The sequence below is a fragment of the Chelatococcus sp. YT9 genome, assembly GCF_018398315.1.
Classification (GTDB): domain Bacteria; phylum Pseudomonadota; class Alphaproteobacteria; order Rhizobiales; family Beijerinckiaceae; genus Chelatococcus.
Genome location: NZ_JAHBRW010000001.1, coordinates 1,169,950 through 1,227,620 on the forward strand (window position 1 = coordinate 1,169,950; position 57,671 = coordinate 1,227,620).

At 62.5% G+C, this 57,671-nt stretch carries 48 protein-coding genes and 1 tRNA gene (2 of these 49 only partly in view); 25 read left to right on the forward strand and 24 right to left on the reverse strand.

Going from position 1 to position 57,671, the window contains the following annotated elements; all coding sequences use genetic code 11:
- From KIO76_RS05325 to KIO76_RS05335, 3 genes are all read left to right on the forward strand, one after another.
- Positions 1–218 carry the final stretch of a DMT family transporter gene (locus tag KIO76_RS05325; protein ID WP_249729498.1) on the forward strand. Its footprint begins 658 nt before the window's first position, so only the last 218 of its 876 coding nucleotides appear in the window; the start codon falls outside the window, past its left edge; the stop codon is at positions 216–218.
- Between the two features lie 333 nt (positions 219–551).
- Entirely contained in the window at positions 552–980 is a 429-nt protein-coding gene (locus KIO76_RS05330) for a BRO-N domain-containing protein (protein WP_213321808.1), read from the forward strand.
- A 305-nt stretch (positions 981–1,285) separates the two neighbouring features.
- On the forward strand, positions 1,286–1,786 hold the full coding sequence (locus KIO76_RS05335; protein ID WP_213321809.1) for a TspO/MBR family protein: 501 nt from the start codon (positions 1,286–1,288) through the stop codon (positions 1,784–1,786).
- A gap of 7 nt (positions 1,787–1,793) precedes the next feature.
- Here KIO76_RS05335 and KIO76_RS05340 read toward each other — a convergent pair whose 3' ends face one another.
- Entirely contained in the window at positions 1,794–2,162 is a 369-nt protein-coding gene (locus KIO76_RS05340) for a response regulator (RefSeq protein ID WP_213321810.1), read from the reverse strand.
- A gap of 2 nt (positions 2,163–2,164) precedes the next feature.
- Entirely contained in the window at positions 2,165–2,782 is a 618-nt protein-coding gene (gene hpt, locus KIO76_RS05345) for a hypoxanthine phosphoribosyltransferase (protein WP_213321811.1), read from the reverse strand.
- Between the two features lie 400 nt (positions 2,783–3,182).
- Here hpt and ftsE point away from each other — a divergent pair, with 400 nt between their 5' ends.
- The 4 genes from ftsE to KIO76_RS05365 all read left to right on the forward strand — a co-directional run bounded on the left by ftsE (position 3,183) and on the right by KIO76_RS05365 (position 6,575).
- Positions 3,183–3,842, forward strand: a complete 660-nt coding sequence (ftsE, locus tag KIO76_RS05350) for a cell division ATP-binding protein FtsE (RefSeq protein ID WP_213321812.1) — start codon at positions 3,183–3,185, stop codon at positions 3,840–3,842.
- 6 nt (positions 3,843–3,848) lie between these two features.
- Positions 3,849–4,838 (forward strand): cell division protein FtsX, encoded by a 990-nt coding sequence (locus tag KIO76_RS05355; RefSeq protein WP_213321813.1) that lies wholly within the window; start codon positions 3,849–3,851, stop codon positions 4,836–4,838.
- A 139-nt stretch (positions 4,839–4,977) separates the two neighbouring features.
- Positions 4,978–5,691 (forward strand): YdcF family protein, encoded by a 714-nt coding sequence (locus KIO76_RS05360; RefSeq protein ID WP_213321814.1) that lies wholly within the window; start codon positions 4,978–4,980, stop codon positions 5,689–5,691.
- A gap of 86 nt (positions 5,692–5,777) precedes the next feature.
- Positions 5,778–6,575, forward strand: coding sequence for a lysophospholipid acyltransferase family protein (locus KIO76_RS05365; protein ID WP_249729499.1), 798 nt, complete (start codon positions 5,778–5,780; stop codon positions 6,573–6,575).
- Positions 6,576–6,587: 12 nt separating this feature from the next.
- Here the strand turns inward: KIO76_RS05365 and KIO76_RS05370 are convergent, their stop codons facing one another.
- Positions 6,588–7,172 carry a gamma-glutamylcyclotransferase gene (locus KIO76_RS05370; RefSeq protein WP_213321815.1) on the reverse strand — a complete coding sequence of 195 codons (585 nt, stop codon included), beginning with the start codon at positions 7,170–7,172 and terminating at the stop codon, positions 6,588–6,590.
- Positions 7,173–7,410: 238 nt separating this feature from the next.
- On the opposite strand from KIO76_RS05370, the gene KIO76_RS05375 reads away from it, so the two are divergent.
- A complete protein-coding gene (locus KIO76_RS05375) occupies positions 7,411–8,511 on the forward strand; it encodes a DUF2125 domain-containing protein (protein ID WP_213321816.1) in 1,101 nt (366 codons plus the stop codon).
- Here KIO76_RS05375 and KIO76_RS05380 read toward each other — a convergent pair.
- Complete coding sequence (locus KIO76_RS05380) at positions 8,505–9,746, reverse strand: MFS transporter (protein WP_213321817.1); 1,242 nt, start codon at positions 9,744–9,746, stop codon at positions 8,505–8,507. The genes KIO76_RS05375 and KIO76_RS05380 overlap by 7 nt on opposite strands.
- A 118-nt stretch (positions 9,747–9,864) precedes the next feature.
- Complete coding sequence (locus KIO76_RS05385; protein WP_213321818.1) at positions 9,865–11,691, reverse strand: glucan ABC transporter ATP-binding protein/ permease; 1,827 nt, start codon at positions 11,689–11,691, stop codon at positions 9,865–9,867.
- Positions 11,692–11,888: 197 nt separating this feature from the next.
- On the opposite strand from KIO76_RS05385, the gene KIO76_RS05390 reads away from it, so the two are divergent.
- The 3 genes from KIO76_RS05390 to KIO76_RS05400 all read left to right on the forward strand — a co-directional run bounded on the left by KIO76_RS05390 (position 11,889) and on the right by KIO76_RS05400 (position 15,765).
- Positions 11,889–14,291, forward strand: coding sequence for a DUF3772 domain-containing protein (locus tag KIO76_RS05390; RefSeq protein WP_213321819.1), 2,403 nt, complete (start codon positions 11,889–11,891; stop codon positions 14,289–14,291).
- 42 nt (positions 14,292–14,333) lie between these two features.
- The gene (locus tag KIO76_RS05395; RefSeq protein WP_213321820.1) at positions 14,334–14,843 is read left to right on the forward strand and encodes a CAP domain-containing protein; all 510 of its coding nucleotides are present in this window, start codon (positions 14,334–14,336) and stop codon (positions 14,841–14,843) included.
- A 343-nt stretch (positions 14,844–15,186) separates the two neighbouring features.
- On the forward strand, positions 15,187–15,765 hold the full coding sequence (locus tag KIO76_RS05400) for an HPF/RaiA family ribosome-associated protein (RefSeq protein ID WP_213321821.1): 579 nt from the start codon (positions 15,187–15,189) through the stop codon (positions 15,763–15,765).
- Between the two features lie 140 nt (positions 15,766–15,905).
- On the opposite strand, the gene KIO76_RS05405 is transcribed toward KIO76_RS05400, so the two are convergent.
- Complete coding sequence (locus KIO76_RS05405; RefSeq protein ID WP_213321822.1) at positions 15,906–16,961, reverse strand: MBL fold metallo-hydrolase; 1,056 nt, start codon at positions 16,959–16,961, stop codon at positions 15,906–15,908.
- Positions 16,962–17,253: 292 nt separating this feature from the next.
- Positions 17,254–17,733 (reverse strand): VOC family protein, encoded by a 480-nt coding sequence (locus KIO76_RS05410; RefSeq protein WP_213321823.1) that lies wholly within the window; start codon positions 17,731–17,733, stop codon positions 17,254–17,256.
- A gap of 806 nt (positions 17,734–18,539) precedes the next feature.
- Here KIO76_RS05410 and KIO76_RS05415 point away from each other — a divergent pair.
- From KIO76_RS05415 to metC, 9 genes are all read left to right on the forward strand, one after another.
- Positions 18,540–21,206 carry a hypothetical protein gene (locus KIO76_RS05415; protein ID WP_213321824.1) on the forward strand — a complete coding sequence of 889 codons (2,667 nt, stop codon included), beginning with the start codon at positions 18,540–18,542 and terminating at the stop codon, positions 21,204–21,206.
- A gap of 57 nt (positions 21,207–21,263) precedes the next feature.
- The gene (locus tag KIO76_RS05420) at positions 21,264–22,340 is read left to right on the forward strand and encodes an extracellular solute-binding protein (protein WP_213321825.1); all 1,077 of its coding nucleotides are present in this window, start codon (positions 21,264–21,266) and stop codon (positions 22,338–22,340) included.
- Between the two features lie 57 nt (positions 22,341–22,397).
- Positions 22,398–23,204: an ABC transporter permease gene (locus tag KIO76_RS05425; protein WP_213321826.1), complete on the forward strand. Its 807-nt coding sequence runs from the start codon at positions 22,398–22,400 to the stop codon at positions 23,202–23,204.
- A 65-nt stretch (positions 23,205–23,269) separates the two neighbouring features.
- Positions 23,270–24,076, forward strand: coding sequence for an ABC transporter permease (locus KIO76_RS05430; RefSeq protein WP_213321827.1), 807 nt, complete (start codon positions 23,270–23,272; stop codon positions 24,074–24,076).
- 1 nt (position 24,077) lies between these two features.
- Positions 24,078–25,160 carry an ABC transporter ATP-binding protein gene (locus KIO76_RS05435; protein ID WP_213321828.1) on the forward strand — a complete coding sequence of 361 codons (1,083 nt, stop codon included), beginning with the start codon at positions 24,078–24,080 and terminating at the stop codon, positions 25,158–25,160.
- 61 nt (positions 25,161–25,221) lie between these two features.
- Positions 25,222–27,327, forward strand: coding sequence for a hydantoinase/oxoprolinase family protein (locus KIO76_RS05440; RefSeq protein ID WP_213321829.1), 2,106 nt, complete (start codon positions 25,222–25,224; stop codon positions 27,325–27,327).
- A 7-nt stretch (positions 27,328–27,334) separates the two neighbouring features.
- Entirely contained in the window at positions 27,335–29,074 is a 1,740-nt protein-coding gene (locus tag KIO76_RS05445; protein ID WP_213321830.1) for a hydantoinase B/oxoprolinase family protein, read from the forward strand.
- Between the two features lie 38 nt (positions 29,075–29,112).
- On the forward strand, positions 29,113–30,021 hold the full coding sequence (locus KIO76_RS05450) for a sulfurtransferase (RefSeq protein WP_213321831.1): 909 nt from the start codon (positions 29,113–29,115) through the stop codon (positions 30,019–30,021).
- Entirely contained in the window at positions 30,018–31,190 is a 1,173-nt protein-coding gene (gene metC / locus KIO76_RS05455; protein WP_213321832.1) for a cystathionine beta-lyase, read from the forward strand. Before KIO76_RS05450 ends, metC begins: the two co-directional genes overlap by 4 nt.
- A 151-nt stretch (positions 31,191–31,341) precedes the next feature.
- Here metC and KIO76_RS05460 read toward each other — a convergent pair whose 3' ends face one another.
- From KIO76_RS05460 to KIO76_RS05470, 3 genes are all read right to left on the reverse strand, one after another.
- On the reverse strand, positions 31,342–32,331 hold the full coding sequence (locus tag KIO76_RS05460; RefSeq protein WP_213321833.1) for a LacI family DNA-binding transcriptional regulator: 990 nt from the start codon (positions 32,329–32,331) through the stop codon (positions 31,342–31,344).
- A gap of 316 nt (positions 32,332–32,647) precedes the next feature.
- On the reverse strand, positions 32,648–34,144 hold the full coding sequence (locus KIO76_RS05465; protein ID WP_213321834.1) for a helicase HerA domain-containing protein: 1,497 nt from the start codon (positions 34,142–34,144) through the stop codon (positions 32,648–32,650).
- A 329-nt stretch (positions 34,145–34,473) separates the two neighbouring features.
- Positions 34,474–34,550: transfer RNA gene (locus KIO76_RS05470), tRNA-Arg, on the reverse strand.
- 175 nt (positions 34,551–34,725) lie between these two features.
- On the opposite strand from KIO76_RS05470, the gene KIO76_RS05475 reads away from it, so the two are divergent.
- The gene (locus tag KIO76_RS05475) at positions 34,726–35,664 is read left to right on the forward strand and encodes a hypothetical protein (RefSeq protein WP_213321835.1); all 939 of its coding nucleotides are present in this window, start codon (positions 34,726–34,728) and stop codon (positions 35,662–35,664) included.
- A gap of 11 nt (positions 35,665–35,675) precedes the next feature.
- The gene (locus KIO76_RS05480; RefSeq protein ID WP_291975731.1) at positions 35,676–37,175 is read left to right on the forward strand and encodes a M48 family metalloprotease; all 1,500 of its coding nucleotides are present in this window, start codon (positions 35,676–35,678) and stop codon (positions 37,173–37,175) included.
- Here the strand turns inward: KIO76_RS05480 and KIO76_RS05485 are convergent.
- The 10 genes from KIO76_RS05485 to KIO76_RS05530 all read right to left on the reverse strand — a co-directional run bounded on the left by KIO76_RS05485 (position 37,154) and on the right by KIO76_RS05530 (position 45,746).
- On the reverse strand, positions 37,154–37,870 hold the full coding sequence (locus tag KIO76_RS05485) for a DUF2161 domain-containing phosphodiesterase (protein ID WP_213321836.1): 717 nt from the start codon (positions 37,868–37,870) through the stop codon (positions 37,154–37,156). The genes KIO76_RS05480 and KIO76_RS05485 overlap by 22 nt on opposite strands.
- An 8-nt stretch (positions 37,871–37,878) precedes the next feature.
- On the reverse strand, positions 37,879–38,601 hold the full coding sequence (locus KIO76_RS05490; RefSeq protein ID WP_213321837.1) for a spermidine synthase: 723 nt from the start codon (positions 38,599–38,601) through the stop codon (positions 37,879–37,881).
- 56 nt (positions 38,602–38,657) lie between these two features.
- On the reverse strand, positions 38,658–39,290 hold the full coding sequence (locus KIO76_RS05495; protein ID WP_213321838.1) for a MarC family protein: 633 nt from the start codon (positions 39,288–39,290) through the stop codon (positions 38,658–38,660).
- A 112-nt stretch (positions 39,291–39,402) separates the two neighbouring features.
- A complete protein-coding gene (locus KIO76_RS05500; RefSeq protein ID WP_213321839.1) occupies positions 39,403–40,020 on the reverse strand; it encodes a flavin reductase family protein in 618 nt (205 codons plus the stop codon).
- A 22-nt stretch (positions 40,021–40,042) separates the two neighbouring features.
- The gene (gene ptsN, locus KIO76_RS05505) at positions 40,043–40,507 is read right to left on the reverse strand and encodes a PTS IIA-like nitrogen regulatory protein PtsN (RefSeq protein ID WP_213325043.1); all 465 of its coding nucleotides are present in this window, start codon (positions 40,505–40,507) and stop codon (positions 40,043–40,045) included.
- Between the two features lie 420 nt (positions 40,508–40,927).
- Positions 40,928–42,478: an RNA polymerase factor sigma-54 gene (rpoN, locus tag KIO76_RS05510; protein ID WP_213321840.1), complete on the reverse strand. Its 1,551-nt coding sequence runs from the start codon at positions 42,476–42,478 to the stop codon at positions 40,928–40,930.
- Between the two features lie 328 nt (positions 42,479–42,806).
- Positions 42,807–43,634: an LPS export ABC transporter ATP-binding protein gene (gene lptB / locus KIO76_RS05515; protein WP_502761836.1), complete on the reverse strand. Its 828-nt coding sequence runs from the start codon at positions 43,632–43,634 to the stop codon at positions 42,807–42,809.
- 38 nt (positions 43,635–43,672) lie between these two features.
- The gene (locus KIO76_RS05520) at positions 43,673–44,317 is read right to left on the reverse strand and encodes an LptA/OstA family protein (protein ID WP_213321842.1); all 645 of its coding nucleotides are present in this window, start codon (positions 44,315–44,317) and stop codon (positions 43,673–43,675) included.
- 10 nt (positions 44,318–44,327) lie between these two features.
- On the reverse strand, positions 44,328–45,029 hold the full coding sequence (gene lptC, locus KIO76_RS05525) for an LPS export ABC transporter periplasmic protein LptC (RefSeq protein WP_213321843.1): 702 nt from the start codon (positions 45,027–45,029) through the stop codon (positions 44,328–44,330).
- Between the two features lie 102 nt (positions 45,030–45,131).
- On the reverse strand, positions 45,132–45,746 hold the full coding sequence (locus tag KIO76_RS05530) for a ribonuclease D (protein ID WP_213321844.1): 615 nt from the start codon (positions 45,744–45,746) through the stop codon (positions 45,132–45,134).
- Between the two features lie 306 nt (positions 45,747–46,052).
- Here KIO76_RS05530 and purU point away from each other — a divergent pair, with 306 nt between their 5' ends.
- Positions 46,053–46,916 carry a formyltetrahydrofolate deformylase gene (gene purU / locus KIO76_RS05535; protein ID WP_213321845.1) on the forward strand — a complete coding sequence of 288 codons (864 nt, stop codon included), beginning with the start codon at positions 46,053–46,055 and terminating at the stop codon, positions 46,914–46,916.
- 142 nt (positions 46,917–47,058) lie between these two features.
- On the forward strand, positions 47,059–48,264 hold the full coding sequence (locus KIO76_RS05540) for a lytic murein transglycosylase (RefSeq protein ID WP_249729500.1): 1,206 nt from the start codon (positions 47,059–47,061) through the stop codon (positions 48,262–48,264).
- Positions 48,265–48,302: 38 nt separating this feature from the next.
- Here the strand turns inward: KIO76_RS05540 and mscL are convergent, their stop codons facing one another.
- On the reverse strand, positions 48,303–48,725 hold the full coding sequence (gene mscL / locus KIO76_RS05545; RefSeq protein ID WP_213325046.1) for a large conductance mechanosensitive channel protein MscL: 423 nt from the start codon (positions 48,723–48,725) through the stop codon (positions 48,303–48,305).
- 497 nt (positions 48,726–49,222) lie between these two features.
- On the opposite strand from mscL, the gene KIO76_RS05550 reads away from it, so the two are divergent.
- Positions 49,223–52,804 (forward strand): PAS domain-containing hybrid sensor histidine kinase/response regulator, encoded by a 3,582-nt coding sequence (locus tag KIO76_RS05550; RefSeq protein ID WP_213321846.1) that lies wholly within the window; start codon positions 49,223–49,225, stop codon positions 52,802–52,804.
- A 246-nt stretch (positions 52,805–53,050) separates the two neighbouring features.
- Here the strand turns inward: KIO76_RS05550 and KIO76_RS05555 are convergent, their stop codons facing one another.
- The 3 genes from KIO76_RS05555 to KIO76_RS05565 form a co-directional block, all read right to left on the reverse strand.
- Complete coding sequence (locus KIO76_RS05555) at positions 53,051–55,255, reverse strand: 3-hydroxyacyl-CoA dehydrogenase NAD-binding domain-containing protein (RefSeq protein ID WP_213321847.1); 2,205 nt, start codon at positions 55,253–55,255, stop codon at positions 53,051–53,053.
- 27 nt (positions 55,256–55,282) lie between these two features.
- The gene (locus KIO76_RS05560) at positions 55,283–56,491 is read right to left on the reverse strand and encodes an acetyl-CoA C-acetyltransferase (protein WP_213321848.1); all 1,209 of its coding nucleotides are present in this window, start codon (positions 56,489–56,491) and stop codon (positions 55,283–55,285) included.
- A 66-nt stretch (positions 56,492–56,557) separates the two neighbouring features.
- Positions 56,558–57,671, reverse strand: the 3' portion of a protein-coding gene (locus KIO76_RS05565; protein WP_213325047.1) for an acyl-CoA dehydrogenase C-terminal domain-containing protein. 695 nt of this gene lie beyond the right edge of the window; only the last 1,114 of its 1,809 coding nucleotides appear in the window; its start codon lies beyond the right edge, outside the window — the gene reads right to left on this strand; the stop codon is at positions 56,558–56,560.

A 57,671-nucleotide genomic window follows, 5' to 3' on the forward strand; every position in this document is an offset into this window, starting at 1 on the left:
TGCTCTGGGCCGTGCTCGGCCTCTCCGTCGGGGCCATCCTCATCCTGCTTGCCATGATACGGCGCGGAGCCGTCGCGCAGGTCGCGTCGCTGTTTTACCTTGTGCCGCCCGTCGCGGCGCTCATGGCCTTCGTCCTGTTCGACGAGACGATGACACCCCTGCAAATCATGGGCACGACCATCGCTATCGGAGGTGTTGCCATCGCGAGCCGCGCATGAAAGAAGGGCAGATTCTAATGATCGTTATCGCTACCCCCGAGGTGCTTCTTCACGCCTTTCAAAAAGTCAGCTCTATCCAGCATGAAGAACTGTACGGACCCCATCAGAAATTCAGTATAAAATGCTTGAAAAATTGAGTATGGGCGGACGATCTGCACAAAGCCTCGACAACCCGAAGTTATCCTCCGGCAAAAACTTTCACCATGAGACGAGAATATTGACAATCGCTACTTACGTTGCGCACCAAACTTGGTGGCGTGCGCGCCGCGCCACGCCGTCGTGCGGAGCGTCCTCTAGCGTCGCCCTACACGCAAATTCGAGCGGAGGCTAACAATGGACAGCTTTGCCGAGGCTGTTATCCACCGAGTCCCCTGGCCGGAAAGCAACCGGGAGATCCGGATCGTACGCCATCAGGGCGAACCATGGTTCGTGGCCGCCGACATCTGCCGCGCACTAGACTTGTTCGTCAATCGCCGGGGAGAACTCAATGTGACGTTGGCATTGGCGGCGGTGAAGGCCGAGGATAAGCATCTTGCCAGGTTGGAGACCAGTCCAAATACATTCAGGCCTTACACCCGCTATATGCTGATTTCGCCGCGGGGATTTACGCAGTTGCTGACGACCTCGCCGGCCCTCGCGACCGAATCTGTGCCGGCAGCCTTTCAGGCTATGATCGAGGCGGCCTTCCGCGTGATGGAAGATGTCGTGGGAAAAACCGCGCCCCAGGCCGACGCCGGCTCTCCGCATCGCGCGGCGAGTTGACAGCTGACCGCGCCTCTTGGAGGCGCGGGGCCAAATGGAGAAACCGCCCGCTACAGATCGGCTGCAGCGCTGGAAATTGGCTGCGCCGCCGGCTCCGAGTGATGGAGCGTCGCATCACCCCGTCTTTCGCCATATCTGCATTCGTCTCGCCGCGATTGGAGACCGCCAGAGGCACCTCGTCCTGCAGCCGGCTATCGGGAACCTTTGACCTCGCCGCCGGATTGATGGCCAGATAGCCGTCTTGATGGGTGATGAGGCGGCATCGTGGTCATAGCCGTTCGGTGCTCTTGCGAGACAATTTTTCCATGACGACAATCGCTCAACCGGGCTTCAGCCGATCGCTGTGGCTTGCGCTTGCAGCAATTCTGCCCGTCGCCGCCGCCTCGCTCGCGGGGCAATACGCCACCTTCCCTAACCTGGCTCCCTGGTACGCGGGTCTCACAAAACCGCCGTTCAATCCGCCCAACAGCGTATTTGGGCCGGTGTGGACGGTGCTCTATATTCTTATGGCGTTTGCGGCATGGCGCGTCCTGAGACTGCCGTCCTCCATCCGACACCGGCGCGCCGCGCTCATGCTGTTTTATCTACAGCTCGTGTTGAACGCGCTTTGGTCGTTTGCCTTCTTCGGCGCAAACAGCCCACTTCTCGGCCTGGTGGTCATCATACCGCTGCTGGCGATGATCATCGTCACCATCGCGGCCTTCTACAGGCTGGATGCCACCGCCGCCTGGTGTCTCGTGCCCTACGCCGCGTGGGTCGCTTTTGCCACGCTCCTCAACGCCAGCATCTGGTGGTTGAACGGCTGACACCGTCTCACGCCGTCGCCAACACCCGCCTGACAGCGGCCCGGAAATCGCCGAGCGAGAAGGGCTTGATCAACAGATCCGCGACGGTTTCGTCGAGCCCCTTGATGCGCTCCTGTTCCTCGGTGAAGCCGGTCATCAGCATGATCGTCAGGGTCGGGTAGTCTTCCTTCGCGGCCACGGCGAGTTCGATCCCGTCCATCAAAGGCATCCTGATATCGCTCACCAGCAGGGTGAAATCGCCCCCTGCCGCTTGCAGCCGCTCCAAGCCGTCCAGGCCATCCTCGCCGGTCTCGACAGTGTGGCCGTCCAGCTCCAATCCGCGTTTCAGAAGTCCGCGAACGCCTGCTTCGTCATCGACGAGAAGTATGCGCGCCATGGTCAATCAACCTCGGTGTCAGCCGCTTCGACGATACCGACAAAAGGCAACTCGCGATAAAAATGAGCCGCATCCATCCCATAGCCAACCACAAAGGCGTCAGGGCACGCGAAGCCCACGAAATCAGCTTCGATGTGGACAGCGCGCTTGTGCGGCTTCTCCAGGAGAACAGCGCACATGACCCGGCGCGCGCCCCGCGCCGCCATGAGATCCTTGGCAAAGGCAAGCGTCCTGCCCGACTCGAGGATATCGTCGACGAGGAGCACGTCGCGATTGCGGACGTCGCTATCCACATCTTTCAGGATGTCCACCTGCCCGGATGAAACGGTGGCCTTCCGGTAGCTCGACAGATGCACGAACTCGACTTGGGGCGCGAGGCCGACCCGGTGCAGACAGCGGATGAGGTCCGCCGCAAACATGAAGCTGCCCTTCAGGATGGCGACGACGAGAAGATCGCGCGGCTCGGATGCGGCGATCGCCGCCGCGATTTCCTGGTTGCGATGCGCGATTTCCTCAGCCTCATAGAGCACGCGCACTGGCCGCGTCGGCGTATCACTCTGACCGGCGGCGGGCCCCCGATCCGTGCCGTTCCCGTCCGCACCTAAGCCTTTGTTAACCATGACCCTCTTTCTCGGATAGGATCACTGCCCGTCGTGATGACAGCGACCATATGGTGCGCCAGCATAGTCGCCGGCACACACATGTGATAGCCGCCAGCCCGATTTTCGGATTAAAGGCGCCGATGACATGGTGCAAGAGATCCTCTTGCAAGAGATCCTCGCGCAAGAGATCCCCGGACGGGGATCCCTCGTGCAGGCGATCGTGGCTCGGCCGGTCCTGGAAAGCGCAGGTTGAAAGTGAGACTTTCGGCCGCGCAGCTCAGCCGGGCCCGCATCCGTAGGTCGAACCTATATATGGAAACATCGCTTGCATCGGCGTGGAAGCACGGCAGCATGGCGAATCAGGGCTGCTGCCCGCGGTGGCCGCCTAAACGAGTGGTTTTGGAGGAGAGGATGAAGAGTGGTCCGCTTTGACAACGTCGGACTGCGCTATGGCATGGGTCCCGAAGTCCTGAAGGATCTTACCTTCACGGTCGCCCCGCGATCCTTCCAGTTCCTGACGGGACCCTCGGGTGCCGGCAAGACGACCTTGCTGCGCCTCATCCTCTTGTCGCTCAAGCCGACGCGAGGCCTTATCAGCATCTTCGGGACGGATGTCTCGCAGATCGCGGGTGAGGCCCTGACCGCAGCACGTCGGCGAATGGGTGTGGTCTTTCAGGATTTCCGCCTGCTCGATCACCTCACAACTTACGAGAACGTCGCCTTGCCACTGAGGGTGCAAGGCAAGGAAGAGGCGAGCTACCGCGCCGAGGTGGTGGAGCTTCTGCGCTGGGTTGGGCTGGGTGAGCGCATGCATGTGCTGCCGCCCGTGCTTTCCGGCGGAGAGAAGCAGCGCGCGGCGATCGCGCGCGCGCTCATCGTGCGGCCCGAACTCCTGCTCGCCGATGAGCCGACTGGCAACGTCGACCCTAATCTTGGCCGCCGCTTGCTGCGCCTTTTCATTGAATTGAACCGCCTTGGCACTTCGGTCATCATCGCCACGCACGACTTCGGCCTCATGGACCAGGTCGATGCGCGCCGCCTGGTGCTCGCCGAAGGCCGGCTCCACATTTACGACTGAGGATCGATGACCTTCTTTGCCGAAAGCGGCCAAGCGGACGATACGCCTCACCCCGCGGGATCAGCGGAATCCGAGCTTGGTCCGCTCCCGGAAGCGTTGAAACGCAATCAGTCGCTCGTTCCCAGTGATTCCTCCGCCGGCCGCGCCCTGGTTACGGTCATCGCCATTCTCACCTTCCTCGCGGCGTTGGCCGCAGGGGCCGCGCAACTCGTCGCGAGCGCCTCATCGGAATGGAACGCCTCGATCGCGCGTGAGGCAACCATTCAGGTTCGTCCGAATCCGCAGCGCGACATCGAGGCGGACGTGGCGGCAGCGGCTGACATCGCGCGAGCGGATGTCGCGATCGACAGCGTCCTGGTTTATTCGCGCGCGGAAGCGGAACGGCTCCTGTCGCCATGGCTCGGTACTACGCTGGATTTCGTTGAGTTGCCGATTCCCCGGCTGATCGTTCTCACCGTGAAGCCAGGGATCCAGCCGGACTTCGCGACGCTGCGCAGCAAGCTCACTGCTGCGGTGCCCGGAACGACCATAGACGATCATCGCGCCTGGATAGCGAGGCTTTCGGCCATGGCCGGCACCGTGGTCTTCGGCGCCCTGGCGATCGTCGGCCTTGTATTGGTCGCTGCCGCGCTTGCCATCGCATCCGCCACACGCGGCGCGGTTGCGAGCAATCGCGAGATCCTCGAGGTGCTGCATTTCGTCGGCGCGGATGACCAGTTCATCGCGCGCGAGTACCAGCGGCGCTTCCTCGGCCTTGGCCTCAAGGGCGGTCTCATCGGCGGTGGTGCCGCCTTGCTGTGCCTCATCGTCGGCGGCGTGATGGCGCGGTACTGGCGGGCGAGCCCGGGAGGTGACCAGTTGGAGGCGCTGTTCGGTCTGTTCGATATCGGCATCTGGGGCTACGCGTCGGTCGCGGCGATAGCCGTGATCATCGCCTTGGTGACGGCAGCCGTCTCGCGCACGACGGTTCGGCGGCATCTCAGCGGCTTGCAGTGAGCAAGGCCATGCCCCAAAATGCCAAATCGAAGGCCTATGCAGGCTGCCCCCTCATTGCCTCATTCGCCGTTATCCTTAAAAAAGCGGGATTCGCGCGCGGAGCTACGGTCTCTTCTGAATGCGCGTGGGATGAGTGTATATGACGGACGGTTTGGCGATCACGAACAAGAGGCAGCCGTTCAAAATCGGACGGTGGCTGAAGCTGGTCGGGATCTGTGCCGTGGTTCTTGCGCTGGTGCTTCTGGTCGGCGGCTTCTTCATGTTCGTGCGCCAGCTCGACGGCTATCGCACCAGCAACGATGCGACGGCCGATGGCATCGTGGTGCTCACGGGAGGCTCGCAGCGGATTGCGGAGGCGACGGACCTGCTGTCGCGAGGCCGCGCCAAGCGCATGCTGATCACCGGCGTCAATCTCAAGACCACCCGCGAGCAGATTGTCGCGGTCAATAGCGAGCTTGCTCATTTGGTGGATTGCTGCGTCGATCTCGACTACCGCGCCCGGAATACGATCGGCAACGCCATCGGCGCGCGGCGGTGGGCGCAGGAGAACAATTTTGGCTCCGTCATCGTCGTCACGTCGAACTATCACATGCCACGCAGTCTGGTCGAACTCGGCAATGCGCTGCCCGGCGTAAAGCTCATGCCCTACCCGGTAGTGGCAGAGAATTCCCAGACCGAGCGCTGGTGGAGCGATGCGGCGACGACCCGGCTGCTCGTCATGGAATATGTCAAGTTCCTCGCCGCATCCGTGCGGACTCTCGTCGAGGGCGACCCGGAGCATTCGCGCATGGCGGTGCTCGTCGGCGGCCGCGAGCCCGCAATCAGCGGACCGCTCATGACCAAGCACGACTGACGTCCGGCGCGGCCAGTTGGTTCCGGCATCTGGCGGCAAGCCTCCGACCGCTATATGAGAGGGCGACCCTTGCTTCGCCCGGCCTGATGATGACTGCCGGTGCCGCGGACTGCTATCAGGCCTGTCTCATGCTCGTGCTACGCTCGCTGCTGTTCAACATCGCGTTCTACGCCAATATGATTGCACGCCTCGTGCTGTATCTGCCGCTGCTGGTGCTACCGCGTGCGTGGCTGATGGCAGCCGTGCGCAACTGGGCTCACTCCTCCCTGTGGCTGCTGCGCGTCATCGCCGGCACGAAAGCCGAGTTCCGCGGCGTCGAGCGAATTCCCGTGGGGGGATGCATCATCGCGTCGAAGCACCAGTCGCTGTGGGAGACCTTCGCGCTGCTCACCATCATCAAGGATCCGGTCTTCGTGCTCAAGCGCGAGCTGACCTGGCTGCCGTTCTTCGGCTGGTACGCGATGAAGGCGCAGATGATCCCGGTCGATCGCGGCAAAGGAGCAGCGGCACTGGCCGCCATGGCGCAACGCGTCGGCGAGGAGCTCGCCAAAGGACGCCAGATCGTGATTTTTCCCGAGGGGACGCGGCGCCCCCCCGGAGCGCCACCGGCTTATAAATATGGCCTCGTGCACCTCTACAACACACTTGAGGTGCCCTGCTTGCCGATCGCGTTGAACTCCGGGCTTTACTGGCCACGCCGGCAGTTCATCAAGCGTCCTGGCACCATCATCGTCGAGTGCCTGCCTCCGATCCCGCCCGGGTTGTCGCGCCTCACCTTCCGCGACCAGGTTGCGGCGGAGATCGAGGAAGCCTCGAGCCGCCTGATCAAGGAGGCGCAGCATGCCGATGGAACGCCCGTGCCAGCAGCGGCCGGAGCCGCCTGACGGGGAGATCCCTCAGGCCGGAGCGTCGAGCCCGGCGACAAGACGGGTTAGTACGGGGTCGTGCACCCCGAGCTCGAGGAGATGGGCCTGCGTATTGCGCACATAGTCCGGATTCGCGCCCGACTGGCCGACCCCTTGCCGAACAAGCCGCAGCACCTCGCCTTCATCCAGCCGCCCCGCATATTGCTCATGCTTACGGTCCGCGACATAGACGAGTGAGCGCACGACCTCCCCTGCTCCCAATACGGTCTGCACATAGCGCTCGACGTAAACCGAGGTCGCCTGCTCACGCTCACGCAGATAGGAGATGGTGGCAGCGGCATGCGCCTCAGCGACCCGAAAGGCAATGCCGAGACATGAGCCGCCCCGGTCGAGCCCCAGCACAAGGCCGGGCTGCACGGCCGTGCCCCGGTGGACGTGGGAATAGATGCAGAGCGACCTATGGAAGCCACGGATCACGGCTTTACGCCGCTCGACGAAAGGGAAGCCAGGGCGCCACATCAGTGAACCATAGCCGAACACCCAAAGATCGCCGGACGTATTACCCGCCGCGTCGGATACGACGCCGGGGAGCGCAGGGATGGTCACCTCATCCATGTTCCAGGTCTTTCATAGGGTTCCATGTCGTTCAAAGATGTCTTCCACCGCCTCATGTCTTCCACAATGCGTGAGCTGTCCCGAGTACCGCCACATCGCACCGCCGTCCGGCCGCCGCCGCCCGGAAGGCGCATTGGAACGGGCAGGCCAGTGATGTAACACAGTGCCGCCCGAATGAATGATGATAAGAATTGTCGACGCTTCGGGAAGTGTCACCGAACAGGAGATCAGGCCAGCAATGTCCGCAAATACGTCCGGGACCATCAAACGAAGGAGCCGCATCGGACTCTATTTGCCGGTCGTGCTCCTCTTCGCGATCGCGGCCGGCTGGTCGGTGTTCTGGTTCATCGCACGCAATACCGTCAACACGGCTGTCAACACCTGGCTGACCCGCGAGGCCGCCGAAGGCCGCGAGTGGAGTTGCCCGGATCGCGCCATAGGGGGCTTTCCGTTCCGCTTCGAGCTGACGTGCAACAATCTCTCGTTCTCCGGCAGGACGCCGGAAGGACCAGTCACCGGGTCCCTGCCGCGCCTCGCCGCCGTTGCACAGATTTATAAGCCGCAGCACGTGATCTTTGAAGCGGTGGGACCGCTGAAGGTCGCCAAGGCAGACGGCACGGTGGACCTCACCTTCAACTGGAAACTGCTCGACGCCAGCGTCATCGTCGCCGGTCGCACCATCGATCGCGTTTCCGTTGTCGTCGATGAGCCTACGCTCGCGGTCGCGGGATCAGCTGTGATGCCCCTCAATCTGACGGCGAACACATTCGAGTCTCACCTGCGGCGAGACCCGGCGCGGCCGCCGGAAGAGAACACCTATGATTTCACGCTCGCTTTCGACGGAGCCGTGCTTCCCCCGTTGGACGCGCTTCTTGCGACGCAGACGCCGGTCAAACTCGCGCTCGATGCGAAGGTGACCCACGCGCGCCCCTTCACCGCGCAAAGCCGCGCCGAGGAGTTCGAGGCGTGGCGGCAGGCGGGCGGCCGGGTGCAAATTCTAGGTCTGTCCATGGACAAGGGCCAACAGCGGCTCGAGGCACGTGGCGAACTCGGCCTCGACGAAGCTCATCGCCCCGCGGGAACCATCGATGCCTCGGTCGCGGGTCTCGAACAGGTGCTTGCCCGTTTCGGCATCGGCGGCCAGGGCAGCAATCTCGGCGCACTGATCGCGGGTGGACTCGCGCGTCTCGGTGCCCGCCAGGCCCAGCAATCACAACCCCAGGGCGACGGCACCGCGAAGCCGGCGAACGGCTTGACGCCGCTGCCCACAGTGACGATTGCCAACGGACGCGTCGCCGTGGGGCCTTTTGCTTTCGCGACAGTCCAGCCGCTCTACTGATCCTTCACAACCGGGGCCTTCCTGCGCGTGTTGGGCAGGAAGGCAGCCAGGATGCCGAGAAGCGGCAGGAAGGAGCAGAGATTGAAGACGAAGCGGATGCTGGTGTGGTCCGCCAGCTGCCCCAGCACCGCCGCGCCGAGACCGCCCATGCCGAAGGCAAAGCCGAAGAACAGACCCGAGATCGTGCCCACCTTGCCCGGCATCAGCTCCTGCGCATAGACGAGGATGCTCGAAAAGGCTGATGCCAGGATGATACCGATGGCCACGCTCGACACCACCGTCCAGAACAGATTGACGTGAGGCAGGATGAGGGTGAACGGCAAGACCCCGAGAATCGAAAACCAGATCACATACTTGCGGCCGAAGCGGTCGCCCATCGGGCCGCCGACGAAGGTGCCCAGCGCCACCGCGCCAAGAAAAACGAAGAGATAAAGCTGCGCATCGCGCACGGACACGCCGAACTTCTCGATGATGAAGAACGTGTAGTAGCTCCCCATCGCCGCCATGTAGAAATACTTCGAGAAGATCAGCACGATGAGGATACCGATGGCGCGCGCCACCGTCCCGCGGCTGAAAATGGCCTCCACGCCGGCAGCCAGTGACACTGCGGCTGTCTTGGGGCGCCGCCCTTCATTGCGGTACCAGAAGCCCACGCGCGTGAGCACGATGATGCCTGTGAGCGCTATCAGCGAAAACCAGGCGAGGCTAGGCTGCCCGTAGGGGAGGACGATGAAGGCGGCGAGCAGCGGCCCGAGTGACGAGCCGACATTGCCGCCAACCTGGAAGAAGGACTGCGCGAAGCCGTGCCGGCCCCCTGAGGCCATGCGGGCCACGCGCGACGATTCCGGATGGAAGATCGCTGAGCCGGTCCCGATGAGCGACACCGCGAGCACGATCATTCCGAAGCTGTTTGCCAGCGAGAGGAGCACCACGCCGCTCAGCGTCACGCTCATGCCAACCGCGAGGGAAAACGGCTGTGGGTGCCTGTCCGTGTAAAGCCCGACAGCGGGCTGCAGAAGCGAAGCGGTGAGATTGAAAGCGAGCGTGATAAGGCCGATCTGCCCGAAATCAAGATGAAACCCGTCCTTGAGAACGGGATAGATCGCGGGAACGAGCGACTGAATCGTGTCGTTCAGCAGATGGGACAGGCTGATGGCTGAGAGGATGCCGATGACGGCCCCTCCGCGCTTCACGCCTGCCACGGAATTCTGACTATTCTCGGCTTCGACAGCCATGATCGAGCACCCATTTCTGAACGCCCTTCATAGCGATGGTCACTGGTGCAACCAACTACCCGGAGCGCATGGCTGATGAGCACAGCGTGGGGAGCAGATGACGTCCTACGCCAGCGCTTCAGGTCTCGGCAAGCCCCGCACCATCGGGCAGGGCGACGGAGCGGCGCGCCCGCGCGGATGCCGCTTCCTCATCCGGCGCCGCGAGAAACTGCGCGCGAGCCAGCCCTGCGAAAACGCCTCCCTTCGCGACGAGCTCGTCGAAAGACCCTCCCTCGACGATGCGGCCGGCGTCGAGCACGAAGATGCGATCGGCATTGCGAACAGTTGCCAATCGATGGGCTATGACAAATGTGGTCCGCCCGCGCATCACCTCATCCAGGGCCGCTTGAAGCTTGCCCTCAGTCGTCGCGTCCAGGGCGCTGGTCGCCTCGTCGAGAATAAGGATCGGCGGGTTCTTCAAGAGCGCACGGGCGATTGAGAGGCGCTGGCGCTCGCCGCCGGAGAGGGTGCGGCCGCGCTCGCCGACAAGCGTGTAGATGCCCTCCGGCTGCCGGGCGATAAAATCCGTCGCCTGGGCACGCTCTAGCGCCACGCGCAGTTCCTCGTCGGTTGCACTCGGCTTGCCGACCCTGAGGTTATCCGCGATGGAGCGCGCGAACAGCATCGGCTCTTGAAACACGACGCCAATATTCCGCCGCAGCGATAGCAGCGTGAAATCACGGATATCGGTGCCGTCGATCAGGATGCGTCCGGACTGCGGGTCGAAAGCGCGATGGAGGAGCCCGAGCGTCGTCGATTTGCCGGATCCCGTGGAGCCAACAAGTGCAATCGTCTCGCCGGGCTTGACCTCGAAGGAGACATCCGCAAGGGCCGCGCGCTTGCCGTCATAGGAGAAGGAGACATTATCGAAGACGACATTCCCCGTGAGCACACCTGCATCCCGGGCCGTCGGACGGTCCGCCACCGTCGCGACCGTATCGGCGATCGAGAAGAACTCGCTGATCTTCGGCGCCTGCAGGAACAGGAAGTTGATATAGGAGACGATCTGCTCCAGTCGGCCGATCAACATCGTGGCCAGGCTCATGAAGGCGACGACCTCGCCGAGTGTGGCCAGCCCGTTGAGATTCAGCCACGTCCCCGTCAGGAAGATGGACAGGACCGTCAGCGTCGCGGAGGCCCGGGAGGCGACCGTCGCCAGCGCCCACCAGGACAGCACGGGCGTCTGCGCCGCAAGAAGCGCATCGATGGTCGCGCGCAGAGCGCGCGCCTCGGCCTCGACACGCGTGAAACTCTGGATGACGGGCACATTGCCAAGCGCATCAGACGCATGTTCCGCCAGCGCCGAATGGTGACGCTCCACGGAACCCTGGAGGGTTTCCGTGCGCCGCAGCACGAAAGTCGTGACGACCGCGAAAAAAACGACAAGCACCACAAGCAACACGCCAAGGCGCCAGTTCAGCACCATGGAGATTGGCAGGAGCGCGACGAGCACCACGAAGCCAGAGCATTGCTCGCGAAAAAACGAGAGCCAGACGGCCGCCATGCCATTGGCGCCCTCCAGCATCACCTTCAGCATCCGGCCGGAATGGGTTGCTCCGTGAAACGCCAGCGGCAACGTCAAGGCATGTTCGAAGAACTGCGCCATCACGGCCAGGCGCCGCCTGTGTGACAGACGATCCGCATGCAATGCAACGAAGACACCGGCACCTATGGTAAAAAGGCCGAAGCCAACCCAGGCGGCGGTATAGCGGCCAAGCTGGCCCATGTCCGGTGCCTGGCCGCTGCCCTGGGCATGCGACAGTAGGTCGATGATGCGCCCGAACAGCAAAGGCTCTGCGAACTGGGCGAGAGCAAGGGCCACATTGGCCACGATCAGCAAACCGCCGAGCCTTGCCTCGCCACCTAGCGCAGACAGGACACGCATATAAAGACGGACAAGATTCATCGGAACCGAACTGCCGGCGAGCGTTTCTGACAAAGTCAGTCACAACGCACGGCGCGCTACTGTCAAGCTGAGACAGAGAGTATGGCGAAGGGATCACGACGGAAATGACCCCAAAGAGGCCTTGCCTTCGTCATTTAGCGCAGGCAACCCTGAAATCACTCACGATAGATCCTGATGATCCGCGGAGTCGTTCACGCATGCGCCTGTCTTTCTTCGTCCGTTCAGCTCCGCGCCTGATCGCCACTGCCCTTTTATGCGTCCTGCTGGCAGGCCTTGGCGGCCTTTCGATGAATGGCCCGGCGCTGGCGCAGACACAGGCGCCGTCTGCGGGACCGTCGGGAGCGCAGGCCGAAGGAGCCCAGTCCCGCCTCGACCAGGCCAAGCTTCAGCTCGACCAGATCGAGGCAACCCTGTCCCGGCAGGATCTCTCGGACGACACCTTGACGAGCCTGCGCGATTCCCTCGAGCCGATATCGGCCGCGATCAGTACGGTGCAGGCGGAGCTGCGTCCGCGGGTAGATGCGCTGAAAGCTCGCCTTGCGCAGCTTGGCCCGCCTCCCGAGGCGGCGGCAGGTGCAACGGCGCCCCCGGTGGATGAGAACCGCGACGAGCGCGAGGCGCAGAAAGCCGCCCTCGCCCGTGCGGAAGGCCTTGTCGCTGCAGCGAACGCCCTGCAGGTCCAGGCCACACAATTGCGAACCAATATCACGGATGCACGCCGCACGCTGCTCAGCGGTCGCATCCTGGCGAAAACGCCGGGCATCCTCAGCCCGGCACTGTGGACCGATGCGATCACCGCCATGCCCTATGACATGCGTGCACTGCATATGCTGGCGCGCGACTGGGCGAGCATTTTCGCTGACCGCATGCGCGACGGTCGTATCGCGGCCCTTATCCTGCCTCTCCTGGTGGGCATCGGCATGTTCGTCCTGCGACAATGGCTCATTCCACATCTCACACGTCGTGACCCCGACGCGGTCGATGTCTCCCAGCGCAAGCGTGTCCTGGTCGCGATCGGCATCGCTCTCGGCCGCACTCTCACGGTCGCGATCACTCTTGCCCTTATGTATGTGGCCATGGACAGCATCGGCCTCCTGCCGGGGCGGATCAAGGAGCTGGCGCAGGCCATTTTCCTGGCACTCTCCCTAGTGGTCTGCGCCCGAGCCCTCGCCGATGCCTGTTTCGCGCCTAATCTTCCTTCCTGGCGCCTGTTCGGTATGCAGGAGACGACCGCGCGCCACCTCCTGACCTTCGTCTCCACGATAGCCGGGCTGATGTTCGCCGAGCGCGTCGTCGAGGCATTGCTTGTTGCCACGAGCGCCAGCCTGCCGAGCACGATTGTCGCCAAATGCCTCTATCTCGTCGCGGTCGTTCTCGTCACGCTGACGGCACTGCACAGTCTCCGCAGCCCGGATGAGGATGAAGAATGCGCCCTCGGGCCCTATGTCACCCCCAATCGCTCCGCGGGCATTTTCAAGATCGTGGGCTGGACCGCCACTGCCGTCGTCACCGTCGCCATCATTCTCGGCTACGTTGCCCTCGCGGGCTTCATCGTTGGGCAGCTCATGTGGGCGGCCCTGGTCGCGGCCGTTATCTATCTCGCGATGCAACTCGTTGCCGTCACGGTCGGCGCAATCCCGCGCGACAAGCGCATGGCGTCTGCAATTCACGCCAATATCGGGCTGAGCTACCGCTCGTTGGAGCAATTCAGTGTATTGGCGGGCGGGCTCATCAACGTCACGCTGATCCTGCTCGGCCTCCTGCTGGTGCTCGCCCCGTTCGGCGTCGAATCCAACGATATCATTCCAGCCGCACGCCAAGCGCTCGTCGGCTTCACGATCGGCGAGGTCACCATATCGCTTTCGGCGATCATGATCGCCGTGCTGACCTTCATCCTGATCCTCGCCGCCATACGTGTCGTGCAGAGCTGGCTGTCCGGCACCTTTCTGCCCACGACCGAACTCGAGTCCGGCATTCGCAATTCGATCACGACGGCGGTCGGTTATCTCGGCTTCTTCATCGCCGCGATGGTTGCCTTGTCGCAGCTCGGCCTCAGCCTCGCGAACGTTGCCATCGTCGCCGGTGCGCTCAGCGTCGGTATCGGTCTTGGCCTCCAGTCCATCGTCAACAACTTCGTCTCCGGCCTCATCCTTCTGTGGGAGCGCAGCATACGCGTCGGTGATTGGGTTGTGGTTGGCGCCGACCAAGGGCACGTCCGGCGCATCAGCGTACGCGCGACCGAAATCGAGACCTTCGACAGGGCGGCCGTCATCGTGCCCAACTCCAACCTCGTCTCGGGCGTCGTGAAGAATTGGGTCCACAACGGTCGCTCGGGCCGATTCACCATCAAAGTCGGAGTGAGCTACACCGCAGACGCCGACGAAATCCGCGATCTGCTCCTGTCGCTGGCGGCTGGTCATGCCGAGGTGCTGCGCGATCCACCGCCCCGGGTCTTCCTCACCGATTTTGGGGAGAAGGCCGTCAACTTCGATCTGCACGCCTTCGTCGCCGATGTAGGGACCAGCGGACGCATCAAAAGTGAGATCAGCTTCAAGATCCTGCACGAATTAAAAGCGCGGGATGCGCTGCCTCCGCGCTGATTTGCAAGAGTGCTTTAACGAATGGCGCCGAGGGTGGTCCGTATGATCCGATCTGCCCTTCCCGCCTCCGTCGCAGTCTGCGCCCTCGCCTTCCTCGCTGCCTGCAGCTCGGATGCGCCACGGCCTTCAGCGCCATCCCAGCCGGTGTTCTACCGATCACTGGCCTCATCCTCCGCCAGCGTGGATCCGGCCACGGCTGCCGAAATGATCTCGGCTTACCGCGCCAACAAAGGCCTGCCACCACTGACCGTTGATCCCGAGCTCATCGCGGGAGCCCAGGCGGCTGCGAATGCCATGGCACGCGCGGATCGGCCAGCATCCGGAGAAGCCCTCAGCAAACAGCTGGCGACCAGGGGTCTGACGTCGCCGGGTGTCAACTTGTCCGCGGGCTATCACACCCTCGCGGAAGCTTTCTCCGGGTGGCGTGATTCTCCCGCCCACAACCGCGTCATGCTGTTGCCACGCGCGACGCGCCTCGGCATCGCGACCGCCTATGCGCCCGGCTCCAAATACAAGGTGTATTGGGCGCTGATTGTCGCGGGACCGCGCTGATCGTCGCGAGCGCCGCGCCGAAAAATTCCGGCGGGATGGCGTCGCCGCAACGCCGGATTCTACAAGGCTCGGCCGTTCCCAGAGGCGGCCGGACAAAAGATGCTGACGTTTTTTTTGGGTTTGACTGCCCATCGGGCTCATTGCGAACGACGTATCAAGGCCTAAATGAATGAATGAGGGGGGAATGAACGAGGATAATGTGAACCCTGCCCGTTGCTGAAGCCTTCCTACAGACCTACGGGAATACGCCCCGGCGCTACGCTGGGCGCGAGGCGTTTCAGCCCTTGACGTACGGGCCGGTTGTGCAAGCTTTGATGCGTAGACAGAACAGGGGATGCAGACCATGCAAACACCGCTGCAGATCACTTTCAAGGATACCGAGACCTCGGAGTCACTCGATCGGTTCATCCGCGAACGCGTTGATCGTCTGGAGCGTTTCCACCCCCATATCGTAGCTTGTCGCGTCGTGATCGAGGTGCCCCATCGTGGATCCGGCAGCGGCAAGACTCCTCTGGCCATCAATCTCGAAGTCGATGTTCCCGGCCGCACGCTGGTTGCCAAGCGCAGCGATGAAATGAAAGAGATGAAGGAGGATCGCACCGCGATCGTGACGCGTGCTTTCGATGCCATCCGCCGGCAACTCGAGGAGGATGCGCAGGTTCGTCGCAAGCACGTCAAAGCCCACGACAGCGGTGCGGAAACCGGAAAGATCGCCCGTCTCTTCCCAGATCGCGATTACGGCTTTGTCGAGGTGGTCGGCAGCCCGCAACTCTATTTCACACGCAACGCTGTGACATCAGGCGCTTTCGAGGATCTCGAAGTCGGCATGATGGTCCATATCACGCGCGCGACCGGCGAGGGCCCCATGGGCCCGCAGGCCAGCAGCGTACGCCGCTTCGCCGGCGAGACAGCGCCGGCCTGATCATCTCGCATGACGGATAGTTGCATCACGAAGTGGCGCCCGGAGTGGCGCCACTTTCACGTCCGGAGGATTGTCCGGAGAAGGGACGCCGCAACTGGCAGCTGGGGTGGCCCCTCCCTCTGCAATATCCATCCGCCGCACTAGCGGGCGCGCCGGACGAACTTTTCACTGTCCGTTTCAACGATACGTGCCAAATCACCGCGATGGACCATATAGTTCACATGGGCATGGGCCTCGCTGAACGCGAAGCTCCATTGGTGCGGGTCCAGCGGTCGCGGAAACATCACCGGAACGATCTCCGCCACGGAGCGCGCTTCCGAGGCACAAGCTGCGGCAATCATCTCACAACGCGCGGCATGATGGTGCGCGATTTGACGGCAGCGTGTCTGCAGGCCAAAGAAAGGCAGCTCATGGCCGGGCAGTACCAAGGCTTCCGGGTGCACCAGTTCCGTGAGTTCAGTCAGCGAGCGCAGATAAAGGCCTAGTGGATCGCCCTCTGGATCGACTGCCGATACGCTGACATTTGGTGTGATGCGCGCGATCACCTGGTCCGCGGCCAGCAGGATACGCTCGGCCCTGCAATAAAGCATCAGTTGCTCGGGTGCATGACCATTGCCACCGATCACATCGAACTCCCGCTCGCCAATCCGCAGCCGATCGCCCGCAACAGAGCGCCGGAACGTGAGCGGCAGTCTCTCGACCATGCCGAGATAAGCATGGCCTTGGGTCACCACCAGGGCGACCGTGTCGGGATCCATCCCGTGGCGCAGGTAGAAATCCCTGTAGAATTCCGCATCGAGCGAGCTGGGATCGAGCACAATGTTACGCGACATCAGATAGGTCGTCTCGCTACACAGAAGTGGGATCTGAAAGCGTTCGACCAGCCAGCCGGCGAGCCCGATATGATCGGGATGGAAATGGGTGACGAAGAGGCGCGTGAGCTTTTGACCCGCCAACGGGCCTGCCATGAGGGCCTCCCACGCTGCACGCGAGATCGCGTCCCCAATCCCGGCGTCGATGACAGCCCAGCCCTCACCATCCGCAATCAGGTAGATATTGACGTGATTCAGACGGAAAGGCAGCGGCAAGCGTACCCATAGGATACCCGGAGCGACTTCAACGACCTCGCCGGGCGCGGGTGGCTTCGCGACGGGAACGCTTAGTCCTTCATAGTTCGCCGGATGGGTCAAGGTCATTACTCAATCGATAAAACACGCCATGTCCGGTCGTGATACTCCTTTGCTATCAAATGCCGCAACACCCGCCCCGAAAAAGTGTCGTCGGGCCGCAGGGGGGTGGTCATGGATCCCACGGATCGTGAACAGAACCCGGGCCGGTCCAGCCGGCTGGTCTCAGCCGCGCAGAACCGCACGCCCATCCGTGCGGACGCACCCTCCCAAATGACAGCTTATGGTGGGAAATCAGCAGCTCAGTGCGGGAGGCGACCGCATCCACAATCCTCATCCCGCTCGACCCGATCGCACAAGATCAGCCGCGCCGTGCCGCCTCGATCTTGGCGACATCAATTTTAGTCATTTCCATCATGGCTTCAAAGGCGCGTTTCGCTTCACCGCCGCCAGCCGCCAGCGCTTCGGTCAATACGCGCGGCGTGATCTGCCAGGATATCCCCCATTTGTCCTTGCACCATCCGCACGCGCTTTCCTGACCACCATTGGCGACAATGGCATTCCAATAGCGGTCCGTCTCTTCCTGGTCATCAGTGGCGATCTGGAACGAGAAGGCTTCGTTATGCTTGAACGCCGGGCCGCCATTCAGACCGAGGCAGGGAATACCTGCGACCACGAAGTCGACCGTCAGCACGTCCCCTGCCTTGCCTGAGGGAAAGTCACTGGGGGCGCGGTGAACAGCACCGACCGAGCTATCCGGGAAAGTCTCCGCGTAGAAGCGAGCCGCGGCCTCGGCATCCTTGTCGTACCACAAACAGATCGTGTTCTTGGCAACCGCCATAGCCTGTCCTTTCGCAGCTCAGACTCGTTCCAGCCAATTTCCGGTGCTCGCGCAAAGTCTTCGCGCCAATCCATGGGGCTGGCGACCAATGATAATGAACGCGCGGAGAAAGCCAAGCATATGTGGGTCGCACCCAACATCGGGCAACATCACGTCCCACCTTGGGCCGACTGCCTTTCTCCGAGCTTATCTCTGCACAGTCGTGCAACACGCAACGATATTGATCGTCGTGCCCAAGGTCGGCTTGGCGCCTCCATGCCCGTACAGCCCGCCATGATCGATCTATTTAGACAGATATCTCGGGCTACGTTCGTCGTCATACCCTTGGACATAAACTGACGAGGCAGTGCTAATTTGCACGGCAAGTACGTTGAACATCCTCTTTAATACTTAGGCGTCGCGGGTCGGGGTTGCAGCGATATTGGTTGCGGGAAGATCAGGAATTGGCATGCGCACCTTGAAGCCTGCGCATGGAAGAGGGGGAGCGGCAACCCGGAGCTCTGCAGCCGATCCCAGTGCCCAAAACTCCGGCGGCAGAAAAAAGTTGCGATGAAATCGTTATCATGCATACTCCACCTAACTAGAAGGGGAGCATCGGGTATGTTGGCTTGCGGCTTCGGGGGCAAGAAATTGCCGGACGATGCGTCACTCGTGCGAACGCATTGGCATTGCGATCGAAAGCACGATCGAATGGCTGCGACGCCCGGCCTGCTTCCAAAAACTCAACATCGTCCGGGCAACATGTCTTGGACATTATTATTCCTGAGCCTATCGCTGTGCACCGGTAGTATTCGGGCGACCGTAGCATGAAACATCCCGAGAGCCTGCAAGACCGCCAAGTCGAACGGCACGACTCTGCTATGAACATCGACTGGACGCAGCCGCGCCCCGCGGCTCTGGTCATGCGACCTGAGCGGCTGGCTGCGACCCTGCCGAACGCCCTTAGCTTCGCCCGGACGCTCTTCGACCGCTTTTATGAGGATAGCTGGGCGCTGACGCGGGTGCGCATTGATCTCGACCGCGAGGGACGCGGCGAGGTTCTTTATCGGCTTGCCAGCGACAGGCACGTGCTGCACTTCCTCATCCTGTCGGATGCATTCTCGACTGATCAGAAAGCTGACCGCAGCTACAACATGAACTGGGATGCGACCGCAGCCCTCTGTGAGGGCGAGTGGTCGGCGGAGCGCGAGGAATTTCTGCGTCGGGAGATTCCCAAGCAGCGTTTCGGGCGTCTTGATCATCAGACGCTGGCCTACACGCGCGGCAACCGCAGCGGCCGTCTGTTCGACTATGTCGTCGATTGCCTCGCCGAAGGCCGGCAGCCTGACGGCGCGATGCTCGCGCCGGTCGGTTATATTTTCCGGACCACCGGATTTACCGCCAATGGTTTCATTGGCATGCGTTCCTACCTTGGCCTCGAGAATGGCCATATTCTGGGCCGTCCGTACCATGCCCAGATGTGTAGCGCTTTTCTGCTCCGGGAATATGTCGCCGATCTCGTCGATGCCATGGCAGCCGCCCGCAACCCGGGGGCTGCGCGCCTCTCAGCTCCCCTTCGGCGCTATCTCGGAATCGGCAATTCCGCGGGTCTCGGCCTGACGCCGTTCATCTGCAACCACCCGCATATGGTGCACCGCTGGACCTTGTCGAAAGAACAAGCCCTGGCAGACGTCCGCAGGCAAACCGTGGGGCACGACGACGCGGCGGTTCAGACGTTCCGCCGCCTTCTCGCGAAGGCCAAGCGCTACTTCACCGAGGACCCTCGCGACGGCAACGAGATCTTCCTCAGCTACGCCCATATCGCGCAGGAACTGGGACGCGCCATCGTATGGAGCGAGACGACACTCCTGCCACTCCTTGATGGCGGGCCGCGTCGGATCTGGCTGGACATGGCAGATTGGGCCGAACATTCGCTGCATCCCGAAGCGATTGAGGTCCTGAACACCATACTCCTGGAACTTTACCCAGAGCTCACCCGCCAATACTCACACAATGTCACCGTCGACGAGACACTCGACATTGACGCGACAATGACGTTGGGTGACCTGAAACGCCTCATCGCTGAGCACTATGACTGGGCGGAGGCTTGTTTCCACGATCTGCCACAGGCCGCCGATAACTTTTGGTACATGTCGACCGAGGCCCCGTACGAGCCGCGCAGGGGCAAGCGCGGGGTCCTGCCTGCCTATGAATTTGAAACGCATATGGATGCGCCGCTGCGCTTCAGGCAGCTGCAGTTGGAACTCGCCCAGCACGGCGGCGACATTCCTCTCGCTGCCTTCCTGATCGAGCAGCCACGCTTTCGAAACGTTACGGCACGGCTTTGTTCGCTGCGCAATTCCTGCTATGCGCAACTGCGCGAGAACACCTTGGCGCGGGGCCACACGACCTTTGGGTCGACGCGGTTCATGCTCTCCCACTACGGGATGGACAAACTCGACGCCCAGAAGCCCCGCTCCGTGAAGGGCGTGCTCCTGCAGGGCGCGCCGATCGCCGACGACCTCCCTCAACGGGGACGGGGCGACTGGCCCTTCGCCGTGGTTCCACAAGCCGATCTCAATCCAGCGACCGTCTCTCCCTATCGCGAAGAGCGGCAATTGGGCGCCAAGGAGCTCACCAAGCTCGCCGTTTGGCGGGAAAGCGATTTTGGCGAGAAAGTCATCGCCGCGCCTGTCGAACTACTGCGTTGGGGACAGCGCGCGCTACAGGTCAAGGGTTACGATCTGGGATCAGCGCTCCTGGGAAGTCACCTGATGCATCTGCGGGAGCTGCTGGCCGGCGATGGGCTGTCGCTCATGCTATCGCAATGCGAGATCTCCAATATTCAGGAGCGTCGCCTACACGTGACCGAGCGGGGGGGCCTTTACGCGATCCGAAGTGAGGGGGCTTCCGCCTTCACGGCGGCTCCCGCCCTTCTTGACCTTGCCTGCTACTCCGCGGCGCGCAATACGCAGGGCTTCGGCGCCTCCCTCGCTGTGGGCTTGATGGCATTACCGCTCCTTGAAACCCTGCCTGTCGCCGCCGCGAGACGCGGCTTCGATTGCATCGTCCTCTGGCGCGACGCGCTGATAGCCGGCGACGCGGACGTACCCTGGCGCATCTCGATGGGTTGCCAGGAAGCGCAGGGACATCGGCTGCGCAGCGGCGACCGCCGGGGGCGCTCCGACTTGGACAGCGTTCTGGAAGCTCTGCACGACAACGATCTGCGTAAAGCAATCGCCAGCCTCGCCGCAGACTTCGCCAAAACGAAGGCAAGCCTTTGCTGCGTCGTGTGCTTCAATTCCAGCAGAGTAGAGGCCGACATGGACCCGCTGATCGATCGCCTAGACCATGATCTCTTCACCGAGACGGTGATCGCGGACAAATATCGCCATGGCGTCATCGTCGACTTCAAGCAGCTCGAGGCCGTAAAGGCGCTCGCCTTCGAAACCCTGTTACCGGCCGCGCTGGAAGCGCCGGTGGCGACGGAATGACAGTTCACCGGACTGATCTGCGGTAGGGACGATCAAGAAAAACATAGGGGATCTGGAATGAAGATGTACAAAAAGCCCATGTCGGACACGAGTTTGAGCCGCCGTTCCTTGCTGCGGACCGCAGGAGCGGTATCCACCACGCTCGCTCTTCCTGCAATCATTGGTCGCGCCTTGGCGGCTGAACCGCTCTATATCAATACCTGGGGCGGGAAATGGGAAGAAAGCGCTCAAAAATATTGGTTCAAACCCTTTACCGCAAAAACCGGAATCGAAGTGCGCACGATTTCCCCGGTGTCCTTCGCGAAGCTTGCTGCGCAGACGAAGACTGGCACATACGACTTCGACATTACCACCGTCAGTGGAAGCCAGGTCGTGCAGGCTGCCGAAGCCAAGCTGCTCGAGCCCCTCAACAAGTCCATCATTGACAGCAGCAGTCTTCCCGAGGGAAGCGTTTATTTCGACGCAATTGCCAGCCACTGCTACTCGACCAATATTGCGTTCAACACAAAATACTTCGAACCAGGACGCCTGCAATCTTGGCAGGATGTCTGGAACCTGGAGAAAAATCCCGGGCCTCGCTCACTGACGCGCTCGGCGACCGATTTCGTGCCGATCGGCCTCATGGGAGACGGCGTTGCCCATGACAAGCTCTATCCGCCGGATGTCGACCGCCTGTTTCGTTCGCTCGACAAGATCAAGCGCGCTATCCCGGTTTGGTGGAGTCAGAGCCCCCAGTCACGCCAGCTTCTTGTCGACGGTGAGGTCCATGCCACCTCGATGTGGCATTCGGTGGCTACACTCGCGAAAGCGGACGGCGCCCCGATCGACTTCACGTGGAATGACGGCAAGATCAATCGTGTTTACTGGGTAATCTCGAAAGGCACGCCCCGTGCCAACGCCGCCTGGGAGTTCATCAAGTTCGCCATCGCACCGGAAAATCTCGGTCCCTTCGGCGCCGCTCAATCACTTGGGCCGCTTTACCCGAAGGCGCTGGAATATATCCCCGAACAAGTCGCCCGTCAGCTGCCGACCTATCCCGACAATTACAAGGTGGCTGTTGAAGAGGACGCGGCGGCGATTGGTCCCATGCTGACCGATATCACCAAGCGCTTCAACATGTGGGTCGCAAGCTGACCAATCGCATCGTGGAGAGGCGCGGGCGCTTCTCCACTCCATGTACAGAGGCGAACAGTGAACACGCGAAACACCGCGCGCGGTCCGCGAATACTCGCTCTTATGGCAGCGGTCGTCGGTTTCTACATCGTCGCGCCGCTACTCTTGATCGTCCCGATGTCGTTCAACACGTCGACGTCGATCGAGTTCCCACCGAAGGGCTTCTGGACCGGGTACTATACGAAGTTCTTCGAGAACGAGAGCTGGCTCCAGGCGATCTTCAACAGTACCGTCATCGCGCTGGCCGTCGCCATTCTGACCATGATCCTGGTCATCCCGGCGACATTCGCGATGGTGCGCCACCAGTTCGTGGGCAAAGGCATCATCCGTCTGGTGCTGCTGTCTCCCTTCATCGTGCCCAGTATCGTGATGGCGTTGGGCTACTACGTGTACTACGGGTTCATCGGCCTCAACCACACCTTTACTGGCGTGATATTGGCGCATACGGCGGGCGCGATCCCGATATGCTTCCTGATCGTCAGCGCGGTCGTGAAGGGCCTGGATCGTAACCTGGAGCGTGCTGCCGTCAGTATGGGCGCATCGTCACTCCAGACATTCTTTCTGATCACACTGCCCCTGCTTCGCACGGGGTTCTTCTCGGCAGCGCTGTTCTCGTTCATTCACTCCTTCGACGAGGCGGTCATCGCCCTTTTTGTATCCGGGCGGACGGTAGTCACCCTGCCTCGCAAGATGTTTGACAGCATGAGCAACGAAGCCGATCCGGTGATCGCGGTCGTGTCGACCCTTCTGATGATGGCGGTGTTGATCGGCTGGCTCATCGCCACTCTCCTCCAGAAGTTTCGGGCGGGTCTGGAAACATCATGACGATAGCTGCCACCGATAGAGCCCCGGCATTCGTCCAACGCCAGCCGAGGCGAAGCAGTTCGCGCGTGGCCTGGCTTCTCCTCGCTCCCGTCATCATCTTCATCTGCATCGCCTTCTTCATACCGCTGTCCTATATGCTCTGGCTGAGCATTTCGGACCCGACACTGTCTTTCGCCAACTATGCCTCCATCTTGAAGACACCGTTCTACAGCGCGGTCATGTGGCGGACATTCCTGATCGCGGTGATCGTCGCATTCTGTTGCCTCATCCTCGCCTATCCGGTGGCTCTCTACGCAGCCAAGAGCAAGAATTTGCTCAGCAAGGCCATTCTTGTAGGCGCCGCCCTGTCCTTCTGGATCAGCTTCATCGTTCGCACCTACGCGTGGATGGTCATCCTCGGCAACAACGGACCGGTCATCGCTTTGTTCAAGTTCTTCGGCGTGGTGCCTACGCCGAAGATTCTGTTCACAAGCACGGCGACAGTGATTGGCATGGTGCATATCATGATGCCCTACATGATCCTGTCACTCTATTCTGTCGTAAGCCGGATCGAACCCAATCTGGAGCGAGCCGCGATCAGCCTCGGCGCATCGAATTGGCGCGCCTTCCTCCATGTCTATTTCCCTCTTTCACTCCCCGGTGTGGTGAATGGGTGCCTCCTGACCTTCATCTTCTGTATCGGCTTCTACGTAACGCCCGCACTGCTCGGCGGGCCGCAAGATCAGATGATCGGCAGTATCATCGCTATGCAGATCAACGATCTGCTCGAATGGGGAATGGCTTCGGCGCTCGCGGTCATGCTCCTTGCCGTAACCTTCATCACGCTGTTCATCTATGACCGTTTCGTCGGTCTCGACAGATTATGGGGCTGACATGACTGCCACCTATCTGGAGCTCAAGGCCCTCCGGAAATCCTACGACGGCACGACAAACGCGGTTTCGGCCGTTTCCTTGACCGTCGCCAAGGGCGAGTTTGTGTCCTTCCTCGGGCCAAGCGGCTCGGGCAAGACGACGACGTTGATGCTGATTGCCGGTTTCGAACAGGCCGACAGCGGCGAGATCAATCTCGAGGGCAGATCACTCGGTTCGCTCCCGGCTTCAAAGCGCAATATCGGCATCGTCTTCCAGAACTATGCGCTGTTTCCACACATGACGATCCGCAAGAATGCAGAGTTCTCCCTGCGCATGCGAGGTGTGCCGCGCGCGGCGCGCGAGGCCCGTGCCCAGGCAGCGCTCGACCGGGTCGGGCTCGGACATCTCGCCCATCGCCGCCCGCGCGAATTGTCGGGAGGCCAGCAGCAACGAGCAGCGCTCGCCCGCGCGCTGATCTTCGAGCCGGATATACTGCTGCTGGACGAACCGCTCGGCGCGTTAGACAAGAATCTGCGCGAGCGAATGCAGATCGAGATCAAGAGTATTCAGAAGGAACTCGGGATCACCACCATCTACGTGACGCATGATCAATCCGAGGCAATGACCCTTTCCGATCGCATCGTCGTGTTCAGCCATGGGGTGATCGAGCAATGCGCGCCACCGCTGGAGGTCTACGGCCGTCCCGCATCGCGCTTCGTGGCGGAATTCGTCGGCGACTGCAACTTCATCGGCTGCGTCGTGTCCGATCCGACGACGGGTGTCATCGACATTCCCGCAATGGGACGCTGCCAGCTCACAGGGCTTGCGGCCCGCCGTCTCGCGCACTGCCCAGCCGGGGCAAAAATTGAGCTCGCCCTGCGTCCGGAGATGATTGCCTTGGCTTCACCCGAAAAGGCCGGGGGATTGACTGCCCCCATGACCGTCGAGGGCGTTGTGAACTATGGCAACAGTGTTGTCTTGTTCGGCCAAATGGCAGGAACCCCTCTGAGCGTGCGGCTGTCAAACAAGATCGGCGCACGGGTAGTCGTGGGTGACACATTATCACTCGCCATCGATCCTGAAGATTTCTGGCCGCTGACATGAGCGGCACGGCGCCGGCTGGCCGCGACAGGCGGACGGCAAGCGAAAGGGACAACTAGACCCCATGAGCACATTGACTTTAGATGGCGGCGCGACCGCCGTTGTCTCGGTGGACGTAGGCGGCACGTTCACGGACATTGTTGTCGAGACCGCGCAAGGCCGCACCACCGGCAAGGTCCTCACGGATATCGCAGCGCCCGAACGTGGCGTCCTGCTCGGCGTCGAGGAGACGCTGGCGCAGGCAGGCGTGAAGCCCCATGAGCTGGCGTTGTTTCTCCATGGGACAACCCTCGCGACCAACGCTCTGATCGAGCGCAAGGGCGCCGTCACGGCCCTGCTGACGACGGACGGTTTTCGCGACAGCATCGAGATCGGCTACGAGGATCGGTTCTCTCAATACGACCTGTTCATCGAGAAGGCGCCACCTCTCGTGCCGCGCGCCTTGCGGTTTACGGTGTCTGAGCGGATTCTGGCCGGCGGCGCGATCGACACGCCGCTCGATGAAGACGCCGTGCTGGCCACTGCTGAAATCCTCAAGCGGCGCGGCGTCGAGAGCATCGCGATCGGCTTCCTGCACAGCTACGCCAACCCGAGCCACGAACGCCGGGCCCGCCAGCTCCTGTTGTCTCGTCTTCCCGAGCTCGCAGTCACGCTGTCATCGGAAGTGTGCCCGGAAATACGAGAATATGAGCGCTTCACGACAGCGACGGCGAATGCCTATGTTCAGCCGCTCATGCGCACCTACCTGATGGGCCTTCAAGAACAGATCGCCGAGCGCGGGTTCAATTGCCCGATCCTGCTGATGACCTCCGGCGGCGGATTGACGACCATCGCGTCGGCCTGCGCTCATCCGATCAGGCTGGTCGAATCCGGCCCGGCGGGAGGAGCGATCCTGGCTGCAGGCGTTGCAGAGGACATGGAACTGAGTGATATCCTGTCTTTCGACATGGGAGGCACGACGGCCAAGATCTGCCTGATAGACCAAGGCGTCCCCCAGGTTTCGCGCCGTTTCGAAGTCGACCGGCGCTATCACTACATGAAAGGCAGCGGGCTCCCGCTGCGCATTCCCGTGATCGATATGGTGGAAATCGGCGCCGGCGGGGGCTCGATCGCGGCGGTCGATGATCTGAACCGATTATCGGTCGGGCCGGAGAGCGCAGGGTCCACGCCAGGGCCGGTGTGTTATGGCAGGGGCGGCAGCGCCCCGACGGTCACCGATGCCAATCTGATCCTCGGGAAAATTGATCCGCGCGGCTTCGCAGGCGGTCGGATGAAGCTCGACAGGGATGCCGCTTCCCATGTCATGGCGGACAAGGTCGGCGCCCCTCTTTCGCTCGATGCGCACCACGCGAGTCACGGGATTGGCGAAATCGTCGAAGAGAACATGGCCAATGCGGCGCGCCGACATGCCGTTGAAAGCGGCGCACAGTTGGAGCATCGCAGTCTGATCGCCTTCGGAGGAAGCGCGCCGCTTCATGCTGCGCGCCTGGCGGAAAAGCTGGGCATCGCGGAGGTCATCATCCCTGTTCACGCGGGCGTGGGCTCGGCGATTGGCTTCCTGCGCGCGCCGATCGGCTTCGAAGTCGTGCGTAGCCATGTCGGGCGCCTTTCACAGAGCGATCCGGCGGCTCTTGAAGCCATGCTCGCTGAAATGTCCGAGGAAGCGCGAAAAGTGGTGGTCATGGGCGCCCCGGGAGCCGAGACGGCCGAGACGGCGATAGCTCATATGCGCTATGCTGGCCAGGGGCATGAGATCGATGTGGTCCTGCCCGATCGGCCTTTGACTGCAGCCTCGCTCTTGGAGCTGCGCGAGGGATTCGAGGAACGCTATCGCGGCCTTTTCGGCCATGTCATCCCGGACCACGACATCGAGTTCGTCGATTTCGCCGTTCGAGTCCAGGCCGCCCGCCCCAGCAACTTTAGACCGGTCGAAGCCCCGTCGTTCGAGCACTTCTCCGCAACCCCGAACGAGCGCAGAACGTTCTTTGATCCCACGACGAGAAGCGTGGCGGACATTCCTGTCTATCACCGCGCTGCCCTCCGTGCCGGCGCAACCCTTTCCGGCCCAGCCCTTGTCGTGGAAGACGAAACGACCACCGTGGTAACGCGGCACTTCACCGCAACGATAGACGCGACCGGCGCCATCCGGCTGACCGCAAAGGGACCATGAGCGCACCATGATCGACGTTATCGACTACCAGATTATGTGGAGCCGCCTCATTGCCGTGGTCGAGGAGGAGGCGCAGGCCCTGATCCGGACAGCCTTCGGAACTGCGACGCGGGAAGCCGGCGATCTATCTGCGGGCGTCTATGACGTGCGGGGGAACCTCATCGCGCAGGCGGTGACCGGTACGCCCGGTCACGTGAATTCCATGGCGAAAACCGTGGGCCATGTCCTGAGAAAGTTCCCCGCGGAGACGATGCGTCCGGGCGATGTGTTCATCACGAATGATCCGTGGCTGGGCACCGGGCATCTCAACGACGTGGTCGTCGTGACACCCGCATTCCGCCGCGACGCTCTCGTCGGCTTCTTCGCCTGCACATTGCACGTGGTAGACATCGGCGGAACCGGTGGCGGCGCGTCACGGCAGGTCTATGAGGAAGGATTGTGCCTGCCGATCGTCCGGCTCGCAGAGGGCGGGCGGATCAGCGAGACCGTCCTCGACATCGTACGGGCCAATGTGCGCGAGCCCGTGCAGGTGGTGGGAGACATCTACTCGGAGGTCACAGCCAACGAAGTCGGATGCCGCAAGCTCGCCCAGATGATGGATGAATTTGCGTTAGAGACACTCGACGACCTCGCCGCCTATATCCTGGACCGCTCGCGCGAGGCTAGCCTGGCGCGGATACGAGCCCTGCCCGCCGGCACCTACGAAAGTGCGATGGAGATCGACGGGATTGACCAGCCTATCACACTGAAGGCAAGGCTTCATATCAGGCCTGACGGCATCGACATAGAGTACTTCGACTGCCCCGGCCTCGCTCAACTTGGGTATAACGTTCCATATTGCTATGCTGAAGCTTACACTTGCTTCGGCTTGCGATGCGCCATAGCGCCAGACGTGCCGAACAACGCCGGATCACTTGGGGTGATCCGCGTGCATATCCCAGAAGGCACGATGCTGAATGCCCCACATCCCGCGCCAGTGCAGTCCCGCGCGCTCATCGGACAGATGCTGCCCGATCTCGTGTTCGGCTGCCTGGCGCAGGTCATTCCGGACAAGGTCATGGCGGAGGGCTCTGCGCGGCTCTGGAGCATGCGCTTCACCGGCGGGCTCGGGCGTGTCAAGGCAGACCCTCATCTCCTGCGTGACGCGCGCCGTTTCAATGTTGCAAGCTTCCATAGCGGCGGCACGGGCGCTCGCTTTGGCCAGGATGGGCTCTCCGCCACCGCATTTCCGAGCGGGGTTAGAAACATTCCCGTCGAGCTGACGGAAACCTACGCGCCTGTGGTCATCCGTCGCAAGGAGCTGCGAATGGACTCCGGGGGCGCCGGCCGGCAGCGCGGCGGGCTGGGACAGGTCATGGAGGTGACATGCACCGAGCCCGTTCCGTTTGCGGTCGTTACCTCGTTTGATCGCATGAAATTCCCCGCTCGCGGCCGCGACGGCGGCTTGCCGGGAGCTCAGGGAACGCTGAGGCTGGCGTCAGGCCGCGATCTTCCCGGAAAGGGCTATCACCAGATCGATCCCGGCGACCGGCTGATCGTCGAGATGCCCGGTGGCGGTGGCTACCATGATCCGTTGTCGCGTGCGCCGGAACAGGTCGCGGCCGACGTGCGCGACGAACTGGTCTCGCGCGCGCAGGCTGAGGCGCTCTACGGGGTCGTCATCGGGGATAACGGCGAAGCTGATGTGGCTGCGACTGAGATACGGCGACGCGAGCTTTCGCGGCGATCATCCCCGCCGGCATTGTGATCCGGCAGTCCCGACCTCTTAATTTTCGGCATGCTCACATGACTGACAGTGAATTGCGCAGCGCGGTGTTCATCTCAGCCGACGAACTGCACGCGAAGATCGCGGCCGGTACACCGCCTGTACTGCTCGATATCCGCTTTCGCCATGCCCAACACGACCGGCGCTTCGCCTATGAGGAAGGGCATATTCCCGGCGCGATCTATGTCGACCTGCAGCATGAGCTGGCCGGCGAGCCCGGCGGGACGAGGGGAAACAGGCCCCTGCCAGAACTCGCCGACCTGCAGAAGCGTGTCACGGCATGGGGGATCCACGCCGACAGCGAAGTCGTCGTCTATGACGACCACACATGCCTCCAGGCCGGACGTGGCTGGTGGACCCTCAAATGGGGAGGCCTTCCCGCGGTCCGGCTTCTCGACGGTGGGCTCGATGCCTGGATCGCGGCGGGCTATATCGTGACAAAGGAAACGCCGACCTCTCCCGCTCCCGGCACGGCGCGGCTGACGGGCGGAGGCCTACCGACCATCACCGCCGATGAAGCAGCGCAGATGGCCATTGAGGCCATCCTGCTCGACTCGCGCGGGACCGAGAACTATCGCGGCGGGCCCACGCCTCCCGGTCAGCCGCCACGCGGCCATATCCCCGGCGCGATCAACGCCCCGACCCCCGACAACCTGGACGCGCGTGGCTTGACGCTCCCTACGGCAGCGCTTCGCCAACGCTTCGCTGCGTTCGGAGTCGATGGAAGCCGGCCCCTCGGTGTGTATTGTGGCGGCGGTGTCTCGGCTGCCCATCAGATTGCCGTCCTCACGTCAATCGGGATCAGGGCTGCATTGTTTCCGGGCTCCTGGTCCGCCTGGAGCGGCGATCCGGATCGCCCCGTCGCCCGCGGCGAACTGCCATGGGGCGAGGACGCGTCAGAGCACAGCAAAGAAGGACATCGCCGATGAGCAGCGCCTCCGATCACGACCTCGAGACGCGCCTGCTCCACGCGGGACGCTCGGCGGATCAGCATTTCGGCGCCGTTAACCCGCCCGTCTATCACGCATCGACCATTCTGTCTCCAACCTACGCGGCCTATGAAGCGCGGCTCTCGGCTCCCGTTGTCTACGGCCGGCGCGGAACGCCAACGACGCAAGCCCTGGAGGTGGCGCTCGCCGAACTCGAAGGCGCGGAAGGCGCCTTGCTCGCGCCTTCCGGCGTAGCCGCGATTGCGTTGGTGCTCTCAGCTTACGTAACGCCGGGCGCTGAGATCCTCGTGCCGGACGCCGTCTATGAACCCGTCAAGAAGTTCTGCGCCGGACCGCTTCTCCAATACGGGGCGAAAGCCGTTTACTATAACTCTCTCGCAGCCGAGGACTTGAGCGAGAAAATCTCCGACCAGACTCGTCTTATCTGGCTGGAAACACCTGCCTCACAGACATTTGAAATGCAGGACACCAGGGCAATCGTCGCAGTCGCGCAACGCCATGGTATTCCCACGGCAATCGACAATACCTGGGCCACGGGATACTTCCACCGTCCTCTCAGTATCGGCGTGGACATCGCCGTGCAGGCCGCGACCAAATACATCGGCGGGCACTCTGACATCATGATGGGGGCTGTCGCCGCTTCCGGCAAAACCCTTGCCAAGCTCACCGATTTCTCGCGCCGTTACGGCTATTGTGTGGGGGGCGACGATGCCTATCTCGCGCTGCGCGGGTTGAGAACCCTGTCCGTTCGACTTGACCGCCACCACGCCAATGCAATGACCGTAGCGCGCTGGCTCGAAAGCCAGCACCTGATCTCGCGCGTGATGTACCCGGCCTTGCCGACCGATCCCGGGCACAGCCTTTGGCAGCGGGACTTCACCGGCGCCTCCGGCCTCTTCGGCTTCGTTCTCCGCGACAAGCACCCGGCCCGGCTCGCGCCCTTCTTCGATGGGCTACGGTTGCTTGGAATGGGTGGCAGCTGGGGCGGCTTCGAGAGCCTCTTGATCCCGACATGGCCCGAGAAGAGCCGGAGCCTGCGCCCCTGGTCGCCGGAGGGGCAAACGATGCGGATCCATGTGGGACTTGAATCGCCTGACGACATCATCGCGGATCTGGAAGCTGGATTCGCGCGATGGGAGGCTGCATAGGAGCGCGGCGGGCATCAGCGTGTGCGGCGGCACGGCCCGCCACGCTGACGCCCGGATTCATCGACATTCCACCAGGCGCATGTGTTCTGACGTTACACCCGGCTCAACGGAGCGCGTATGCATTGATACCGCTCCGGCTGGAGGCAGGCTTTTAGCTCGTCGCTCTCACAATGAGCTCGCGTTTAAACGAGACACAGCTGACAGCATCCGAAAAGAGCATTGCTACCATCTCTTGGGCAACCGCAATCGGATTCCCGGCTAAAGTCGTCAACTTTGGCTTCGAATATTTACCAACGTCTAGCCCGCCGAATCCCATGACGGCAATATCACCTGGGACATCGCGACCAAAATCATCGATCGCCGACAAAGCCCCGATCGCCAATTCATCCGTTCCGGCTAGGATCGCATCGAACTGCAGCCCCGCCTCGAGGGCCTGCGCCACCATCGCGTAACCGCCTTCAAAGCGAAAGAGGGGGCTCTCCCAGAGCAATGCTTTGTCGAACGTAATGCCCGCTTTCTCAAGTCCTGCGCGATAACCGTCGTAGCGGCGGCGACCAGCAACCGAAAGCGATATGCGGTTGAGATAGGCGATACGGGTACGGCCCCGCGCGACAAAATGCATGACGCCCTGTATCCCTGCGTCGACCTCGTCGTGAAGGACGGAGCTGATTCCGATATGATCCAGTTTTTGCCCGATCGATACGATAGGAATATTGCCGTCCTTCAATTGTGCGGCAATCGGCTGGATCGATCCAAAGTCAAAGGTATCGCTCGTCGCCAATATCACCCCGCGAAGTCGGAGGGAATTGCTGCGTTCCAGCATCTGCACCAACCGAGCCTCACTATGGCTCAGATCGAACAGCAACATATCCAGGCCACGCTCCTGCAACGCCCGCTGCAGATGCTTGGCCAGCGCCGAATACCAGCCCTGCTCGATGTCACTGACGAGAAACGCGACGGAATCAAGGTAACCCGTCCGCAGAGCCTTACCGAGTGAACTCGGCAGATAGCCCAGTTCCTCGATCGCTGACATGACCTTTAAGCGCGTTTCCTCTGTGACGAATACCTTCTGGCTCAGCACACGCGATACCGTTGCCTGTGACACCCGTGCGTGTCGAGCAACATCGACGATACTGACCATGCGGCGCGCCCCACTCTGCCTGTCGTGCCAATCACTTCGACTGTCGCAGCACGATTACACAGCGGGTATGGACTACGCAACCGCAATGGCGTTGACAGAATATTTCTTTGACTTCGCAACGTAAAATTTCAAACTACGCCTATACTATTAGCTGAAGCCACGTCTCGCATGAAACGATCGTGTAATTACTTTAACAGAACAACATTCGCCGAGACGATTAGTTCGTATATTCGGGACATTTCGCGGACGAGCCTGACCGCGTATCTTGTCGCGACCGCTTTGCAAAACGCAAGGTGGAGTAAAGCCCGCCATGGCGTTACTCCGCGGCGTCGCGATGCACCTCGTCCGGCCCGTCAGGATCCCCGGGGGCCGTTTCACAGCCAAGATCCGGGAAGGCGAGCACACGCCGCCCGTGAAAATCCATGCGGGTGACGAGCAACCCGCGCTCCTCGAAATAGGTGAGCAAGCGGCGGACCCGGCGCGGCGAGTGGCTGCCATAGGCGCGCGCCAAAGTCGCATCGGACGGACAGGGATCCTTGTTTGTCGCAGCACGGGCGATCATCAGGAACATCCCCTGGAGATCGTCGGGCAGCCCTTCGGAAAGCGACAGCGCCATGGTCCAGGCTTCACCACCGGCGCTTTCATCAACACCGGCGCGCGCGACTGCCAGCCGCCGGCGGAAAGCCGGCAGCAGCAGCGGCTCTCCGGGCACCCGGCGAATGCGACTGCGCACCAGAAAATCCTGATAGAGCACGGCGTCGGAACGGAACGCCGCATCGGGGTCTTCCAGGATCTCGCGCAACACCGTGTCGATACCGGCCTCGCGCTCGGCCTCGTCGATGATCGCGAAAACCGGCTCGGCTGGCGGTTCGGGCGATGGCCTTGGTCGCGACAGCTGGGTGAGAATATCAGCTGTCGGAATCGGCTTCGGGGGTGGCCTTCTTACAACCGGGCAGGCTTCCTCGGGACCTGGCGTGAAGATGAGGTCGCGGACATCCTCCGGCGCGTCGGGCAGAGGCATGAGCTTCGGACTGGCCGAACGCGCCGAGGTCTCAACGGGACCTATGGTGATCGCCAGCGGGCGGCGCGACAGGGCTGGCCCCAATGCGATAAAACGTCCGCGCGTCAGATCGCGGAACATTTCAGCCTGGCGGCGCTCCATTCCGAGGAGATCGGAGGCACGCGCCATGTCGATGTCCAGGAAGGTGCGCCCCATCAAGAAGTTGGAAGCTTCCGCCGCGACATTCTTCGCGAGCTTGGCCAGGCGCTGTGTGGCGATAACACCGGCCAGCCCTCGCTTGCGGCCACGGCACATCAGATTGGTCATTGCCCCCAGCGAGAGCTTGCGTGCCTCGTCCGAGACCTCGCCTGCCACGGCGGGAGCGAAAAGCTGCGCCTCGTCGACCACCACCAGCACGGGGTACCAATAGTCTCGCTCGGTATCGAACATGCCCCCGAGGAAGGCTGCCGCGGCACGCATCTGCTGTTCGATGTCGAGCCCCTCGAGGTTGAGCACGACCGAAACGCGGTGCTGGCGCACCCGGCTGGCGATGCGCGCGAGTTCCGCCTCGGTGCGAGCGGCATCAACCACCTGGTGACCGAATTTTTCCGCCAGCGTAACGAAGTCGCCTTCAGGATCGATAATGCACTGCTGAACCCAAGGGGCGCTCTGTTCCAGCAGGCGGCGCAGCAGATGCGACTTGCCGGACCCGGAGTTGCCTTGCACCAGCAAGCGGGTCGCGAGCAGCTCTTCGAGATCGAGATCCGCCACGGCGCCGCCGGCCGCGGCACCCATGTCGATGTTGACCTTCATCAGGCACCCCTTCGCCCATCGCCCTTAGCATCCCCTGCCCTATAACGCGAAGCATGGCCGCAAGGATTCCCACAGCATGATGGCTTTGGATGACGTTGGCCGGTTTGCGCGCCAACGCAGATCGAGCAAGATCGATCCATCGAGGCGAACCATAACGGCAGTACTGTAGAAGCAGCAATTCGCCGGGCACCACGCTATCGGCGACCGATTCGGTTCATGTTGCCAGCGTCCTCGCATCAGCACACGAAGCCAGAGCTCCCGAACATGGGATGGTCCAAGCCGTTTGTTCCAATATGTTCCGGCCGATTTAGATCATCCTAGCGAGGACATGGCGTCCCGGAAGGGATTCGAACCCCTGACCTACGGTTTAGGAAACCGTTGCTCTATCCTGCTGAGCTACCGGGACAATCTCGACAGCCGAGATGCCGATGCGAGCGCACCCCGGGGGGCGTTCACGCGAACCATATGACCCAAGGTGCCCTTCATGTTCAAGAGGGGAAACTGAAAACACGCTGCTGTGCCGCCTTGGTTTATGGCTTAGCTCTGCGTAAACTCCTCGGCCGTTGTTGAACGATCCGCACATGCTCGCTCCATCTGCCCTCGCGCAGGTCCTCGTCCCTACCGGCCTCACCCTCCTGGCCGCCGTCGCCCTCGCCGCGCCCGATGCAGGGGCGCGCGAACGGAAATCCACGCGTGGCAGCGCGACATGCCTGGCGCCTCAAGGGACCAATGAAGGCCTCGTTGTGGGCATCGAGGGCAACGGAGATCTGCGCCTGGCTGATGGGCGGCTGCTCACCCTTGCCGGCATCCTTCTTGCGCCAGGCCCAGCTGACAATGCCGTTCCACGCCCGGAACTCGGCGCCCTTCTCGGATCGGAAGTGCATTTCCATGTCCTGCAGCCGGCGGCGGATCGGTGGGGGCGGCTGTCAGCCGACATTCTGCTGCCGAAATCGTTGGCCGGAGCGCAAAGCGCCTCACGTTCCGTCTCCGGCGAGGCTGGGTCGCGAAAGGCGAAAACGACGGCGGAAATGAGCATGGACTTGGGCGCCGAACCCGCCTACACCGTGGCCCAATGGCTTGTCGATGCTGGCTTGGCCCGCGCCGCCCCCGATGCCGCGGTCACACCGCTGTCACGACCATGCATGAAGGCGTTGCTCGCACGCGAGGACAAGGCGCGCGCAGACCGCCGGGGGCAATGGGAGGACGCTGCCGCCGTGCTGGCGGCGAGCGAACCGGAAGCCATTCTCGCGAAGGCTGGCGACTTCGCCGTGATTGAGGGCATAATCGTGAGCGTCCGGGAAAGGGAGCATGTTACCTATCTGAATTTCGGATCGCAGTGGACGCGGGATTTCACAGTTACCATCTGGAAGAAGAATCGGGCAAAATTTGCTGCTGCCGGATTACGGTTCGCCGAACTCGATGGACGCCGGATCCGGGTACGCGGCATGGTGGAGGCAGGCCGAGGGCCATTGATCGACGTATTGACGCCGGAACAAATCGAGGTCATCGGGACTGAATGAGCGCGTGTGGCGTGACGAAACGAACGAGGCTGGCGATCCTGGCTGGCGGACGATCGCCCGAACTGGGACGCAATAGCAGGAGCGGGGCGACGCTGCGTAGCGCCTGCGCGATGCTTGGTGTCATTTTCCTAGCGAGTTGCGCGACGGAAACCAGCAAGCTTCCTGCGTCCGTTCCCCTGCCACCGGCCGCCCCCCGGGTCACGGGGGTCGAGCGCGCCGTCGACCGTGAACATCAGCGCCTAGTTGCCTCACTTGGTGGGTCATACCGCTGGCCGGCGGCGGAAGCGCGGCTTAAAACCATAGTCGCCAAGCTGGTGGCCGCCACAGATACGCCGAGCCAGGGATATCGTGTCACCCTCCTGAATTCACCAACGGTCAACGCCTTCGCTCTGCCGACGGGCAATATCTATGTGACGCGTGGTCTCCTTGCTCTCGCCAACGACGACTCTGAAGTGGCCGGCGTACTCGCGCATGAGATTGCCCACGTCACGGCAAAACATGCGAGCGCCCGCGCGGAGCTTGCCGAAAAGTCGGCCCTGGTGAGCCGCGTGGTCTCCGAAGTGCTCAACAACCCGAGCGAGAGCGAGACGGTCAGCAATCAATCGGAACGGACCATCGCGGGCTTCTCCCGCGCGCAGGAGCTGGAAGCGGACCGTATCGGCATCCGGACGATGGCGCGCGCGGGTTACGATCCGTATGGGTCCGCGAGATTTCTCGCCTCTCTCGGCCGCAACTCAAGCGGACGGCAGCCGCAGACCTCGAACTTCCTGGCCACGCACCCCAGCACGCCGGAACGTGTCGCGCAGGCGCTCTCTACCGCGCGCAGCATCGCGGCGCCAGGCCTCGGCGAGCGGCACCGCGCGGAATACCTCGCGGCCATCAACGGCATCGCCTATGGGGACGACCCGGCTGATGGCGTCGTGCGCGGCCGCGCCTTCATCCACCCACGGCTCGGCATCACCTTTACTGCCCCCGAAAACTTTTCCATCGACAACACGGCTCAGGCTGTCTTGGGCGTCTCGCGCAATGGGGAGTCCGCTTTCCGGCTCGACGCGGTGGAGGGCGGCGATATCAGTTCGCTCGAAGAGTTTCTACGGTCTGGCTGGATCGAGAAGGTCGATCCAGCGAGCATCCAGTCCCTGACCGTGAATGGACTGCCCGCGGCCACCGCCACCGCTGAAAGCAACGGCTGGCGCTTCCATCTCGCCGCCGTCCGAATCGAAAGCTCGATTTATCGCCTCGTTCTGGCGTCGCGAGACCGGGACAATGCAAGCGGGCCGGCATTCAGCGGAACCTTGAACAGCCTGCGCCGGCTCTCTGATGGCGAGATCAACGCGGTGAAGCCGCTGCATATCGCCCTTGCCAAAGCCAACCCTGGTGACACGCCGGACACGCTGGCAGCCGGCATGGCTATCGCCAATGGCCGCGTGGAACGCTTCCGCGTCCTGAATGGCCTTGATCCGTCAACCTCTTTGACTTCGGGCGAAACCTACAAGGTCGTCGTGGAGTGAGCCTCAGCGCTGGGAAGCGCATCCGCGCCGCGCTCTGAGCTTGCGTTGCCTTGGGGCCACCGCACAAGCGCCTCCTGACCCGCCTCGGTGAGCGAATAGATGCCGCGCTCTGCGCGGACGAACCAGCCATAGACGTTACGTTGCAAGATTTTAGCAGCATCCGGCGCGAAGGGCCGCAAGTCCCGCGGCCTGAGCGCCCCCCGCGCGAGTGCGGCCGCGCAGGCGAGCGCCTGCTGACGATAGGCGGTCATGATCGGCGCGCGGGAACCGCCTCCCAAAGCCGGATCGCCAACACGCTTGCGATGCTCCGTCACAAGACGCGAACGCCGGCGCGAGTTCTTGCGCGGCATGGGGTCCTCCGGGCTCACGAGGACGCTGACCGCGCCATCTGCAGACACGCCAAGCATCCCGAAGCCAAGCCGCCGGCAGAGCTGACGGAAGCGGGCATCGCTCTCGCGCCCCTTCCCCCGCGCGGAGAGCCGAGCCGCAAGCCACACCTCGTCACAGGCCGTCGCCCGGTCGACCGCCTGCAGAACGAGCTCCAGATTGAAGCTCAACTTCATTTCGCCGATGACGACGAGCGGCGCCTCGCCCTCCCTGAGAGCGACGATGTCGCAGCCGCCGATCTCGCCTTTGACGGAAAAACCGAGCCCCTCGAGGAACCTCTTGACCGGCAGATAGAGCGCTGTCTCCACGGGACCGCTCAGCGAGACCGTGGCCGCGGCGCAGCCCCACCACCATCCTTGGCAGCCACCCAGATCACATGGCGCGCGCCGGAGCGTCCCCTGTCGGCCCGCACCCGCGCCTCCTCGACCGCAAAGCCCACTCGCCTCAATCGCTGCGCGAAAGCAGAGTCAGGCGCGGCTGACCACACCGCCAGAATGCCGCCCGGGCGAAGCGCTGCGCGGGCTATGCCGAGGCCCCTTGTCGAATAGAGGTTGTCATTGGCTTCCGACGTCAGGCCTTCCGGACCGTTGTCCACATCGAGCAGGATGGCGTCGAAGGCCGCTCCGCGCTCTCGCATCACCTGTGCGACGTCGTCCTCTCGTATGGTCACGCGCGCGTCCTCCAGCGAGCCGGCGAAAAGGCCGGCCATTGGCCCCCGCGCCCAAGAGACCACGGCCGGCACGAGTTCTGCGACCGTGATGCGCGCGTCCGTACCGAGTGCCGTGAGCGCCGCCCGCAGAGTGAAGCCCATGCCGAGCCCGCCGATAAGAACATGGGGCTTGGAACGGCTGGCAATCGGCGCACAACCAAGCCTTGCCAAGGCCTCTTCAGAACCACTCAGGCGACTGTTCATCAGCTCGTTCGTGCCGAGCATGATGGAGAATTCCTGCCCCCTCTGCTTGAGGCGCAGTTCCCCGTCTCCTCCAGCCATGCTGGCATCCGGTATCTTGGCCGTGTCGAGGGTGATCCAGGGAAGCATCAGCGACAATCATAAGGGGAGCGGGCAGGACGGGCACGATCTTTGGACGACATGATCTAGATCTCTGGCAATTTCAGCCAGGTCGCCGCCGCGCTGAGCACGAGATTGACCGCAAGGGCCGCCAGGACAAGTCCCATCGTTCGTCGCAGCAGGTTTGTCAGGCCGGTGCCAAGCAGCTTCGTCAGGATACCACCAAGCAGGAAGATCGTGAGAAGCCCGACGAGCACGGTCGCCAGCGCCGCGAAGGTGATGATCTGTTCTGTTGGCGAGTAGCGATTGTTGTCCATCAGGAGAACGATGGTGAGCATCGCGCCCGGGCCTGCGATGATCGGCGTGGCGAGCGGATAGACGGCAACCTCCATCACCTTCTCGCCGGTCGGTACCGAGGGCGGCATGTGTTTGGATTCGCCGAGCACCATGGACACGGCGAACAGGAACAGGACCATGCCGCCCGCGATCTGAAAGGAAAGCAGTGAGATGCCCATGGCATGGAGCAGAAACTGTCCGCAAAAGCCGAAGATCGCGAGAATGACGAAGGCCAGCAGCACGGCGATGGAAGCCGCTCGGCGTTTCTCGCCGTCGGTCAGACTTGTCGTCGCCCCCATGAAAAGTGGCAAGTGGCTTACCGGATCGAGCACGGCCCATAGCGTCACAAGCTGGGTGATGAAAAGCGCCTGATCGTCCAGCATCCGCGTGGCCTCGTGCAGCTTGGCAATTCGCCCTATAGGAGGGAGCGGCCATGCTTGTAACAGCCCCGGATGCAAACATAAATCGGCTTGGAGAACTCCGAGAGTCGGTGTCTTACCGCCGCGCGTCGGGTCTCACCATCTCGAACATCACTTCAGGCGAGATTTGCGCATAGCCACCCACGCCTCCGGCACGCAGGATGGGGAGCGCGGCCGCGGTATCGTAAATGCCGTCTTTGAGAAGCGCCTCGTCAATGTGGACGCCTACGACCTCGCCGAGTGTCAGCCAACTGTCGACAGGCTCTCCCGCAGCGGATTTGAGGCGAATGATGTCGATCTTGATGCATTCCATGGCGACAGGGCTTTCCGCGACGCGCGGCACACCGACCATTTGGCTCGGTGCTGGCGTTAGCCCCGCCAGCGCGAATTCATCCACGGCCGGCGGCAGGGTCGTCGAAGTGACGTTCATCGCCTGCGCCAGAGGCCTCGTTGCCAGGTTCCAGACGAATTCCCCCGTCTCCGTGATATTGCGTACGCTGTCCTTCCAACCCGTGCTGGCAAAGCCGATGATCGGGGGCCTGTAATTGAAGGCGTTGAAAAAGCTGTAAGGAGCGAGATTCAGCACGCCGTCGCTCGCACGGGACGAGATCCAGCCGATCGGGCGCGGGCCGATGATGGCGTTGAAGGGATCATGCGGCAAGCCGTGCCCCTTGGACGGCTGATAGAAATACATGAATGACCCTCTCCAGGTGGAGCTACGCGGGGTGCGAAACCGCGCTCTGGGTGATCAGCGCATAAAGTGCCGAGGCGTCCCGGGTAGCCCGGATGCTGTCGACCAGACCAGGCTCGCGCAACAGCCGAGCGATCCGGGCGAGCGCTTTGAGATGATCCGCGCCCGCGGTCTCGGGTGCCAGCAACAGGAAGATGATGTCGACCGGTTGGCCATCAAGCGCCTCGAAATCGATAGGACGCTCAAGCCTGGCCATGAGCCCGAACAACTTGTCGACGCGGGCCAGCTTGCCGTGCGGAATGGCGATGCCGTCGCCAATGCCGGTCGATCCCAGGCGCTCGCGCTGCAGCAGCGCCTCAAAGATCTCGCGATCGTCGAGATTCAGAAGTCGGGCAGCCTGGCTGGCGACCTCCTGGAGTGCCTGCTTTTTGCCGTTCACCTTGAGAGAGGGCAAAACAGCGTTCGGAGATATGATGTCGATCAGAGCCATCGTCTTGAGTACGTGCGGCAAAGGCCGCCCCCGCGAGATCGTTATGAAACGGCCTTCACGGCCGATACGATGTCAGGCTTGCCCCTCGAAACATGGCTTGGGCGGATATCCCCGAAGCTCCTCATCACGACGATATACGATGTTGCGAGGCCCGCCGCTAGGGGGACAGGCCGGTGCGATCCCGCGATTAAGGCGAGCACCGCCTCCACAATTAGCCAGAGCATTGGAATTGCAGCGAAAGAACCTTGAATGCTGATCGTGGAAAAGCCGCAAAACCATCTGTCCCTCCCTGCCTGGCCGGGGCGATCACGTCGTAGGCCTTAATTATCCGTTCACGTCAGTTTCTAGCGCCAAGTCCTAGAAAGCTCCCTGGGATCTGTCAACGCGCCCAAGGTGGTGGGTCGCTCACGGTTTCCCCGGTCACGCCCGTTGGTGCATCCGGCGCCGCTCGACCGAAGATGGAATGCGCAGCGATTCGCGGTATTTTGCGACCGTCCTCCTCGCAATATCGATGCCACTATCACGCAATTTCTGAACGATGGCGTCGTCGGACAGAATGTCGCGGGCCGTCTCCTGATCGATCATCTGCTTGATGCGGTGGCGAACAGCCTCCGCCGAGTGGCTCTCGGCGCCGGTCACGCCAGCGATCGCAGCCGAGAAGAAATATTTCATGGCGAAGACACCGCGACTCGTTCCGATCGCCTTGTTGGACGTGACACGGGACACTGTGGATTCGTGCAAACCTATCGCATCCGCCACGGTCTTGAGATTGAGGGGCCGCAGATGCTCCGCGCCATAGGCGAAGAAGCCGTCCTGCTGCCGCACGATCTCGGACGCGACCTTCAGAATGGTCTTGGCCCGCTGCTCAAGGCTGCGCTGCAGCCAGGTGGCGTTCTGAAGGCAGTCAGCGATATAGGCCTTCTCTGTATCGTTACGCGCATGGCGCGCCACTTTGGCGTGGTAGCTCTGGTTAACGAGCACCCGGGGCAAAGTCTCGGGGTTGAGATCGATGAGCCAACTGCCATCGGGCGCAGTCCGCACGAAGACATCAGGCACCAGAGGCTGAACGGGCGTGGACCCGAAGGCGCGGCCCGGCTTGGGGTCAAGCTGCCGGACCTCCGCCAGCATGTCGGTGAGATCCTCGTCGTCCACCCCACAGATGCGCTTTAGCCCTGCAAAATCCCGGCGCGCGATCAGCGGCAGATTAGCGATGAGCGCCTCCATGGCTGGATCGAAACGGTCCCTCTCCTTGAGTTGGATGGCCAGACATTCTGCGAGATTTCGAGCTCCCACCCCGGAGGGCTCAAAGCTCTGAATGAGCTTGAGCACAAGTTCCACCCGGCCGCTGCTGACATCCAGACGATCGGCGATAACCGCAAGATCCTCGGCAAGATAGCCGGCCTCGTCGATGGCATCGATCAGGAAGCGCCCGATCAACTGGGTGACAGGATCCGTTGTGGCGAGATCGAGCTGGGCCTCGAGATGACCCTGAAGAGTTTCATCCGCGACGAGGGTCGCGGCGAAATCCATGTCGTCATCGAGCCCGCCGCCGCCCACACCGCTCCAGAGCGAGGATGACACAGGCAATTCGCTTCCGCCGACAGCTTCGGAAGCGCGCGGCGGCGTCTCGTCCTGGAAGACATTGTCAAATGTCGTGCCGAAATCGGCCTCGATCGTCTCGCGCTGGAGCCCCCCATCGGGCTGACTCCAATCCGTGGGATCAAGAGGTGCGTCGAAAGATGCGGGTGTCGCCGGCTCGTGGCTATCGGCAGACCGCTCGTCGGGTCTATCAAAGCCATCGTCAGCAACATCACCGCCGCGCTCCAGGAGGGGGTTTGTCTCGAGCTCCGCCTCCACATGGGCCATGAGTTCGAAATGCGACAACTGCAGCAACTTGATCGCCTGCAAAAGCTGTGGCGTCATGACCAAGGATTGCCCTTGGCGCAGTTCAAGTCTGTGAGATAGAGCCATTGCCGACGCCCACCACCCTCAGCCGACGGCCAGAACACATCCCGCTAAAGTGGCCCCACCTCGGCGTGGCGAACATGCCTCCGGCTCGCCGATCGATGCTGCCCCTCCTGCGTCACGGTTTGCTTCGCGCGCAGGAAGGTACCCCCGATCGAAATCGGCATAATTCTTGCGTTCAATTTCTATCTGGTTGCGCGCGCGGCGTCAAAGGCGCAATGCGCGTGCTGGGCCTCAGCCCCCGGCAATCCAACATGATGGTTAAACAGCGAAATGCTCATGAACTGCGCAGCTCGTGCCGTGGGTCGCTCGAGAGCGCCGGGGCAGGACAAATTTACAGATGGAAATCTTCGCCAAGATAGAGCCGACGCACGTCCTGGTCGGCGATGATCTCGTCCGGCGTGCCCTCGGTCAGCACACGGCCTGAGTGGATGATATAGGCGCGATCGATCAGCCCGAGCGTCTCGCGGACATTGTGATCCGTGATGAGCACCCCGATACCCCTCCGGGTCAGGTGCCGCACGAGGTTCTGAATGTCGCCGACCGCAATGGGGTCGATACCCGCGAAGGGCTCGTCGAGAAGCATGAACGATGGGTTGCCGGCGAGTGCGCGAGCAATCTCGCAACGGCGGCGCTCACCACCTGACAACGCGATGGACGGTGACTTACGCAACCGCGCGATGTCGAATTCTTCAAGCAACTCATCGAGCTTGCGTTCACGCGCCTTGCGGTCGGGCTCCACCGCCTCGAGCACCGCACGTATGTTGTCCTCGACACTCAACCCACGAAAGATCGAGGCTTCCTGCGGGAGATAGCCGATTCCTAGGCGCGCGCGCCGATACATCGGAAGATGGGTGATGTCATGGCCATCGAGACTGATCATGCCACGGTCGGCGCCTACCAGCCCGGTGATCATATAGAAGATCGTCGTCTTGCCGGCGCCATTTGGCCCGAGCAACCCGACCGCCTCGCCATTACTGAGATGCAGCGTCGCGTCCTGCACGACGGTGCGGCCACGGTAACTCTTCTCGAGCCCATGTACGGAGAGAATGCCGCTTCCCATGACGCGGCCCTGCACGGCGCCTTCGCTCTCCGGCGGTGACGGAGCGCCGTAAGTCGCCTGCGAGGAGGCGGCGTAGCTGGCGCCGACTGGCTGATCCATGACCTGATCCATTATAACGCCCGGCCGTTCCCTGGCGCTCAGCGGCCCGGACGCGCTTGGGCCGGCTTCTGTCCGGGCTCGGCGCTGCCGGGAACGAAGACGCCCTGCACGCGACCGCCCGGCCGTGATTCACAATTGGCGATGCTGGTGTCCAAGTTGTAGACGATGCGGTCGCACTGCTGCACGTTGGGCCCCTGGCTCAAAGCGACGCGCCCAGTGAGGATGACCTTGTTGTCGCCTCGGTCATAGGTCGCGTTCTCGCCAGTCGCCGTCTGGTCTTTGGAGACGACCGTCACGGGTCCCTTGCAATCGAGCCTGCGGATGTTGCTGTTCTCTCCGCCCGGCTGGGCAGCGGGTTGCGCCGGCTGTTGGGCCCCGGTTGCACCGCCCATCGCGCTTTGCTCGTAATAGACGTTCAGGAGCGAGCACCGCATGGTGGTATCGCCCTGCACGGCAACAACATTCCCGGAAAAGCTGGCACGTTGCTCCCGATCGAAGATATCCAGGCGATCGGCGTCGATCTTGATCGGCTCCTTGTTGTTGGAACCGATACCTCCCAGCGGCGAATTCTTCGGCCCTTGCTGCTGCGCAGCTTTCTGGGCAAGGGCAGCGGGCGCGACCGCCGCGATCGCGATCGGCAGGGCCAAGGCGAAGCCTACATGAGATAGGAAGCAACGCTTCATGGCTCGTCTCTCAATTGTTGGTAGCAGGAGGGGTCGACCGGGCCTTATCAGATTCCATAATGGCGCGCACCCGCCCCTGGAAAACGATGTGCTTGCCATTGTCATCGATATCAAGCTTGTCTGCTTTAATCGAGCCTCCATCGATATCAACCCTCACCGGCTCCGCCGATGAAACCTTGCCGCCCTTGAAGTCGACGGATGCCGTCGTGAGATGGGCGCTGTAGCCCGTGTCGGTCCGCACATTGACGCGGCCAGCAAGTTCCAGAAGCTCGGTCTGGGAATCATAGACGCCCGTGGTTGCTTCAATATGAGCCTGGCCGTTGTTCTCCAGTGTCACTTTTCCGGTGATATCATTGAGTTCCACGATGTTAGGCTTGCGCGCATCCTGGGATGCGGACGCCGCCGTCATTTCATAAGGCCGAGATCCCGCGCGGTATCCGCGCAGCTTCGGGGCAGCCATGGTGATCTTCGTACCAGACAGGCTCACCGGGCCGAGCGTGAGCCCCCTTAGGCGGCCGAAGGGATCGAAGATGCCGATGATCAGCACGAGGATCACGGCGACCGCCGCGCCGACGGGAATCGCCTTCTTGAAGAAACGCACGCGCGCCGAATGCCTCACAGCGGCGGCATATCCGCCACGCTGCGAACGCTTCGCGTTGCTACTGCTCTGCGCGCCCAGGGGCTGCCTCATCTTCAGGGTCGGTTGATCCATCGTGTCCTGAACCCGCGCGGCCCTCTCGTCACCATGTCCTTCAATCAGCGAAAGCCGTGGCAAAGTTGTGACCCGCTTAGTGTCTATAAGCCAACCGGTCGTTCAGCTATGCGCAAAAATGTCAACGTCCGGCCAGCCGAGAAGATCGAGCCGCGCCCGCGTCGGGAGGAAATCGAAACAGGAAGCCGCAATGTCAGCTCTCCCCTCACGAGCGAGGGATGCATCAAGCTTTTCCTTGAGCGCATGGAGATGAAGGACATCCGACGCAGCATAGGCGATCTGCGCCTCCGTCAATGTGTCGGCGCCCCAATCGGAGGATTGCTGCTGCTTTGAAATATCAACAGAGAGCAATTCCCGCAGAAGATCCTTGAGGCCGTGACGATCAGTGTAGGTGCGCGTGAGCTTTGAAGCGATCTTCGTGCAATAGACCGGCGCCGGCATGACCCCAAGCCGATGAAAGAGCACCGCAAGATCGAACCGGGCGAAATGGAAGATCTTCAGGACCTTGGGATCACCAAGAAGCTTGATCAGGTTCTCTGGAGGGGGTCCGTCACGGAGAATCTGCACGACCTCCGCCGACCCGTCGCCCCGGGACAGCTGAACCACGCAAAGCCGGTCGCGGTGCGGGTTGAGACCAAGCGTCTCCGTGTCGACCGCGACTGACGCGCCGAAATCAAGACCGGGCGGAAGATCTCCGCGATGCAGACGAATGGCCATTCAGCACCTAGGGATTGAGATCAGGTAATATTCGACAGGGCGAGCTGCAAGGCTGCCTTGCACCTGCCCCCCCCTTTCGGGTTGGGAAGCTGGCCTGGGTGTAGCACCTCACGGACACCTGCGACAAGCAATCGCCACAATTACGCCACACGGCCGCTCTCGACCGACGCGGGCAAGACGGCATTCCTGGACCTCGTATTCTCGCCCTTGCGTTCTCAGCCCGACGACGGCATGAAGCCGGCGGGGCTGCCAGAAGACGCGGTTCCACCAGGAAAACGTGTTCGTTCAAGGCCGCCGGAGTTCCCGATGTCTCGTGCCAACCATGTGCTGACCCTGTCATGCATCAACCGCCCCGGCATCGTTTCCGCCGTTTCGACCTATCTGTTCGAGACGGGTTGCAATATCAACCAGGCTCACCAGTTCGACGACACCGAAACTGGCCGGTTCTTCATGCGTGTGGTTTTTGACCGCGTGTCATCCGAGCCGAGCCAGGCCGCCCTGGAAGATGGTTTCCGCGCAATTGCCGAGCGCTTCGGCATGGATTGGCGCATGAGCGACCCCGCGGCGCGGCGCCGTGTAATGATTCTCGTGTCCAAATTCGACCATTGCCTCGCCGACCTCCTCTATCGCTGGCGCATTGAGGAGCTGCCGATGGATATCGCGGCCATCGTCGCCAACCATCCGCGCGATACCTACGCTCATCACGATTTCGACGGCATCCCCTTCCACTACATGCCCGTGACGAAGGACACCAAGCTCGAACAGGAACATGCCCTATGGGAGCTGGTGCAATCGACGCGCAGCGACGTCGTCGTTCTCGCCCGCTACATGCAGGTGCTGTCGGAAGGGCTCGCGGCCAAGCTCGCCGGACGATGCATCAATATTCACCATTCCTTCCTTCCCGGCTTCAAGGGCGCCAAGCCTTATCACCAGGCCTTCGCGCGGGGCGTCAAGGTGATCGGCGCGACCGCCCACTACGTGACGAGCGACCTCGACGAAGGTCCGATCATCGCGCAGGACGTGGAGCGGGTCAGCCACGCGGACTTCCCCGAGGATCTCGTCCGCAAAGGGCGGGATATCGAGCGGCGGGTGCTTGCCCGTGCGCTCAGCTATCACCTGGAGGATCGCGTTATCCTCAACGGCCGCAAGACGGTCGTATTTGATGCCTAAGAGCAAAGCGGGCCTCCTGAAGCATCCCGCTCAACTACCGTTCACCGTGATCCGAGCCTCGGCTTGACCCTGGAGCAGCCGCTCCTCACTCTCGGCGAACCCTTTGCCACGCCGCGGGAAGCATTGGGCACCGAGGTGATGCATGAAGACCATGTTTCGAACGATTGCAGCCGTGCTGCTTTTGACGGGCGCAACCTTGTCTTCGGCTCTGGCCGCTTCCTGCTCCACCCGCCAGGCTTTCGAAGCGTGGCTCGCGGACGTCAAGTCGGAGGCTGCCGCTGCAGGCGTGACACCGCGCGGGCTCGCGGCCCTGAGCGGCCTGACCTACGATCCGCAAATCGTGGCCCGCGATCGGGCGCAGGGCGTCTTCCAGCAAAGCTTTCTGCAGTTCTCGGATCGCATGGTCTCGGCTGACCGGCTCTCACGTGGAGGTCGCTTCCTGAAAAGCGAGTCGGCGACATTCGATCATATCGCGCGTACTTATGGGGTGCCTGGTCCGGTCATCGTGGCCTTTTGGGGCCTTGAGACGGATTTTGGCGCGGTGATGGGCAACATGTCCACCCTGCGCTCCCTGGCCACGCTCGCCTATGATTGTCGACGGCCCGCGATGTTCCGCGCTGAACTGATAGACGCGCTGAAGATCATTGACCGTGGCGATCTCCAGGTCAGCGACATGCGCGGCGCGTGGGCGGGAGAGCTCGGCCAGTTCCAGTTCATGCCGTCCTACTACCTGAAATACGCCGTGGACGAGGATGGGGATGGCCGACGCGATCTACTGCGCAGCCGCGCCGATGCGCTGGCTTCGGCCGCCAATTTCCTCGCGTCGCTTGGCTGGCGCCGCGGAGAACCCTGGCTGCGCGAGGTGCGTGTGCCCGAAAACCTGGACTGGAAGCAGGCGGATCTCACTATCAGGCACCCCGTATCGGTGTGGGCCGAATGGGGCGTAACCTTGCCCAACGGCAGCGCCCTGCCGGCCGAAGAACGGGAGGCTTCGCTTCATCTCCCGATGGGGCGTCTTGGCCCCGCCTTTCTCGCCTACGACAATTTTCAGGTCTTTCTGAAATGGAACCAGTCGCTGGTTTATTCGACGACAGCAGCTTACCTGGCTAATCGTCTTGCGGGCGCACCACCCGTCAACAGGGGGCGCGGGCGTGTCACGCCGCTGAACGCGCAGGACACATCCGACCTGCAGAGGCTCCTAGCGGCGAAGGGATGGGACCCCGGGCCCATTGACGGCAAATTGGGCACCGCGACGCGCACGGCTGTTCGCGATGCCCAGCGTCGTTTCGGCCTGCCCGCCGATTCCTATCCTTCACAGGAGTTGCTGGAGACCCTGCGCCGCAACTGACGTCGCACGGAAGGAAGATCAGGTGGCGAGCCTCAGCGTCATCGACGTTGCGCGGCGAGAAGATCGCGGATCTCGGTCAGCAGCTTCACATCGGCCGGGGCCTCCGGCACCTTTTCCTCGACCTTTTCTTGCCGGCGCAGCCTGTTGATGCCCTTGACGACGAGGAAGAGAATCCACGCCACGATCAGGAAGTTGATCGCGACGGTCACGAAATTACCCCACGCCAGAACCGCGCCCTGCTCGCGCGCCGCGGCAAGGGAGGTTGCCGTGACATTGCTGCTCAACGGGATGAAGTAATTCGCGAAATCGATGCCGCCACCGGTAATGGCACCCAGGATGGGGTTGAAGAGATCATTGACGACGGATTCGACGATGCGGCTGAACGCGGCGCCGATGATGACACCGATGGCGAGGTCGATGACATTGCCCTTGAGGGCGAACTCCCGAAACTCCTTGACCATGGACATAACGAGACCCTTCCTATTTTGGTCGACTTAAAGCCTGTTCCGGTGAACGCTGCGTGCGGAAAATCTCGAGACCAGCGGGTTGTTTCAACCAGACACGCTCCAACATGGGATTGCGAGCAATGATGCTTTGCTCCCCTCCTCGACGGCGGCAGATGCCGCGATCCGAGCGCCCTTAGCGAGTGCTTGGTGCCCCTTTAGCGCGCGAATCGCCCGATATTTGCCGTTTTTCACGGCCGGCGCTACTCTTCCCAAAGAAAAGGGCCATGCGGGCTGGGGTTATACGCTCTCATTTCGAGCGTGTTGACCTCTAGCTCCCTCTTTTCAATGTCCGAGGGATGAGTGCCTTGACGTCTGGGGGAGGACTGCGGGCATCCAATGCAGATTGAGATTCAAACCGTTTGCATCGCAAGCGGAGATCAGAACGACGGTCGGACGGGCAGGCGAGCCCATGACGTCGTTGTAGACCCAGCAGTTCCCCGGCAAGGTGCATCATGATTGCCGATTGGGCTGTTGTCCTCTCCGCACTGGTCTATCTCAGCGGCCTCTTCGCGGTGGCGCGCGCCGGCACCTTGTTCGGCAAGGGCCTCATGGTCGGTCGCTCAGGCGCCCTGATCTATGCGCTGGCGCTCGCGGTCTACTGCACGTCCTGGACCTTCTTCGGCGGTGTCGGGCTGGCGGAACGTTCGGGCCTCGACTTTCTCACGATCTATATCGGGCCGATCCTCGTCATCGGCCTCGGCAGCCGTCTCGTCATGCATATCGTGCGACTGGCGAAGGCACAGAACATCACGACGATCGCCGATTTCGTGGCGGCCCGCTATGGCAAGGACGACCGCATCGCCGCGTTTGTCACATTGATCGCCGTGGTCGGGACGGTGCCCTATATCGCCTTGCAGTTGAAGGCCGTCTCGAATTCACTGACAGCCTTTCTGGATGCGAGCCGTGTCACCGGCCTGTCGACCTCGACGATGATCTTCGGCGACCTCGCCTTTATCGTCGCCTGTGTACTTGCAACCTTCTCGGTTGCCTTCGGCACTCGGCACATCGACGCCACCAAGCCGCAAAATGGCCTCGTGCTGGCAATCGCCGTCGAATCGGCGGTGAAGCTATTCGCATTCCTGACGGTTGGGCTGTTCGTGTCGTATTGGATGTTCGACGGAGTATCGGACATCTTCGATCGCATAGCCTCCACGCAGCACGCCCACAGCGTCACGGAGGGCACATCGCCGCCCCTGCCCTTCCTCGCCATGATCATTCTGTCCAGTGCCGCGGCTCTGCTCCTGCCGCGGCAGTTCCACATGATGATCGTGGAAAATCGCAATCTCCGGGATGTGCGCACCGCATCCTGGCTGTTTCCGCTCTATCTCATCCTCATCAACCTGTTCGTGGTGCCGCTTGCGGTTGCCGGCCAGCTCCTGTTCCAGCCCGGCACCATCGATCACGATATGACCGTCCTGGCCTTGCCGCTCTCCGTGAATGCGGGCGGCATCGCACTCATCGCCTTCATCGGCGGCCTGTCGGCGGCCACAGCCATGGTCATTGTCGATTCCGTGGCGCTTGCCATCATGATCTCCAACGATCTCGTCATGCCTTTCGTCTTGCGGCGGCGAGGCTGGCTGCGGCGCCGCGGTGCGGATCGCGGCTCCCTGCTGCAAAGCGCCATGCGGGACGCGGCCGGGACGATGGGCGACCTCGGGACATTCGTGCTCGTGACACGCCGCATCGCCATCGTGACCATCATCTTCCTTGGCTATGCCTATTTCCGTATGGCCGGCGAGGCGCAGCTCGCTGCGATCGGCTTCCTCTCCTTCGCGGCCGTCGCGCAGATCGCGCCGGCATTCTTCGGTGGTCTGTTCTGGCGACGGGGCACTGCGCGGGGGGCCGGAGCAGGCCTCGTCGCAGGCTTCAGCGTCTGGCTTTATACGCTGCTTCTCCCAAGCCTCGCGCCAACGGGCGGCCTCGCGGCAGTGCTCATCGCCGAAGGGCCCTTCGGAATTACCGCCCTGAGGCCGACCGCCCTTTTCGGAACCGACCTGCCACAGCTCACCCATGGGGTTCTATGGAGCCTCGCGATCAATATCACTGCCTATATCGGATTTTCCTTCATGCGGCCTGCCAATGTGATGGAGACGCTACAGGCCCAGGTCTTCACCAGCAAAAATTATCTCGCCACCCCGGCCCTGACGCAGAACCTGCGTCTGCGCCGCTCCGCCGTCAGCGTCGCGGAGCTGCGCTCCACCGTCGCGCGCTATCTCGGCGCAGAGCGGGCGGAGCGCGCCTTCGCCAGCTTCACCACTGCGCGCGGCGCGCCGCTTGCCGACGATAGTGAGGCGGATCTCCATCTCCTGCGCCAGACGGAGCATCTGCTTGCATCGGCCATCGGCGCGGCGTCCTCGCGGCTCGTGCTGTCGCTGCTACTGCGCCGCAATGTATCCGCAACCGCCGCGCTCAAGCTCCTCGACGATGCCTCCGCGGCGATCCAGTACAATCGCGATCTGCTGCAACACGGACTTGACCACGCCAGCCAAGGCATCACGATCTTCGACAAGGACCTCCGCCTGATGGGGTGGAACCGGGCGTTCTGCGACATCTATAACCTGCCGCCGTACCTCATGCGCGTCGGTGTCGGGCTCGACGAGATCGTTCGGTCGAATATTGCCCGCGGCGCCTATGGCGATGGCCATCCGGAGCAGCTTCTCGCCGCACGCATTGAAAGCCTGATGGACGACCGCGCGCCGGTGCGCCTCAAGCTGTTTCCCTCCGGCAATGTGATCGAAATCCGCTCGAACCGTCTGCCCGATGGCGGCATCGTGACCACCTACGCCGATATCACGGACACGGTCGCGACAGAGGAGGAGCTGGCACGCGCCAACGAAACGCTCGAACGCCGCGTCAAGGAGCGCACGGAAGAACTCGAGCGGCTGAATCAGGAATTGTCACGCGCCAAGGGTGAAGCCGAGGATGCGAACGCCTCTAAAACGCGCTTTCTGGCGGCCGCCAGTCACGACATTCTGCAGCCGCTGAATGCGGCCCGCCTCTACGCGACCGCGCTCGCCGAGCGCGACCGCCGCGAGGGTGACCCGACGCTGGCCGAGAATGTGCAGGCCTCGCTCGATACCGTTGAGGAAATCCTGACAGCCCTCCTCGACATCGCCCGGCTCGATGCGGGCGCCCTCAAGGCTGAACTCTCGAACTTCCGCATCGATGATCTGCTCGTTCCCTTGCAGCGGGAGTTCGAGCTGATGGCAGAGGAAAAAGGCATCGCGCTGACTTGCGTGCGCTCCTCGCTCTCCGTTCGCTCCGACCGGCGTCTCCTGCGGCGCCTGCTGCAGAATTTTGTTTCAAACGCGGTGAAATATACGCCGGCAGGGCGCGTGCTGGTGGGCTGTCGGCGTACCGGCCGCGGCACCCTGAACGTGGAAGTATGGGATACCGGTCCGGGTATCCCCACCAGCCAGCATCGGATCATCTTCCGGGAATTCCAGCGTCTCGACGCCGCGCATATGGCGCGTGGCCTCGGTCTTGGCTTGTCGATCGTCGAGCGCATCGCGCGGGTGCTGGGCCATACGGTAACGCTCAGATCATTGCCCGGTCACGGCTCCATGTTCAGCGTGGAGCTTCCCATTGCTGACAACGTGCCCACGAGCGTGCCCGCGCGGGACGTTGCGGCGCCAAGCTTCGGCACATTGGAAAATCTCTCGGTACTTGCCATCGACAACGAGCCGGTGGTGGCCGACGGCATGCGGGTCCTGTTCTCGAGCTGGGGCTGCCGCATCGCGACCGCCGGCGGCCTTTCCGAAGCCGAGGTCCAGGTCGATGGCGGCTTCATCCCGGACGTCCTCGTCGCCGATTATCATCTTGATGATGGCGAGGGTATCGCTGCGATCCTGTCGCTACGCCAGAAACTCGGCCGCGCCCTGCCCGCCGTGCTCGTGACTGCCGACCGCTCCCCGGAAGTGCGTGAACGCGCCCGAGCCGCTGACATTCATGTCCTGGAAAAGCCTCTCAAGCCGGCAGCGCTCCGTGCCCTGTTCGTGCATTGGCAATCGGCCCCCAACATCGCCGCGGAATAGCACGTCTGCTGCGCGACATCGCCCTCTCGACACCGTCGTTCCGGGGCCTCGCGGCCAGCGGGGAGCCCGGAATCCATGAACACGGCGCCGGACAAGACGGCGAGTCGGGCCGTCATGTTATTCCTTTTCTGTCGTGTTGATGGCCCCCGGGCTCGGGCCTTGCGGCTCGCCCGGGAATGACGAGGGGTTTCGTGTAGCCCGGCTCGCTTCGCCAAAAACCGGCGTCCGGCTTTCGACCGGAAGACGCTACGCCGCCGCGCTTCGCTCATCCCTGGCATAGAAGGCAGTACCGGTCCGGGCCATCTCCACGAGAAGATCACAAGGGGCGAAACGCGGACCATGTGCTGCGGCTAGCCGTTCGCTCAAGCCCACAAAAGTCGCCGCGCCCATGCCGTCGATGTAGGAGAGCGGTCCCCCCGTAAACGGGGCGAAACCAAAGCCGAGGATGGCGCCGACGTCACCCTCGCGCGGATCCGTCAGCACCTTTTCCTCCATGGCACGCGCGGCCTCCAAAGCCTGCACGACGAGGAAGCGCTGCTTCAACACCGCAATGTCGATCGCGTCCGGGTTCTGCTGGACCGGTTGAAAGGCGCGCAATCCTGGCCAAAGGTGCTTCGGCTTGCCCTCCGGATAGTCATAGAACCCCTTGCGGTTCTTGCGACCGAGCCGGCCTTCGCCCTCGACGAGCGCAACGAGCAGGGCCTCCTGCGCGGGATCAACCGCATCGTTTCCGGCCTCTGCCTTCGTGGCGCGGACGATGCGGAGCGCCAGATCAAGCGCGACCTCGTCGTTGAGGGCGAGGGGACCAACCGGCATGCCGGCCTGCTTCGCCACGTTCTCGATCATCGCCGGCGGCACGCCTTCCCCCAGCATGATATGCCCCTCGCGCACATAAGCGAGAACGCAGCGATTGGCGTAGAAGCCCCGGGCGTCGTTGACGACGATCGGCGTCTTCTTCAAGGCCCGCACGAAATCGAGCGCCACCGCGAGCGCGCGGTCACTCGTCCCCTGTCCCCGGATCACCTCGACGAGCAGCATCTTCTCGACCGGCGAGAAGAAGTGGATACCGACGAAGCGTTCCGGGCGGGTGATGGCGCGGGCCAGTCCGCTCACGGGTAACGTGGAGGTATTGGTGGCGAGGATCGCATCGTCCTTCAGCACGGCATCGATGCGCCCAAGCACCTCGGCCTTGACCTTCGGGTCCTCGAACACGGCCTCGATGACGAGATCGCAGGTCGACAGGGCCGTGTAGTCCGGCGTCGCCGTGATCAGTTCAAGCAGCCGATCACGATCCGATGTCTTCGCGCGGCCCTTCATGATCTGATCGGTCATGAGCTTGTGTGACAGGCTCTTGCCCTTCTCCGCCGTTTCCTGGTCCCGGTCCACCAGCACCACCTTGATGCCGGCGAGCGCTGAAACATAGGTGATGGCCGCGCCCATGAAGCCGGCACCGACGATGCCCACGGTCGCTGGTCGGGAAGGGGGGATCTCCTTTGGCCGCCGTGCGCCCTTGTCGAGCTCCTGCTTCGACAGGAACAGGGTGCGGATCATCGCCGCCGCCACGGGCGAGCGCAGGATGGAAGCGAAGTAGCGGCTCTCCACCGTCAACGCCTGGTCCATCGGCAGCTGCAGCCCCTCATAAACCGCCTGCAACAGTGCGCGCCCGGCCGGATAGTTGTCCTGGGTTTCCCGGCGATAGATCGCGTTGGCGGCGGGCCAGATCTGCATGCCGGCGGGCGAGTAGACCTTCCCAGACGGCGGACGGAAACCTTGCTCGTCCCAGGGCGCCACCGCCTTGCCGCCCTGACGGATCCAATCCTTAGCCGACTCGACGATCGTCTCGCGCGCCACGACCGCGCCGGCGATGCCGAGCTTCTTCGCAGCGGCGGGCCGCAACTGTTCGCCGCGCGCCATCAGTTGGAGGGCGTCCGGGGTCGGCATCAGCCGCGGCAGACGCTGGCTGCCGCCGGCTCCGGGAAACAGACCGACCTTGATTTCCGGAAGCCCGACCCGCGTCGCGTCGGCGTCTGACAACACCCGATAGTGGCAGGCCAGCGCGAGTTCAAAGGCGCCGCCGAGGCAAATGCCGTGAATCGCGATGGCAAAGGGCTTTCCGCAGGTCTCCAGCGCGCGATAGAGCTGCGACAGGCGCCGCGACTGCTCGAAGAACACGCGCATTGCCTCGATCTCGCCGCGCTCACCCTTGAGCAGCGCGTAGCTGCGGCCGAGATCTTGCAGCATCGACAAGTCCGCCCCGCCCGAGAAGCTGTCCTTGCCGGAGGTGATGACGCAGCCCTTGATCTCTTCGTCAGCGGCAACGCCGTCAACGATAAGCGTCAGTTCGTCCATCACCTCGGTCGTGATGACATTCATCGAGCGGTCGGGCATGTCCCACGTGGCGAGCGCGATGCCGTCAGTGTCGATCTCGAAACGGAAGTTGACGAGATTCATGGTCGATCTCCCATCCGGCCGTGCCGGTCACATCCTCTCGATGATGGTGGCGGTGCCCATGCCGGCGCCGATGCACAATGTGACGAGCGCTGTCGCGGCCTGCCGCCGCTCCAGTTCGTCGAGCGCCGTGCCGAGGATCATCGCCCCCGTCGCGCCCAGCGGATGGCCCATGGCAATGGCGCCGCCATTCACATTGACGATCGCGGGATCGAGGTCGAAGGCCTGGAGATAGCGGAGTATTACAGCCGCAAAGGCCTCGTTGACCTCGAACAGATCGATATCCGACAGCGTCAGTCCGGTTCGGTCGAGAAGCTTGCGCGTCACGTCCACCGGCCCGGTCAGCATGAGCGCCGGGTCAGATCCGATATTGGCGAAGGCCCGGATCCGCGCCCGAGGCTTCAGCCCCATGGCCCGTCCGGCCGCAGCGGAACCGATGAGCACCGCGGCCGCGCCATCGACAACCCCGGAGGAATTGCCTGCGTGGTGCACATGGTCGATCGCCTCGACCTCTGGGTGGGCGGCAATGCCGACGGCATCGAAGCCACCGAGTTCGCCCATCTGCGCGAAGGAGGGCTTGAGTGCCGCCAGCCCCTCAAGGGTTGTGTCAGGGCGCATATGCTCATCCCGATCGAGCAGGATGAGCCCATTTACATCCTTCACCGGGGCGATAGACCGGGAGAAGCGCCCCTCGCGCCAGGCTAGGGCAGCGCGGCGCTGGCTTTCGACCGCATAACTGTCCACCGCCTCGCGGGAAAAGCCATAGCGTGTCGCGATGAGATCCGCAGACACGCCTTGCGGCATGAAATAGGACTTCACAGCGACCGCCGGATCCACAGGCCATGCGCCGCCGGAGGCGCCGATGCCGACCCGGCTCATGGATTCAACGCCGCCGCCGATGGCAAGCTCGTGCTGGCCCGAGAATACCTGGGCGGCTGCGATATTCACGGCATCGAGCCCCGACGCACAGAAGCGGTTGATCTGCATGCCGGGTACGTGGCTGCCATAATCGGCGAGGAACACGGCCGCGCGTGCAATGTCACCGCCCGCCTCCCCGACAGGATCAACGCATCCAAGGATGACGTCGTCGACGAGGCGCGTATCGAGCCCGTTGCGTTCCTTCAGAGCGGACAGGGTGCCAGCCGCAAGGGCCACCGACTCGACTGTATGCAGCGAGCCGTCCGGCTTGCCGCGCCCGCGCGGTGTGCGGACGTGGTCATAGATGAAGGCATCGGGCATCTCGGATCTCCCTTGCGGCCGGCACCAACGGCGGCCACCACGTTGCGTTCTGGCTCTGCCGCCTGGTCAGAACATCTCGGCGGGCAGCGACATGACACCTTCGGCGCCGGCCGTGACACGACTGAGCCTGAGTGCGGTTTCCGGCAGCATCCTCTCCATGAAGAAACGCGTCGTCGCGAGGCGCGTCTCGATCAGAGCGACCGCACCTTCGTCGTTCGTGGCGGTCGCGGCGGCGCGCTTGTCCGCAGCGGCCTTGGCGATCCGCAGCGACATGTAGCCCAAGGCCACGAGCCCGAAGAGATGCATGTAATCGGTCGAGCCGGCACCTGCATTGTCCGGCTTGCCGAGCGCGTTGCGCATGAACCACATCGACGCTTCCTGCAGGTGGTCGAGCGCAGTCTTCATGCCCGCGACATGCGGCTTCACTCCGTCGTGCTCGGCATGATCCTTCAGAAAACCGGACACCTCGGCGAAAAAGGCCAGCATCGCGCGACCGGCGTCGCGCGGCAGCTTACGGCCGACAAGGTCGATGGCCTGAATGCCATTGGCGCCTTCATAGAGCATGGCGATGCGGGCATCGCGCACGAACTGCTCGACCCCCGTCTCGACGATATACCCATGACCCCCGAACATCTGCTGGGCCTTCACGGTATTGTCGAAGCCGACGTCCGTGAGAACGCCCTTGATCACGGGCGTCAACAGCCCGAGATGGTCTTCGGCCGCCTGCCGCTCGCCGTCGTCGGTCGCCTGGCGCGCGACATCGGCGTTGAGCGATGTCCACACCACCAGCGCTCGCGCGGCCGCGTTGAAAGCCTTGATGGACAACAGCGTTCGGCGCACATCCGGGTGGACGATGATAGGGTCGGCGGGCTGCGCGGGAAACGCGGCACCAGTCAGCGCCCGCCCCTGAAGACGGTCACGCGCATAGGTCGCGGCATTCTGGTAGGCGACCTCGGAGAGCGCGAGCCCCTGTATGCCCACACCCAGCCGGGCCTCGTTCATCATCGTGAACATGGCGTTGAGGCCACGGTTCTCCTCGCCCAGCAGCCAGCCCGTCGCCCCGTCGTAGTTCATCACGCAGGTGGCATTGCCGTGGATGCCCATCTTCTCCTCGATCGAGCCACAGCTCACCCGGTTGCGGGCGCCCTTGACCCCGCCGTTGGCCGCCATGAACTTCGGC

Bases quoted from the DNA above. Each gene is read 5' to 3' on its own strand.
- KIO76_RS05330 (WP_213321808.1), top strand. From the start codon at position 552: ATGGACAGCTTTGCCGAGGCTGTTATCCACCGAGTCCCCTGGCCGGAA.
- KIO76_RS05335 (WP_213321809.1), top strand. From the start codon at position 1,286: ATGACGACAATCGCTCAACCGGGCTTCAGCCGATCGCTGTGGCTTGCG.
- KIO76_RS05340 (WP_213321810.1), bottom strand. From the start codon at position 2,162: ATGGCGCGCATACTTCTCGTCGATGACGAAGCAGGCGTTCGCGGACTT.
- hpt (WP_213321811.1), bottom strand. From the start codon at position 2,782: ATGGTTAACAAAGGCTTAGGTGCGGACGGGAACGGCACGGATCGGGGG.
- KIO76_RS05355 (WP_213321813.1), top strand. From the start codon at position 3,849: ATGACCTTCTTTGCCGAAAGCGGCCAAGCGGACGATACGCCTCACCCC.
- KIO76_RS05360 (WP_213321814.1), top strand. From the start codon at position 4,978: ATGACGGACGGTTTGGCGATCACGAACAAGAGGCAGCCGTTCAAAATC.
- KIO76_RS05365 (WP_249729499.1), top strand. From the start codon at position 5,778: ATGATGACTGCCGGTGCCGCGGACTGCTATCAGGCCTGTCTCATGCTC.
- KIO76_RS05370 (WP_213321815.1), bottom strand. From the start codon at position 7,172: ATGGATGAGGTGACCATCCCTGCGCTCCCCGGCGTCGTATCCGACGCG.
- KIO76_RS05375 (WP_213321816.1), top strand. From the start codon at position 7,411: ATGTCCGCAAATACGTCCGGGACCATCAAACGAAGGAGCCGCATCGGA.
- KIO76_RS05380 (WP_213321817.1), bottom strand. From the start codon at position 9,746: ATGGCTGTCGAAGCCGAGAATAGTCAGAATTCCGTGGCAGGCGTGAAG.
- KIO76_RS05385 (WP_213321818.1), bottom strand. From the start codon at position 11,691: ATGAATCTTGTCCGTCTTTATATGCGTGTCCTGTCTGCGCTAGGTGGC.
- KIO76_RS05390 (WP_213321819.1), top strand. From the start codon at position 11,889: ATGCGCCTGTCTTTCTTCGTCCGTTCAGCTCCGCGCCTGATCGCCACT.
- KIO76_RS05395 (WP_213321820.1), top strand. From the start codon at position 14,334: ATGATCCGATCTGCCCTTCCCGCCTCCGTCGCAGTCTGCGCCCTCGCC.
- KIO76_RS05400 (WP_213321821.1), top strand. From the start codon at position 15,187: ATGCAAACACCGCTGCAGATCACTTTCAAGGATACCGAGACCTCGGAG.
- KIO76_RS05405 (WP_213321822.1), bottom strand. From the start codon at position 16,961: ATGACCTTGACCCATCCGGCGAACTATGAAGGACTAAGCGTTCCCGTC.
- KIO76_RS05410 (WP_213321823.1), bottom strand. From the start codon at position 17,733: ATGGCGGTTGCCAAGAACACGATCTGTTTGTGGTACGACAAGGATGCC.
- KIO76_RS05415 (WP_213321824.1), top strand. From the start codon at position 18,540: ATGAAACATCCCGAGAGCCTGCAAGACCGCCAAGTCGAACGGCACGAC.
- KIO76_RS05420 (WP_213321825.1), top strand. From the start codon at position 21,264: ATGAAGATGTACAAAAAGCCCATGTCGGACACGAGTTTGAGCCGCCGT.
- KIO76_RS05435 (WP_213321828.1), top strand. From the start codon at position 24,078: ATGACTGCCACCTATCTGGAGCTCAAGGCCCTCCGGAAATCCTACGAC.
- KIO76_RS05440 (WP_213321829.1), top strand. From the start codon at position 25,222: ATGAGCACATTGACTTTAGATGGCGGCGCGACCGCCGTTGTCTCGGTG.
- KIO76_RS05445 (WP_213321830.1), top strand. From the start codon at position 27,335: ATGATCGACGTTATCGACTACCAGATTATGTGGAGCCGCCTCATTGCC.
- KIO76_RS05450 (WP_213321831.1), top strand. From the start codon at position 29,113: ATGACTGACAGTGAATTGCGCAGCGCGGTGTTCATCTCAGCCGACGAA.
- metC (WP_213321832.1), top strand. From the start codon at position 30,018: ATGAGCAGCGCCTCCGATCACGACCTCGAGACGCGCCTGCTCCACGCG.
- KIO76_RS05460 (WP_213321833.1), bottom strand. From the start codon at position 32,331: ATGGTCAGTATCGTCGATGTTGCTCGACACGCACGGGTGTCACAGGCA.
- KIO76_RS05465 (WP_213321834.1), bottom strand. From the start codon at position 34,144: ATGAAGGTCAACATCGACATGGGTGCCGCGGCCGGCGGCGCCGTGGCG.
- KIO76_RS05475 (WP_213321835.1), top strand. From the start codon at position 34,726: ATGCTCGCTCCATCTGCCCTCGCGCAGGTCCTCGTCCCTACCGGCCTC.
- KIO76_RS05490 (WP_213321837.1), bottom strand. From the start codon at position 38,601: ATGCTTCCCTGGATCACCCTCGACACGGCCAAGATACCGGATGCCAGC.
- KIO76_RS05495 (WP_213321838.1), bottom strand. From the start codon at position 39,290: ATGCTGGACGATCAGGCGCTTTTCATCACCCAGCTTGTGACGCTATGG.
- KIO76_RS05500 (WP_213321839.1), bottom strand. From the start codon at position 40,020: ATGTATTTCTATCAGCCGTCCAAGGGGCACGGCTTGCCGCATGATCCC.
- ptsN (WP_213325043.1), bottom strand. From the start codon at position 40,507: ATGGCTCTGATCGACATCATATCTCCGAACGCTGTTTTGCCCTCTCTC.
- rpoN (WP_213321840.1), bottom strand. From the start codon at position 42,478: ATGGCTCTATCTCACAGACTTGAACTGCGCCAAGGGCAATCCTTGGTC.
- lptB (WP_502761836.1), bottom strand. From the start codon at position 43,634: ATGGATCAGCCAGTCGGCGCCAGCTACGCCGCCTCCTCGCAGGCGACT.
- KIO76_RS05520 (WP_213321842.1), bottom strand. From the start codon at position 44,317: ATGAAGCGTTGCTTCCTATCTCATGTAGGCTTCGCCTTGGCCCTGCCG.
- lptC (WP_213321843.1), bottom strand. From the start codon at position 45,029: ATGGATCAACCGACCCTGAAGATGAGGCAGCCCCTGGGCGCGCAGAGC.
- KIO76_RS05530 (WP_213321844.1), bottom strand. From the start codon at position 45,746: ATGGCCATTCGTCTGCATCGCGGAGATCTTCCGCCCGGTCTTGATTTC.
- purU (WP_213321845.1), top strand. From the start codon at position 46,053: ATGTCTCGTGCCAACCATGTGCTGACCCTGTCATGCATCAACCGCCCC.
- KIO76_RS05540 (WP_249729500.1), top strand. From the start codon at position 47,059: ATGAAGACCATGTTTCGAACGATTGCAGCCGTGCTGCTTTTGACGGGC.
- mscL (WP_213325046.1), bottom strand. From the start codon at position 48,725: ATGGTCAAGGAGTTTCGGGAGTTCGCCCTCAAGGGCAATGTCATCGAC.
- KIO76_RS05550 (WP_213321846.1), top strand. From the start codon at position 49,223: ATGATTGCCGATTGGGCTGTTGTCCTCTCCGCACTGGTCTATCTCAGC.
- KIO76_RS05555 (WP_213321847.1), bottom strand. From the start codon at position 55,255: ATGAATCTCGTCAACTTCCGTTTCGAGATCGACACTGACGGCATCGCG.
- KIO76_RS05560 (WP_213321848.1), bottom strand. From the start codon at position 56,491: ATGCCCGATGCCTTCATCTATGACCACGTCCGCACACCGCGCGGGCGC.